This is a genomic window from Acinetobacter sp. AL9 (genome assembly GCF_041464035.1).
In the GTDB taxonomy this organism is placed as follows: Bacteria; Pseudomonadota; Gammaproteobacteria; order Pseudomonadales; family Moraxellaceae; genus Acinetobacter; species Acinetobacter towneri.
Genome location: NZ_JAYFSK010000014.1, coordinates 1 through 57289 on the forward strand (window position 1 = coordinate 1; position 57289 = coordinate 57289).

At 43.0% G+C, this 57289-nt stretch carries 59 protein-coding genes and 2 pseudogenes (1 of these 61 cut by a window edge); 42 read left to right on the top strand and 19 right to left on the bottom strand.

Annotated elements, in window-relative coordinates:
• From ACEO2X_RS05000 to ACEO2X_RS05015, 4 genes and pseudogenes are all read left to right on the top strand, one after another.
• Positions 1-245, top strand: a pseudogene (locus tag ACEO2X_RS05000) (hypothetical protein); the annotation flags it as partial.
• Between the two features lie 18 nt (positions 246-263).
• Positions 264-1592: a DUF445 domain-containing protein gene (locus ACEO2X_RS05005; RefSeq protein ID WP_180038027.1), complete on the top strand. Its 1329-nt coding sequence runs from the start codon at positions 264-266 to the stop codon at positions 1590-1592.
• Between the two features lie 158 nt (positions 1593-1750).
• Positions 1751-2905, top strand: coding sequence for a methionine aminotransferase (locus tag ACEO2X_RS05010; RefSeq protein ID WP_371971152.1), 1155 nt, complete (start codon positions 1751-1753; stop codon positions 2903-2905).
• A gap of 114 nt (positions 2906-3019) precedes the next feature.
• Positions 3020-4387, top strand: a complete 1368-nt coding sequence (locus ACEO2X_RS05015; RefSeq protein WP_131261225.1) for an MATE family efflux transporter — start codon at positions 3020-3022, stop codon at positions 4385-4387.
• Positions 4388-4413: 26 nt separating this feature from the next.
• Here the strand turns inward: ACEO2X_RS05015 and ACEO2X_RS05020 are convergent, their stop codons facing one another.
• Positions 4414-5253 (bottom strand): SDR family oxidoreductase, encoded by an 840-nt coding sequence (locus tag ACEO2X_RS05020; protein WP_096901500.1) that lies wholly within the window; start codon positions 5251-5253, stop codon positions 4414-4416.
• A gap of 213 nt (positions 5254-5466) precedes the next feature.
• Between ACEO2X_RS05020 and ACEO2X_RS05025 the strand changes: the two genes are divergently transcribed.
• From ACEO2X_RS05025 to phoR, 3 genes are all read left to right on the top strand, one after another.
• A complete protein-coding gene (locus ACEO2X_RS05025; protein WP_004974164.1) occupies positions 5467-6186 on the top strand; it encodes a TetR/AcrR family transcriptional regulator in 720 nt (239 codons plus the stop codon).
• Between the two features lie 480 nt (positions 6187-6666).
• Positions 6667-7377: a phosphate regulon transcriptional regulator PhoB gene (gene phoB / locus ACEO2X_RS05030; protein WP_004974162.1), complete on the top strand. Its 711-nt coding sequence runs from the start codon at positions 6667-6669 to the stop codon at positions 7375-7377.
• Positions 7378-7386: 9 nt separating this feature from the next.
• Positions 7387-8745 (top strand): phosphate regulon sensor histidine kinase PhoR, encoded by a 1359-nt coding sequence (phoR, locus tag ACEO2X_RS05035; protein WP_178867065.1) that lies wholly within the window; start codon positions 7387-7389, stop codon positions 8743-8745.
• Positions 8746-8841: 96 nt separating this feature from the next.
• Here phoR and asd read toward each other — a convergent pair whose 3' ends face one another.
• From asd to pncB, 3 genes are all read right to left on the bottom strand, one after another.
• On the bottom strand, positions 8842-9702 hold the full coding sequence (asd, locus tag ACEO2X_RS05040; RefSeq protein ID WP_371971153.1) for an archaetidylserine decarboxylase: 861 nt from the start codon (positions 9700-9702) through the stop codon (positions 8842-8844).
• Positions 9699-10541 (bottom strand): sulfurtransferase, encoded by an 843-nt coding sequence (locus tag ACEO2X_RS05045; protein ID WP_371971154.1) that lies wholly within the window; start codon positions 10539-10541, stop codon positions 9699-9701. The genes asd and ACEO2X_RS05045 overlap by 4 nt, the downstream gene beginning before the upstream one ends.
• A gap of 163 nt (positions 10542-10704) precedes the next feature.
• The gene (pncB, locus tag ACEO2X_RS05050) at positions 10705-11910 is read right to left on the bottom strand and encodes a nicotinate phosphoribosyltransferase (protein ID WP_371971155.1); all 1206 of its coding nucleotides are present in this window, start codon (positions 11908-11910) and stop codon (positions 10705-10707) included.
• A 234-nt stretch (positions 11911-12144) separates the two neighbouring features.
• Between pncB and dtd the strand changes: the two genes are divergently transcribed.
• Positions 12145-12585: a D-aminoacyl-tRNA deacylase gene (gene dtd, locus ACEO2X_RS05055; protein WP_004974142.1), complete on the top strand. Its 441-nt coding sequence runs from the start codon at positions 12145-12147 to the stop codon at positions 12583-12585.
• A 62-nt stretch (positions 12586-12647) separates the two neighbouring features.
• Here dtd and ACEO2X_RS05060 read toward each other — a convergent pair whose 3' ends face one another.
• The 3 genes from ACEO2X_RS05060 to serB all read right to left on the bottom strand — a co-directional run bounded on the left by ACEO2X_RS05060 (position 12648) and on the right by serB (position 15294).
• Positions 12648-13127: a hypothetical protein gene (locus tag ACEO2X_RS05060; RefSeq protein ID WP_004974140.1), complete on the bottom strand. Its 480-nt coding sequence runs from the start codon at positions 13125-13127 to the stop codon at positions 12648-12650.
• A 209-nt stretch (positions 13128-13336) separates the two neighbouring features.
• Positions 13337-13672 carry a ciprofloxacin tolerance protein AciT gene (gene aciT / locus ACEO2X_RS05065; protein ID WP_004974137.1) on the bottom strand — a complete coding sequence of 112 codons (336 nt, stop codon included), beginning with the start codon at positions 13670-13672 and terminating at the stop codon, positions 13337-13339.
• Positions 13673-14073: 401 nt separating this feature from the next.
• Positions 14074-15294, bottom strand: coding sequence for a phosphoserine phosphatase SerB (gene serB, locus ACEO2X_RS05070; protein ID WP_004974136.1), 1221 nt, complete (start codon positions 15292-15294; stop codon positions 14074-14076).
• Positions 15295-15372: 78 nt separating this feature from the next.
• On the opposite strand from serB, the gene ACEO2X_RS05075 reads away from it, so the two are divergent.
• Positions 15373-16632, top strand: a complete 1260-nt coding sequence (locus ACEO2X_RS05075) for a hypothetical protein (protein ID WP_004974135.1) — start codon at positions 15373-15375, stop codon at positions 16630-16632.
• 106 nt (positions 16633-16738) lie between these two features.
• Here ACEO2X_RS05075 and ppk1 read toward each other — a convergent pair whose 3' ends face one another.
• The 4 genes from ppk1 to mhpT form a co-directional block, all read right to left on the bottom strand.
• Entirely contained in the window at positions 16739-18802 is a 2064-nt protein-coding gene (gene ppk1, locus ACEO2X_RS05080) for a polyphosphate kinase 1 (RefSeq protein WP_131261229.1), read from the bottom strand.
• 232 nt (positions 18803-19034) lie between these two features.
• On the bottom strand, positions 19035-19661 hold the full coding sequence (pncA, locus tag ACEO2X_RS05085) for a bifunctional nicotinamidase/pyrazinamidase (protein WP_104852749.1): 627 nt from the start codon (positions 19659-19661) through the stop codon (positions 19035-19037).
• Between the two features lie 47 nt (positions 19662-19708).
• On the bottom strand, positions 19709-20110 hold the full coding sequence (locus ACEO2X_RS05090; RefSeq protein WP_131261230.1) for a hypothetical protein: 402 nt from the start codon (positions 20108-20110) through the stop codon (positions 19709-19711).
• A gap of 196 nt (positions 20111-20306) precedes the next feature.
• Positions 20307-21533 carry a 3-(3-hydroxy-phenyl)propionate transporter MhpT gene (gene mhpT, locus ACEO2X_RS05095; RefSeq protein ID WP_131261231.1) on the bottom strand — a complete coding sequence of 409 codons (1227 nt, stop codon included), beginning with the start codon at positions 21531-21533 and terminating at the stop codon, positions 20307-20309.
• Between the two features lie 971 nt (positions 21534-22504).
• Between mhpT and dapA the strand changes: the two genes are divergently transcribed.
• The 4 genes from dapA (at position 22505) to ACEO2X_RS05115 (ending at position 25346) form a co-directional block, all read left to right on the top strand.
• Complete coding sequence (dapA, locus tag ACEO2X_RS05100) at positions 22505-23404, top strand: 4-hydroxy-tetrahydrodipicolinate synthase (RefSeq protein WP_131261232.1); 900 nt, start codon at positions 22505-22507, stop codon at positions 23402-23404.
• 14 nt (positions 23405-23418) lie between these two features.
• Positions 23419-24018: a hypothetical protein gene (locus ACEO2X_RS05105; protein WP_026438344.1), complete on the top strand. Its 600-nt coding sequence runs from the start codon at positions 23419-23421 to the stop codon at positions 24016-24018.
• A gap of 36 nt (positions 24019-24054) precedes the next feature.
• A complete protein-coding gene (gene purC, locus ACEO2X_RS05110) occupies positions 24055-24774 on the top strand; it encodes a phosphoribosylaminoimidazolesuccinocarboxamide synthase (RefSeq protein WP_004974116.1) in 720 nt (239 codons plus the stop codon).
• A gap of 359 nt (positions 24775-25133) precedes the next feature.
• Entirely contained in the window at positions 25134-25346 is a 213-nt protein-coding gene (locus ACEO2X_RS05115) for a cold-shock protein (protein WP_004974113.1), read from the top strand.
• 114 nt (positions 25347-25460) lie between these two features.
• On the opposite strand, the gene ACEO2X_RS05120 is transcribed toward ACEO2X_RS05115, so the two are convergent.
• Both ACEO2X_RS05120 and ACEO2X_RS05125 read right to left on the bottom strand, forming a co-directional pair.
• Positions 25461-26729, bottom strand: coding sequence for a replication-associated recombination protein A (locus ACEO2X_RS05120; protein WP_004974112.1), 1269 nt, complete (start codon positions 26727-26729; stop codon positions 25461-25463).
• Positions 26730-26846: 117 nt separating this feature from the next.
• Complete coding sequence (locus ACEO2X_RS05125) at positions 26847-27299, bottom strand: YcgN family cysteine cluster protein (RefSeq protein ID WP_136144131.1); 453 nt, start codon at positions 27297-27299, stop codon at positions 26847-26849.
• Positions 27300-27490: 191 nt separating this feature from the next.
• Between ACEO2X_RS05125 and ACEO2X_RS05130 the strand changes: the two genes are divergently transcribed.
• From ACEO2X_RS05130 to ACEO2X_RS05175, 10 genes are all read left to right on the top strand, one after another.
• Positions 27491-27649 carry a DUF1328 domain-containing protein gene (locus ACEO2X_RS05130; RefSeq protein WP_004974108.1) on the top strand — a complete coding sequence of 53 codons (159 nt, stop codon included), beginning with the start codon at positions 27491-27493 and terminating at the stop codon, positions 27647-27649.
• Positions 27650-27856: 207 nt separating this feature from the next.
• Positions 27857-28597 (top strand): dienelactone hydrolase family protein, encoded by a 741-nt coding sequence (locus ACEO2X_RS05135; RefSeq protein WP_136144130.1) that lies wholly within the window; start codon positions 27857-27859, stop codon positions 28595-28597.
• Positions 28598-28666: 69 nt separating this feature from the next.
• Complete coding sequence (locus tag ACEO2X_RS05140; protein WP_070155794.1) at positions 28667-29029, top strand: HIT family protein; 363 nt, start codon at positions 28667-28669, stop codon at positions 29027-29029.
• Between the two features lie 136 nt (positions 29030-29165).
• Positions 29166-30200, top strand: coding sequence for an A/G-specific adenine glycosylase (mutY, locus tag ACEO2X_RS05145; protein ID WP_371971156.1), 1035 nt, complete (start codon positions 29166-29168; stop codon positions 30198-30200).
• A gap of 60 nt (positions 30201-30260) precedes the next feature.
• Positions 30261-30800, top strand: coding sequence for a M23 family metallopeptidase (locus tag ACEO2X_RS05150; protein ID WP_131261236.1), 540 nt, complete (start codon positions 30261-30263; stop codon positions 30798-30800).
• 18 nt (positions 30801-30818) lie between these two features.
• Complete coding sequence (locus tag ACEO2X_RS05155) at positions 30819-31064, top strand: hypothetical protein (protein ID WP_104852758.1); 246 nt, start codon at positions 30819-30821, stop codon at positions 31062-31064.
• Between the two features lie 52 nt (positions 31065-31116).
• A complete protein-coding gene (locus ACEO2X_RS05160) occupies positions 31117-31680 on the top strand; it encodes a DNA-3-methyladenine glycosylase I (RefSeq protein ID WP_104852759.1) in 564 nt (187 codons plus the stop codon).
• A 94-nt stretch (positions 31681-31774) separates the two neighbouring features.
• Positions 31775-32797 (top strand): NAD(P)-dependent alcohol dehydrogenase, encoded by a 1023-nt coding sequence (locus ACEO2X_RS05165; protein ID WP_004974093.1) that lies wholly within the window; start codon positions 31775-31777, stop codon positions 32795-32797.
• A 238-nt stretch (positions 32798-33035) separates the two neighbouring features.
• The gene (locus ACEO2X_RS05170; RefSeq protein ID WP_004974091.1) at positions 33036-33740 is read left to right on the top strand and encodes an FKBP-type peptidyl-prolyl cis-trans isomerase; all 705 of its coding nucleotides are present in this window, start codon (positions 33036-33038) and stop codon (positions 33738-33740) included.
• 56 nt (positions 33741-33796) lie between these two features.
• Positions 33797-34486 (top strand): FKBP-type peptidyl-prolyl cis-trans isomerase, encoded by a 690-nt coding sequence (locus tag ACEO2X_RS05175; protein WP_004974089.1) that lies wholly within the window; start codon positions 33797-33799, stop codon positions 34484-34486.
• 77 nt (positions 34487-34563) lie between these two features.
• On the opposite strand, the gene murJ is transcribed toward ACEO2X_RS05175, so the two are convergent.
• Entirely contained in the window at positions 34564-36114 is a 1551-nt protein-coding gene (gene murJ / locus ACEO2X_RS05180) for a murein biosynthesis integral membrane protein MurJ (RefSeq protein WP_171287394.1), read from the bottom strand.
• Between the two features lie 50 nt (positions 36115-36164).
• Positions 36165-36764 (bottom strand): 1,6-anhydro-N-acetylmuramyl-L-alanine amidase AmpD, encoded by a 600-nt coding sequence (ampD, locus tag ACEO2X_RS05185; protein WP_004974083.1) that lies wholly within the window; start codon positions 36762-36764, stop codon positions 36165-36167.
• A gap of 177 nt (positions 36765-36941) precedes the next feature.
• On the opposite strand from ampD, the gene nadC reads away from it, so the two are divergent.
• Positions 36942-37787 (top strand): carboxylating nicotinate-nucleotide diphosphorylase, encoded by an 846-nt coding sequence (nadC, locus tag ACEO2X_RS05190; protein ID WP_004974082.1) that lies wholly within the window; start codon positions 36942-36944, stop codon positions 37785-37787.
• A 106-nt stretch (positions 37788-37893) separates the two neighbouring features.
• On the opposite strand, the gene ACEO2X_RS05195 is transcribed toward nadC, so the two are convergent.
• Complete coding sequence (locus ACEO2X_RS05195) at positions 37894-38061, bottom strand: hypothetical protein (protein ID WP_286430022.1); 168 nt, start codon at positions 38059-38061, stop codon at positions 37894-37896.
• A 177-nt stretch (positions 38062-38238) separates the two neighbouring features.
• Positions 38239-38955 (bottom strand): ribonuclease PH, encoded by a 717-nt coding sequence (gene rph, locus ACEO2X_RS05200; RefSeq protein WP_004974074.1) that lies wholly within the window; start codon positions 38953-38955, stop codon positions 38239-38241.
• Positions 38956-39159: 204 nt separating this feature from the next.
• Here rph and ACEO2X_RS05205 point away from each other — a divergent pair, with 204 nt between their 5' ends.
• Entirely contained in the window at positions 39160-39816 is a 657-nt protein-coding gene (locus ACEO2X_RS05205) for a TetR family transcriptional regulator (RefSeq protein WP_371971157.1), read from the top strand.
• A gap of 114 nt (positions 39817-39930) precedes the next feature.
• On the opposite strand, the gene ACEO2X_RS05210 is transcribed toward ACEO2X_RS05205, so the two are convergent.
• Complete coding sequence (locus ACEO2X_RS05210; protein WP_371971158.1) at positions 39931-40551, bottom strand: thiol:disulfide interchange protein DsbA/DsbL; 621 nt, start codon at positions 40549-40551, stop codon at positions 39931-39933.
• A gap of 181 nt (positions 40552-40732) precedes the next feature.
• Between ACEO2X_RS05210 and ubiG the strand changes: the two genes are divergently transcribed.
• The 15 genes and pseudogenes from ubiG to ACEO2X_RS05285 all read left to right on the top strand — a co-directional run bounded on the left by ubiG (position 40733) and on the right by ACEO2X_RS05285 (position 54034).
• The gene (gene ubiG / locus ACEO2X_RS05215) at positions 40733-41449 is read left to right on the top strand and encodes a bifunctional 2-polyprenyl-6-hydroxyphenol methylase/3-demethylubiquinol 3-O-methyltransferase UbiG (protein ID WP_004974063.1); all 717 of its coding nucleotides are present in this window, start codon (positions 40733-40735) and stop codon (positions 41447-41449) included.
• On the top strand, positions 41446-42147 hold the full coding sequence (locus ACEO2X_RS05220) for an HAD family hydrolase (RefSeq protein ID WP_371971159.1): 702 nt from the start codon (positions 41446-41448) through the stop codon (positions 42145-42147). Before ubiG ends, ACEO2X_RS05220 begins: the two co-directional genes overlap by 4 nt.
• A gap of 68 nt (positions 42148-42215) precedes the next feature.
• Positions 42216-42962 (top strand): YciK family oxidoreductase, encoded by a 747-nt coding sequence (locus ACEO2X_RS05225; RefSeq protein WP_004974058.1) that lies wholly within the window; start codon positions 42216-42218, stop codon positions 42960-42962.
• Between the two features lie 311 nt (positions 42963-43273).
• Positions 43274-43840, top strand: a pseudogene (gene msuE, locus ACEO2X_RS05230) (FMN reductase); the annotation flags it as partial.
• A 327-nt stretch (positions 43841-44167) separates the two neighbouring features.
• Positions 44168-44587 carry a hypothetical protein gene (locus tag ACEO2X_RS05235; protein ID WP_178867025.1) on the top strand — a complete coding sequence of 140 codons (420 nt, stop codon included), beginning with the start codon at positions 44168-44170 and terminating at the stop codon, positions 44585-44587.
• 138 nt (positions 44588-44725) lie between these two features.
• The gene (locus tag ACEO2X_RS05240) at positions 44726-44881 is read left to right on the top strand and encodes a hypothetical protein (RefSeq protein ID WP_165492522.1); all 156 of its coding nucleotides are present in this window, start codon (positions 44726-44728) and stop codon (positions 44879-44881) included.
• 243 nt (positions 44882-45124) lie between these two features.
• Positions 45125-45514 carry an RcnB family protein gene (locus ACEO2X_RS05245; RefSeq protein WP_131261242.1) on the top strand — a complete coding sequence of 130 codons (390 nt, stop codon included), beginning with the start codon at positions 45125-45127 and terminating at the stop codon, positions 45512-45514.
• A 425-nt stretch (positions 45515-45939) separates the two neighbouring features.
• The gene (locus ACEO2X_RS05250; RefSeq protein WP_179990744.1) at positions 45940-46323 is read left to right on the top strand and encodes an RcnB family protein; all 384 of its coding nucleotides are present in this window, start codon (positions 45940-45942) and stop codon (positions 46321-46323) included.
• Positions 46324-46467: 144 nt separating this feature from the next.
• Complete coding sequence (gene argA, locus ACEO2X_RS05255; RefSeq protein WP_131261244.1) at positions 46468-47814, top strand: amino-acid N-acetyltransferase; 1347 nt, start codon at positions 46468-46470, stop codon at positions 47812-47814.
• 353 nt (positions 47815-48167) lie between these two features.
• Positions 48168-49151, top strand: coding sequence for a sulfonate ABC transporter substrate-binding protein (locus ACEO2X_RS05260; protein ID WP_131261245.1), 984 nt, complete (start codon positions 48168-48170; stop codon positions 49149-49151).
• A gap of 23 nt (positions 49152-49174) precedes the next feature.
• Complete coding sequence (locus tag ACEO2X_RS05265; RefSeq protein ID WP_371971160.1) at positions 49175-50170, top strand: aliphatic sulfonate ABC transporter substrate-binding protein; 996 nt, start codon at positions 49175-49177, stop codon at positions 50168-50170.
• A gap of 23 nt (positions 50171-50193) precedes the next feature.
• The gene (gene ssuD / locus ACEO2X_RS05270) at positions 50194-51372 is read left to right on the top strand and encodes an FMNH2-dependent alkanesulfonate monooxygenase (protein ID WP_371971161.1); all 1179 of its coding nucleotides are present in this window, start codon (positions 50194-50196) and stop codon (positions 51370-51372) included.
• Positions 51369-52184 (top strand): aliphatic sulfonate ABC transporter permease SsuC, encoded by an 816-nt coding sequence (ssuC, locus tag ACEO2X_RS05275; RefSeq protein ID WP_131261248.1) that lies wholly within the window; start codon positions 51369-51371, stop codon positions 52182-52184. The genes ssuD and ssuC overlap by 4 nt, the downstream gene beginning before the upstream one ends.
• A 92-nt stretch (positions 52185-52276) precedes the next feature.
• A complete protein-coding gene (locus ACEO2X_RS05280) occupies positions 52277-52999 on the top strand; it encodes an ABC transporter ATP-binding protein (protein ID WP_371971162.1) in 723 nt (240 codons plus the stop codon).
• Between the two features lie 357 nt (positions 53000-53356).
• Positions 53357-54034: a TetR family transcriptional regulator C-terminal domain-containing protein gene (locus tag ACEO2X_RS05285; RefSeq protein WP_179990747.1), complete on the top strand. Its 678-nt coding sequence runs from the start codon at positions 53357-53359 to the stop codon at positions 54032-54034.
• 79 nt (positions 54035-54113) lie between these two features.
• Here ACEO2X_RS05285 and ACEO2X_RS05290 read toward each other — a convergent pair whose 3' ends face one another.
• On the bottom strand, positions 54114-54680 hold the full coding sequence (locus tag ACEO2X_RS05290) for a 5'-methylthioadenosine/S-adenosylhomocysteine nucleosidase (protein ID WP_136144516.1): 567 nt from the start codon (positions 54678-54680) through the stop codon (positions 54114-54116).
• 207 nt (positions 54681-54887) lie between these two features.
• On the opposite strand from ACEO2X_RS05290, the gene ribF reads away from it, so the two are divergent.
• A complete protein-coding gene (gene ribF, locus ACEO2X_RS05295; protein WP_179996507.1) occupies positions 54888-55889 on the top strand; it encodes a bifunctional riboflavin kinase/FAD synthetase in 1002 nt (333 codons plus the stop codon).
• Positions 55890-55955: 66 nt separating this feature from the next.
• A protein-coding gene (ileS, locus tag ACEO2X_RS05300; RefSeq protein ID WP_286378794.1) for an isoleucine--tRNA ligase crosses the window boundary here: on the top strand, positions 55956-57289 show its 5' portion. Its footprint extends 1513 nt past the window's final position; 1334 of the gene's 2847 nt are visible here — the first part of the coding sequence; it begins with the start codon at positions 55956-55958; its stop codon lies off the right edge, out of view.

Sequence of the window (57289 nt, forward strand, 5' to 3'; positions counted from 1 at the left end):
CGCCGTATGGATATTATCATCGTCGCGCACCATTCTGGCCTGACCCATTCTATGATATGCCGCAAGTGGTGACCCTCGATCCGACTCAAGTGTCTTACACCATTCAGTGTTTTAAAGATCAAAAATCTGCACCTGAAGATGCCTTTGATGCGAGCCTAATTTTACAATCACTGGGGGCAAAATATGGTTTAAGTCCCACAGGACAACCATTACCCCCACCAACCTCTGCCCCTGCCGCGCCCTAATGAGATAAGGATGCCTGCATGAATACAGCGTCTGACCACACTTTAGCGAGCAGCTCGCAGCATAGCTCTCCGAGCCTGCAACGCAGTAAACGCTTTGCCACCATTGCTTTAGTGATTGCCGTGCTGGCATGGCTGGCATTAATGCTGACCGCAAAATTACTGCCTGAATATACGTGGTTGATTCACATACTAATGCTGTCTGCCGAAGCAGGCGTGGTCGGTGGTCTGGCAGACTGGTATGCGATTACGGTGCTGTTTCGCAATCCTTTTGGCAAAATGCCAATTCCTAAATTCTTACGTGATCACACCGAAATTATTCCACGCAACAAAGACCGTATTGCCGAGTCGATGGGGCGTTTCGTACAGGAAAACTTTTTATCGCCCCAAGTGGTACAAAAAAGCCTGCACAGCACTGACTTATCTTTATCCGTGGGCAAATGGTTGGCGAATCCACAAAATAATGCGCAAGTGACCCAAGTCATTCAGCAGACTGTACCGAAAATTTTTGAATTTGTCGGGCAAGAACAAATTGGGCGCTTTATTCAAAGCAACAGTGTGCAATGGGTTCGCAACACGCAGGTCAACCACTTGGCCAGTGAAATGCTGCGTGCGGTTTTGGAAAATGACTTTCATCAGGATGTGCTGCAACGCGGTTTAGACCTTGCCCATGACTGGATGCTGAAACATCCTGAAAAAAGCCGTGAATTGACCCGTCAATTGTTTAAAGAGCTTGGCGTGTGGAAACTGGCCAAAGGTGCGAGCTGGATTGGAATTGATGTGCAGCAACGCACCATAGATTCTTTACTGCAACGGGTCGAATCTATGTTGGCAGACCCTGAACATCCTTGGCGACAAAAAATTGAAGATGCTGGGCAACAACTGATGTTACAACTGGCAGATAACAACAGCAGTGCCAGTCTACGTCTAAATGACACTAAAAATGCCCTATTAGACAGTCCGCAAGTCTTGAATTTTATTAGTGGTGCAGTGGTGATTCTCTGCAATGCGATTAAGGAAGATTTACAAAAATCTGATTCGGGAATTGCGCAAAACCTGCGTATTGCCATTCAGCAAGTCGGTGAAAATATCATTGCCAATACCGCAGTACGTCAATTACTGAATGAAAAAATGAGTACGATTGCGGTGAACTTGTCAGATCAATATAGTGAAAAAGTGATTCGCTTTATTAGTGAGCGCATTCATGAATGGGACTCGCGCGAAATGATTGGCAAAATTGAAAACGAAGTCGGTGGTGATTTACACATGATTCGGGTCAATGGTGTAGTGGTAGGTGCATTTATTGGTCTGGGATTGGGGATTATTCGGGCATTGGTGGAGTTGATTTGAGATGAAATTTTTTTGATAAGTCGATCTTGAGGTGTTCAATCAAAAATAACGCCTCGAACGATCTATTCAAGCCACATCATCACCCTTTACCCCATTTGCATTCCCCCCTGAAAACGCTACGATGTAAAACAAGCTGCTGCCACAACCAGAACCCCACTATGCTCGATATTCACGCGAAACTGCCTGCTCAAGGTCTGAGTATTTTTAGTACCATGTCTAACTTGGCACAACAACTGAATGCCTTAAATTTATCGCAGGGTTTTCCCGACTTTCCCCCACCTGCAGCATTACTGGATGCTTTAAGCCAAGCCACACACGCAGGCTTCAATCAATATCCTTCGGGCGATGGTTACTTGCCACTACGCGAACAACTGGCACAGCAATTTTTACAGCGTGATCAGCTAATGCTTGACCCGATCAGTGAAATTACCATCACCCCAGGGGCAACACTGGCTATTTTTAGCATCATGCAAACCGTGCTGCAGGCAGGCGATGAAGTCATTATTTTTGATCCAAGTTATGACAGTTATGCACCCTGTGTAAAATTGTTGGGTGCAAAAGCCGTTCATATTCCGCTGCAGGCTCCACATTTTCAGGTGGACTGGAATATGGTCAAAGATGCGATTCATGCCAAAACCCGCATGATCATCATCAACACACCACATAACCCCACAGGCACAGTATGGTCAGCGCAAGATTGGCTGCATTTAATTGATGTTATTCAGGAACATAATATTGTGGTGCTGTCCGATGAAGTCTATGAACATTTGGTCTTTGATGCGCATCAACACCGCTCTGCACTGTCTTTTCCTGAGCTTAGGGAACGCAGTTTTGTCGTGGGTTCCTTTGGTAAAACTTTTCATGTCACAGGCTGGAAAACAGGCTACTGTGCGGCTGCACCTGCCTTAATGCAGCTCTTTCGCCAAGCCTATCAATTTATTAATTTCTGCGGAGTTAGCGCTGTGCAAGTGGCTTTGGCAAATTATATGCAGCAGCACCCTGAACATATTGCAGAACTGGCAAAGTTTTATCAGGACAAACGTGATTTGTTTAATCAAGGCATTGCCAATTCACGCTTTCAATTCAGCCCTGCACAAGGCACTTATTTTCAAAATTTAGATTACAGCAATATCCGTCCCGGCTTAAATGCTGTCGATATGTGCCATTTTCTAGCCGAGCAGCACGGCATTGTCGGTATTCCTGTGTCTGCATTTTATCAAACCCCACCCGATGATTTACGTTTAATCCGTTTCTGCTTTGCTAAAAAAACCGAAACCCTGTTGCGTGCAGGTGAAATTTTATCGGCAATTTAAGCGATGAAGCTCCACTGAAATGTCACTGAGTTACTGAAAAGCTAAGGCTTTTTATGACCAAATCATGCTAGGGTGAAATTTCAAACAACCGCATATTGAAGCGCAGGATTTGGCATGGCAAGACCTCAGGCACTGGTCGATCACCCTCAGCTTTGGAAAACCTTTTTGGTGTTTCTATTGCCACTGATTGCCACCAATATTTTGCAAAATCTTTCGGGCACCATTAACACGATTTTTGTCGGGCAAATGCTCGGTGTGGAAGCCATTGCTGCGGTGTCGGTATTTTTTCCCATTATTTTTTGCCTGATGGCCTTTGTGATTGGGCTTTCGGCAGGATCGACCGTGTTGGTCGGGCAAGCGTGGGGCGCACAAAATGTCGAAAAAGTGCGTTGTATTGTCGGTTCGACTTTATTTATGACCCTAATTGGCGGCAGTTTCATTGCCTGTTTGGGGGTGATTTTTGCCGAACAAATTTTAATATTATTAGGCACAGACCCTAAAGTGATGCATCTATCCCTGCCGTATGTGCAATGGATGTTGGCAGGCAGCCCACTGCTGTTTGTTTATATTATTTATACCTCTATTTTACGTGGAGTGGGCGATAGCCTTACGCCACTCATTGCCCTGAGTTTGACTAGTTTAATGGGATTGGTGATTACCCCCATCCTGATTGCAGGTTATTTTGGCTTTCCTCGCTTGGGCATTATTGCCCCTGCAATTGCCACCATTCTGGGCTATCTGGCTATTTTAATTTTTTTGGTGATTTACCTGAATAAAAAGAATCATCCCTTAAAAATGGATGTGCATCTACTACGTCAAATTCGGCATCAACCCAATTTAAGCAAGGTGATTTTACGCTTAGGGATTCCCACAGGCTTACAAATGGTCACTACCTCTATGGCAGGTTTGGTGATTGTCGGTTTGGTCAATCGGCATGGTGCTGAGGCCACTGCCGCCTATGGCGCAGTTAATCAGGTGTTGAACTATATTCAATTTCCTGCGCTATCTATTGCAATTGCCGCTTCAATTTTTGCTGCACAAGCCATTGGTGCAGGCAAAGCCGAATTACTGGCTAAAGTGACCCGTACAGCCTTAGGCATGAATTTGCTGATTACAGGTATTTTAGTCACCTTGGGTTATTTATTTTCTAAATATCTGATGGCGTTGTTTATTACCGATCCTGCGGTGGTGGTACTGGGTCAGCAGCTCTTATTTATTGTGTTATGGGCCATTTTATTTTTTGGTGCCAGTGCAATTTTTGCCTCCATTATGCGCGCCAGTGGCACGGTCAATGTTCCAATGATCATCAATATTTTAGCGATTGTTTTAATTGAAGTACCGTGTGCTTATTTCTTCAGTCAGTGGTGGGGTTTGCAAGGAATTTGGTATGCCTATGCCTTGGCATTTGTGAGTCTGTGCATCGGTCAAGGTGCGTATTATCAATTTGTCTGGAAGAAAAAAACCATTCAGGTTTTGGTCTGAATGGTCTGTTATATTTGTAAGTTAGATTAACCGCGTTTCTTGCCCAACTTAGTCGCCCATGCGGTAACTTTCTGATAACCCGTTGGAACAATACGCTGGATTAAATCCAAAGTTTTGGCATCATTACCAATCAATAAACGGCGCTTGTCTTTTTGTACCGCTTCTAAAATTTGGCGCGCCGCTTCTTCAGGCGGGCAACGCAATAATTTATTAAAAGCACGTGCCGATTTTTCAGGATTCATGCCCAAAGTGCGCATGCTGTCGTTCATTTTAGCATTGTTGGCAATATTGGTACGAATCCCGCCTGGATGCACGCTCAACGCACTCACACCACAATTTTCCAAATCCAATTCCTGACGCAAAGACTCGGTAAAACCGCGCACCGCAAATTTGGTTGCGTTATAAGCCGACTGCGTTGGCTGTGCAGTTAAACCAAATAAACTGGAAATGTTAATGATATGACCATCTCCCGTTTGTTTGATTAAAGGCAAAAATTCTTTGGTGCCATAGACCACACCCCAGAAATTAATACCAACAATCCACTCCAACTCTTCGTAACTTGCACCTTCTACGGTAGAACCCAACGCCACGCCTGCATTATTAAAAATCATATTGACCGAGCCGTGGTCTCGCACAGTTTCAGCTGCCCATTCGCGCATTTGTTCTAATTTAGAAACATCCACCTTTTTAATGGTCACGCGCACATTACTGTCTTTGAGCAAATCCACTGTTTGCGCCAAACCTTGTTCATTCACATCACTGAGCGATAAATGACAGCCTTGCTTCGCCAATAGAACAGCCAATTGCTGCCCAATACCCGAGCCTGCGCCTGTAATTGCGGCAACTTTATTTTTAAAATTTTTCATGTGATTTCCTTGAGTATGTGGCGTGCACAGTTCAGACCTGCTTGTTGTTTTGTAGGGCTGTGCGATGCGCTGTGGTTTAAATATAATTTTGACAATAAGTATTGTCAATATAAGCCAGTACGAATATCGCAAATGAATCTGAAAACATAGGTTTAACAGATAATTATTGCTAGTATAAAGCCTAATTACGGTTCTTATTTGGCTTAACTGAACATGACAGAACAACTGCCCGTGACTGCAGAAACAGAAAAAACCACCCAGAAACAACAAAAAGAACGTCAGTTTAAAGGCTTGTCTTTAACTGAGCGCAAACAGGCGCGTCGTGAAAAACTGATTGAGGCAGGTATTCAAGCCTATGGCACGCATGGTTTTTTTGCCGTGACCGTAAAAGATATTTGTACCGAAGCCAAACTAACCGAGCGCTATTTCTACGAATCCTTTAAAAAAAGCGAAGAACTGTTTCAGACCATTTTTTTAAAATTGATTGATGAATTACAGCAAAATGTCATGCAAGCCATTATGCAAGCCTCGGCTGATCCTAAAAAAATGATTGATGCAGGACTGACTGCTTTACTGACCACGCTAAAAAATAACCCGCAAATGGCACGTATTATTTATATTGATGCCATGCTGGTGCAAGAACTACATAACCAAGCCACCATTCACGAAACTATGTCGCGTTTTGACCGCATGATTCAGGCCTTTGTCATGCTGATGATGCCGCATTTAGACCGCCCCAACCGAGAAATTTCACTGGTAGCGACAGGCTTAAATGGTTATGTCACCCAAATTGCGATTCGCTGGGTGATGAGCGATTTCAAACAATCCATGGAAGATGTCTTGTCTTCTTGCCGTATTGTATTTTTATCGTTATTACAGACCTTTTCGGAAAAAGAGCAAGCTTTTGTGAAAGATTCTTCGACATTGTCATAAAATCGAAAAATATTCATAATATTTTTCAAATTCAGAGGGGTCTGCTGACATTTCATAAATGGCTTGCGCTGTAGGCTAAAACTGAGCAGATCAGGCATGAAACGCAGGGAATAGTGGGTCTATTGCCAAGTTTCATAACGCAATCTGAGAAAGTTTTAGCTACAGTCCTTCGGAACGAGCATATTTTTTTGCCGCTATTGCTTTATGAGTCAGTCACTTAGAATAACTAAATTTCCTGCCTCATGCCTTATATCAGCTAAAAATATGCGTCGTCGCAAACATAGACGAAGTGTCAGCAGACCCTATTTACTTTGACTGAATCTGTTCAGTTTTTTCATCAAATCGACACTATTTTGTCACAAATTATTGCAAAAATAGCCCATTCAGCCCTTTCTGCAATGATACTGTCATAATTAATCTTTGTAATAAGCCTGTCATAAATAAAACGGTCCACCGTTAACATCTATAGGATATTGCGTTGTGAAAGATGACTACATTTTAATCGTCGATGACGAACTTCCAATTCGGGAGATGATCCATACCTCTTTAGATATGGCAGGCTTTCAGTGCTTACAAGCAGAAGATGCAAAACAAGCTCATCAGATGATTGTCGATCAACGTCCAGCGCTTATCTTGCTTGATTGGATGATGCCAGGCGGTGTCAGCGGTGTAGACTTGTGCCGTCGCCTAAAACGCGATGACAACCTTGCTGAAATTCCTGTGATTATGCTCACTGCACGTGGCGAAGAAGATCACAAAGTTCAAGGTTTAGATGCTGGCGCGGACGACTACATGACTAAGCCGTTCTCGACCCGTGAACTGGTGTCACGTATTAAAGCGGTCTTACGTCGTGCCAATGCCTTAAGCGGTGAAAAAACTATTGATGCCAACGGTTTAATTTTGGACCCAGTCAGCCAGCGTGTCAGTTTTGGTGACAATATTTTAGAAATGGGCCCAACCGAATATCGTCTATTGGCGTTCTTTATGACGCACCCAGAGCGCGCTTACACCCGAGCGCAATTGCTTGACCAAGTCTGGGGCGGCAATGTATATATTGAAGACCGAACTATTGATGTGCATATTCGTCGTTTACGTAAAGTTTTAGAACCGTATGGCGTAGACCGTTTTGTACAAACGGTACGTGGTACAGGCTATCGCTTCTCGACACGTGCGGATGTTGCTTTAGGCTAAAATTATTTTATGTACGAACCTTACCCAGTCCCTGAACTCGCCCGTGACCTCAAACAAGTTCGTTACAGCAGTTTATGGACTTTTGCCAAACAAGATTTTCGTTTATTGGCCTTTTTCCTAATTATTGCAAGCTTGATTGGTTTTGGGATTGGGTATTTTTGGATTTGTATTAGCCTCGCCTTTTTGCTGTTTTTTCTTCAGCAAATGCGCTCCCTCTATTTAGTTAATGATTGGATTTCCAATCGTCCTTATGATGTGCCGCCAAATCTGCATGGTATTTGGGGTGCATTACTGTTCAATGTTTATCGCTCACAACGTCAGGAACGTATCGTTCAGGCCGAAATGGTCGGGTTGATTGATCGCGCCCAGTCTTCATTGGTGGCGTTGGATGAAGCCGTGATGCTGATTGATGAAAATCATCAAATTGAATGGTGGAACCCTGCTGCTGAAAAGCTATTGGGTATTCAGCCTTTAGACCGTGGACGCAACATCCTCACTATTTTGCGCCAACCTAGTTTTATTGAATATTTTAATCATATTGACCAAGCACCCGACGGTTTAAAAATGAAATCTAGCGTGCATGAAGGGCAATATGTGCAAGTCAAAATGACTCAGTTTGGTGGCGATAGCCGTTTGTTATTTGCTTACGACATGACACGTATGCATAACCTAGAACAAATGCGTAAAGACTTCGTGGATAATATTTCACACGAATTACGCACCCCGCTAACGGTGCTGAGTGGTTATATCGAAACCTTTACCGATCAGGAAGATATTAACCCACGCTGGAAACGTGCTTTTGAGCAAATGCAGTCACAAACCCGACGCATGAACGCTTTGGTAAATGACCTGCTGCTGCTGTCGCGTCTAGAAAATGAAAAAACCATCGCCAAAAATCAAATCATTGAAATGCCAAGTTTAATGAATCAATTATTTGATGATGCACATGCCTATAACGTCGATTATGGACATACGCTCAACTTAAATATTGACAGTCATTATGATCTGATTGGTTCAGACGTAGAACTGGCCAGTGCTTTTAGCAACCTGATCACTAACGCAATTAAATACACCCCGAAAGGCGGGACGATTACCATTGGCTGGCATGATGATGGCAATCAAGGTTATTTTACTGTGGAAGATACAGGCATCGGGATTGATCCGAAACACTTACCACGCTTAACCGAACGCTTTTATCGTGTAGACAGCGCACGTAGCCGACAAACAGGTGGTACTGGTTTAGGTTTAGCCATTGTGAAGCACGTTTTGATGCAGCACAATGCACACTTAGAAGTCGAATCTAAAGAAAATCAAGGCTCTATATTTAAAGTCGTGTTCCCAAAAGAGCGTTTGTATTACGAAACCTAAGCGCTGATTTGGATACTGCATCCAACAGATTACAGATTTAAAAACAAAAAAAACGCCAAATTACTTTGGCGTTTTTTATTTCTTTATTTACATATTTTATTCAGTAGAAACGATATGTCCCAAGGCTTTCCCCATCTCCACCACAGAATTGGCTTTGAATTCAGCATCCCACTGCATTTTATTTTCTTCAAACAAAACAATTGCGGTTGAACCCAAATAAAAACGTCCTAATTCCGCACCTTTTTCAAGGAATAATTGGTGCTGATTCAGCTCCAAACGCCCTGATGGTTTCACTTTACCTGTCGCCACGGTTTCAATACCCGCTACAATCATGGCACCCACCAAAACAACCGCCATACGCCCCAGTTCGGTATCAAACAAACACACCATGCGCTCATTGCGGGCAAATAAACCCGGAATATTTTCGGCTGTGGTTTGATTGACAGAAAACAACTCGCCCGGCACATATAAGGTTTCGGTGAGCGTACCTGCAAAAGGCATGTGTACACGGTGATAATCGCGCGGAGATAAATACACGGTTGCAAACTGACCATTTTTAAATGGTTCAGCCAATTGCGGGTCGGCAATTAAGTTTTCAACAGTAAATTGCTGACCTTTGGCCTGAAAAATTGCCCCATCTTCAATTTTACCTAGCTGCGAAATTGCCCCATCTGCAGGCGAAACAATGCTATTCGGATTGCTGTCAATTTCCCGCACACCCTGCTTTAAAGAACGGGTAAAAAATTCATTAAAAGTTTTATATTTCAAGGCATTGCTTTGCTCTGCCAAAGACATATCAATGCCGTATTGCGCCTTGAATGCAGTGATGACCGCATTTTTGAGCACAGGATGCTCACTGGCTGCAAGTTTACCCACAACACGTGACAATTGATGTTGTGGCACAACGCGTTGTGCCTGAATGAAAATTTGTTTTTTTAAACGTGATGTGAGGCTCAAGACGGCAACTCTCCAGTAATAACAGGACTGTCAGGGCGGTTGCCCCATTCACTCCACGCACCATCATAGGCCTGAATTTTCCAACCCAATAAACGCCCTAAAATGTAGGCCAAACCTGAACGGTGATGTGACTGACAATACACCACTACAGGTTCGTTTAAATTGAATCCGAGTTGTTCCAGACGCTGTCGTGTGCGTTCTAAGGGATGCAATTTTAAATGATTTTCACGATTAAGGGCAGTACTCCATTCAAAATGCAATGCCCCCGGAATGTGACCGCCGCGTCGTGCAGCCAAACGCAGCCCTGTATATTCATCTGTGGTGCGGCAATCCCAAAGTTGCACCGACTGGTTTTGGCACTTTTCTAATAGCTCATCATATTGAATTCGATACTGATTTTGCTCAACAACAGAAACAAGCGTGCTGACGGGTGTTAGTGGTTCAACCTCAGAAGTGGTTGGAAAACCTGCTACCAACCATGCGTGAATCCCACCATTCAGTAAACTGGTATTTTCAAAACCTAAGCAGTGCAAATTCCAAATCAGACGCCCTGCCCATGCGCCGCCTTCATCGTCATAGGCGACCACATGATGTTCAGGAGAAATATTCAAATACTGAATCAAGTCTTGTAAAGCCTCGGGTTCAGGCAATAGACCCGACGTATCTTCATCCTGACGTAGCAACATGCTCGGTTTGACCTGCAAAGCATGCGGAAGATGCAATTGCTCGTACACCGAATTGCGGCTCAAATCGACAATGCGCAATTTTTCATGCCCTAAAAAGGGAACTAAATCTTCTGCTTCAATCAGCAGTCCAAAATTGAATGGAGAAGTGCTCATTTTTATGCGGTTCAGTCTGTTTGGCAATCAACTTTAACTTAGTATAGGTCATTTTTGATGGCATGCTGTTTTTTTCATAAATTTCGCAGAATTTTAACAATCACATGCTTTAATCTAGAAAAAAACCGAAGATTTTCTTCGGCTTTTTCAAGTAGCTCAGGTTTTAAACAGGCGTTTGTATTTCAAAAACTTGGCGTAAATATGCCAAGAAGGTGTCATTATCGGTCATGGTTTTACCCGGACTATCAGATAATTTCGCCACCGACTGACCATTACATTCCACCAATTTCAACACAATATTCAGCGCAGTTTGCCCCATATCATTGGTTAAGTTGGTACCAATCCCAAAACTAACCTGAAAACGGTCTTTAAAATACTGATGCAAAGCCCACGCTTTTTCGACATTTAAGCCATCACTGAAGGTCAGCATTTTAGTTTTACTGTCAATTTTCAACTTTTTATAGTGTGCATAAGCTTTATCGCCCCACACATACGGGTCGCCACTGTCATGTCGTAAGCCATCAAACAACTTGGCAAAATACAGATCAAAATCACGTAAGAAGGCATCCATTCCGACCACATCAGTCAAGGCAATGCCTAAATCACCCCGATATTCTTGCACCCAAGTTTCTAGTGCGGCTTTTTGGAAGTCACGTAAACGTACATCTAGCGCCTGAAATGCCTGTAAAAACTCATGTGCCATTGTCCCAATTGGGGTAATGCCTAATTCTTTAGCCAACAGTACATTACTAGTACCACGAAACACTTCAGGTACAGCTTGATGAAAAGCCGCAATCACGTGCTTTTGCCATGCAAAACTATAACGGCGGCGCGTACCAAAATCTGAAACCAAAAATGGTGGATCTTCAGGCAGTTGCTGCTGTTGGTAACTTTGAATCAGGGCAATTTTTTGCTGTAAACGGCGCTCACCTTCTGCCCAAATCTCATCATTACGGATGCGCTGAAAATACAGTTCATTGACAATTGCCAGGACAAAAATCTCGAACATCATGGCCTGTACCATCGGGCCTTCTACCCGAATATCCAAACGACCTTGCGCATCAATACTGGCGTGAATAAAACGACGCTTGAGCTGAAATAATTCTAAATAATCGACAAAGTCACTTTTAATAAAGCGTAAATTACGCAAATACTGCAATTCATCTTCTTTAAATTTCAACTGACACAAATGATCAAGCTGCGCATTCAACTCAGCTAAAATATCGCTCAGTGGATACGCGGTATCTTCAAGATTACGGCAGCGGAATTGATACACACTGTGCGTTTGCGGAAATTTATGCAGCACCACCTGTAACATGGTGAATTTATATAAATCAGTATCGAGCAGAGATTGAATAATGGGGGGCATAGGGATCATCATTTCGCGGTACTTCTTGCATTAAAGCATACTTTATTCAGCAAAAAAGGGCTTTTATCGACAATCTTGTTACAACTTTGCTGAAGTGTAGCCTTCCCAAGATATTTTACCTCTCTGCGGGCAGCTACCGTTCTGATGCTTTCGTGATTGATGTTAATGCACGCCAAAGTGCCTAAGTTTGCTACAATCTGCAGCCATCCCCCACACTGAGAAAATTAGTCCCCCATGCGCGCATTATTACAACGAGTTCTTGAAGCCAAAGTCGTGGTCGATGGTGAAATCACTGGCGAGATTCAACAGGGTATTTTGGTATTTTTGGGCTTAGGCAAAGACGATAATTTTGAGAAAGGCAAAAAGCTGATTGATAAAATTTTAAAATATCGTTTTTTTGATGATGAACAAGGCAAAATGGGTTGGAATGTCAGTCAGGCCAATGGCAGTGTGTTATTGGTTTCACAATTTACCCTCATGGCACAGACTCAAAAAGGTTTACGTCCTGATTTTGGCCCTGCGATGCCCCCAAACGATGCCAAAGCGCTGTATGAACAATTGGTGGACTATGCCAAAAGTCAGTTTGACAGGGTGGAAACAGGTATTTTCTCTGCCGATATGAAAGTGCATTTGGTAAATGACGGGCCTGTGACTTTTTGTTTGGAAGTCGAGTAAATCACATATAAAAAAACCTCTGTCAAAAATTGATCAGAGGTTTTTGTTTGGGTCTGAGCAGCTTATTTACCCGTTTTTTGTTTAATAAACTGGCGTGCCATTTTAATTTTTTCTTTTACAGGTTTTGGTAGTTTAGGTGGAATCAATTTCGCTGCTTGGTTAAACCACACCAATAAGCCAAAATCACCTTCCATTTTAATGCTGCCATTTTGCATGCCTGTCATAAATGCAGTTGGATCACCTTTCATTAAGGTTTTTACGCCTTGCTCGCTGTCTGCAAACTGCAAAATAAAATCAGCTTTTTCTGCATCGCCTGCCACAGTGTCAATATGTCCATTGTTGACAATAATTTGACGCGCCATACCCAAGTCTGTGCCAATTTGAATACGGAACTGGCGTTCATGCACCAACTCAATAAATTTTGGACTGGTACGTGCCAGTTGTTTCATACGCAATGCCAAACCTGCCACGAGAAGGTCAAGTGGATCGGTGCTGACATCAACCAAAGGAAGTTTGACCACAGGAATTGCAGAAAGTTTCATGACAGTGAAGCCTATTGTAATTGTTGGATAATGAACAGACTCATCCTATCACAACTCCCGCTTTTTGCTGCAAGGCTTTGTATAACAATCTTTAGGAGGGTGTTAAAATTTTGTCGCTGTTTGGATGGCGCAAACTGCCGTACAGATAAAGCAAAAAAGATGCAAACCAGTTGCATCTTTTTAAAGTTTTTGAATTTAGTCTGTACGATTTAGCGGCTTGAGCACTGCTGCTGATCGTCTTCATAGACTGGGGTATGTTCGATATAGCGACGTTTTGCCAAAGCACGCTCTGCCCGACGGTCTTCTCGTAATAATAATAAAGTCACCAAAGTCATCGCCAAGAAAATTGCCGACAAGTAACTGTAGGTAATTGGCAGTTCAAATACGCTTTGCACACTGTAGCGCACCACTTCCAATAAACCCCAAAACACCATACCTGCCAACATAAAGTTTAACCAGCGACGATAAGGCGAAAAGAAAACAGCAATCAACGCAGCTGCGACGAGGCTTAAGCCTACAATGGTCGCTAAATTCGCTGTTAGCATAAAAACCTCCGTCTAAAGATGCAGCCTCTTTTTGAATTGGTCTGCGACTTCAAATACCGTTTAAATAAATAATGGATGTCGATTTAAATTCTATGTCTGCATTATGCTGCGTTTTCTAGATAAAAAAAGACTTGTATTTTTATAAAGCGACACACCTTGTCGCAATATTATATTGTCATTACATTTTTTAAATTTTGTAGTTTTCGGGAAGCTAAGCTAGCTCTTTATTCGCGTGTCATTACAAAAAAACACCTTATTTTTTTGCCTTAAAAAATATTTTTTTCATTCAATGCTGTTGCGGTTTTTATCGACAGTTTTTGTTTACCGTTCATCGTTATCTGCTGATTATACAAACAAAAAACGCAGCATGACTGCTGCGTTTTTTTCATTGAATTGTCATATTAGGCACGGTTCAAGTCTTTGTCATGCACGCCCAATAAGTACAGCACACCATCTAAGCCCACGCTTGAAATGGCTTGATTGGCGTTTTGACGTACCAACGGTTTAGCACGGAACGCCACACCTAAACCTGCAATAGAAAGCATTGGTAAGTCGTTCGCACCATCACCCACCGCAATGGCTTGTTCCAAAGAAATCCCCATTTTGTCTGCCAGTTCACGTAGCAATAATGCCTTACGCGCACCATCCACAATGTGACCTTTTACTTCGCCTGTAACCATGCCATTTTCCACATCTAGAATGTTGGCATGCACTTCATCAATCCCCAATTTTTCCTGCAGATATTCTGCGAAATATTGGAAACCGCCCGACAAAATAGCGGTGCGATAACCCAAAGATTTCAGGGTTGAAATCAGGCGTTCAGCACCTTCGGTCACGGTCAGACGTTCGGCAATTTTAGGCAACACAGCAGCATCTAAACCTTTGAGCAATGCTACGCGCGCGCGGAAACTTTGCTGAAAATCCAGTTCACCCTGCATGGCACGTTCGGTAATGTCCGCCACCTGATCGCCCACACCTGCCTCAATCGCCAACTCATCAATCACTTCTTGTTCAATGAGCGTTGAGTCCATGTCAAAACACACCAAACGGCGGTTACGACGGTAGGCATTGTCTTCTTGTACCGCGACATCCACACTCAGTTCATTCGACAGGCTTAAACACGCAGCACGCATGGCAACTGCATCTAGCATTTGTCCACTTAATCCAAACTGAATGCAAGCACGTTTAGGTTCATCTTCGGCTACATTAAGCTGTGGGCGACCCGACAAACGGGTTACAGTTTCAATGTTAAAACCTTGGCTAGATACAATATGCGTGACCGCCTGTAAATGTGAGGCATTCAGCTCTGGTGCCAGTGCAGTCACGATATAACGGGTACGACCGCCTTCTTTGACCCATTGCTCATATTCAGTTGCAGAGATTGGTTTAAAACGCACAGTTAAGCCAATATCATGTGCTAAAATCAGAATCTCCTTCATGGCTAAAGCAGTTGCAGTCTGGTCTTCTGATGCAACAACAATACCTAAAGTCAGTTGATTATGAATAACAGCTTGGCCAACATCTAAGATTTGTAAGGAATGAGCGGACAATACCTGCATTAATCGAGTAAACTGATTAGGTTGGTCAGGTCCTAAAAATGATATAAGAATGATTTCTCGCATGAATTGACTCGGGTCTGAGCTACAACTATTGTGAGAATCATAATCTAAATTGAATATAAATGCCTTGGAAGTTTTACCTTGAATGCGCCTAGACAAGGGCTATTTGCTAGCCTATTGATTGTAAGTTTTGCTTTTCACACCTTTTTATTGGTGCTTGCAACAACACACCAATTAAATGAAAACCGCGCCAATCAGGGGCAGTTAATGACCAGCCAACTGGTCACAGACAGCCTTTCTGAGCTGGAACCTGCCAATACAGTATCACTGGCATTATTGGTGAATCGTTATGCCACCAATCCAAGCATTGCTTCTATTCGTATTTTAGATGCGCAAAATCAGGTCTTGGCGACAGGTGGACAGTCACGTACCCGTGAAGGTGAAGTCTTTGTCCGCGATGCAATCATCAATGAAAAGAAAGTCGGCAGCATTGAAATTACCTTAATTCAGCCAAGTATTGGTGAAATTCTGCGTACCCAATGGTTAGCGACACTTTTATCATTATTGGTTCATGGCTTGTTATGGTTGGCTTATCGCGCGATTGCCCGTCCAAGTCGTAGTGAATATTTAGCACGCATTAATAATGAATCTCGCCTTAAACACGAATTACAATTATTGACGCAAGCCCTTGAACAAGAAAAACATCAAACGGCTTTGGCACTTGCGCAGGCACAGCAACAGCCTAAACCTGTGATGTCGCCTAAAGCAAACAAAGCCATTGAGCAAAGCCAAGAGCAAAACAACATTGCGCTGAATATTCAGTTTTATGACCCGAAACAATTATTAGACACGGTCACGCAAAGTGTGTCTGTGCCTTATTTTAGCTTATGTCAGATTTTCCTGAACAAAAGCATTGAACTGTGCGTACAACACTACAAGTTAAACCGTTCCGACATTCAAACAGTACAACCATTCCATGAAGATGGCGCAACACTCAGTATTGCAGCCAATACACCAAATGCAGCAGCCTGTATGGCCATGATTGGCACGGTGTTCCAGTTATTGTCTGAAGTGCTGTATAAGCGTTATCGTGAAGAAAAGCGTTTTGTGTTGCAAACTCGCAGTGGTTTATCAACCGCAGTCGAAGCCATGCAGTTATCTGCAGTGCAGGCAGCAGAGCGTTTGGTGCATCAATTATCTGCTCGTGAAAATGCAGTGCATTTACCGAATGAATTACTAGATGAACTGTCTACGCATTATGAATTGGTGAGTATGCCAAATCCGACCAATGTGCTGATGCGCCATGCCTTTATGGTTAATGGCATGGACAGCCAATCGGCTGAGTTGGCGCAAAGCCTGCGAACTGAAATTCTAAAAGGCAAACATTCAAGAGCTTCTTAAAATAATCCATGAGATGCCTTAAAAGCATAAAAACCTGAGTATGCACACATACTCAGGTTTTTTATACTCACAGATGCTAGATCACATCCATTTACTGCAGCCCAATTTACACATTCAACTGCTTCTGCTCGACCAAATACATTTGCGCATTGTGTACAGCAGCCTGCCCCACCACAGCAGCTTTCTGCCATTCGCCATTGGCTTGTAGCTCCCACGCATTTTGATTGTCATGCAAATAACTCAGCAAGCCATCTTCTACAATACGCTGTTTAATTTTCTCATCCAAAATAGGGAAGCAAGTTTCCACCCGTGAAAATAAGTTGCGCCCCATCCAGTCTGCGCTGGCGCAGTACAATTTTTTTGCACCACCATGCTCAAAATAATACACGCGGGTATGCTCCAAAAAGCGTCCCACAATCGAACGGACATGAATACGCTCAGACATACCTTTCACTTTTGGAATCAAACAACAAATCGAGCGGATAATTAAATCGACCTGTACCCCTGCCTGCGAAGCACGGTACAAAGCCGTAATTAACTCAGGCTCAGTCAATGCATTGACTTTAATGATAATTCGGGCAGCTTTGCCTGCTTGTGCAAACCCGATTTCTTGTTCAATCAGTTTGAGCAATTCACTGTGCAAGGTAAATGGTGCATGCAGCAAGTTTTTTAATTTTGCCGATCTGCCCATGCCTGTGAGTTCCTGAAACACCCGATGCACATCTTCACAAATATCAGGATGTGTGGTCATCAAACCATAGTCGGTGTACATACGTGCATTGCCCGCATGATAGTTGCCTGTACCCAAATGCACATAGCGCACCAACTGATCTTGCTCACGACGCACAATCAAAATCATTTTGGCATGGGTTTTATAGCCGACAATGCCATACACCACCACTGCGCCTGCCTCTTGCAAGACGTTGGCGACCATAATGTTGGATTCTTCATCAAAACGTGCGCGTAGCTCGATCACGGCAGTGACTTCTTTGCCATTACGTGCGGCTTCTGCAAGTACCTGCACAATTTCAGAATCTGGGCCACTACGATACAGCGTTTGCTTAATCGCCAACACATTTGGGTCTTTCGCCGCTTCTTTGAGTAAATTAATCACCGGCTGAAAAGAGTCAAATGGGTGATGTAGCAACACATCCTGCTTTTTCAGAATCTCAAACATCGGTTTTTGCTTCCGAAATATTTTTGGAATCACAGGTGCAAAAGGTGGATATTTCAATTCAGGTCGGTCAAAACTACTGGTCAGACGCGACAGGTTAATCGGCCCGCTAATCCGATATAATTGCTGCTCATCTAAATCAAACTCTCTGAGCAAATAATCAATAATATCTTGCGGGCAATCATCTTCAATTTCTAAACGTACCGCACGCCCAAAACGACGTGACGATAATTCATCTTTTAAGGCAACTGCCAAATCATCGACATCTTCGGCCAAAATCAGGTCGGCATTGCGGGTCACTCGAAACGCATAGCAACCTGTGGCTTTCATGCCTGGGAACAGATCATTGATATGCTGCTGAATAATCGCAGTCAAGAAAATATGTTCAGTCGCACTACCTGCCACTTCTTTTGGCAAATTGATTAAACGTGGCAAAGAGCGTGGCGCAGGCACAATCGCCATTTCAATTTCACGTCCAAAAGCATCTTTGCCTTGTAAACTGACAATAAAGTTCAGACTTTTATTGACCAAACGCGGAAATGGATGCGATGGGTCTAGGCTAATTGGCGTTAAAACAGGCTGTACCTGACGGGCAAAATAATCGGCAATCCACGCTTTATGTTTATCCACAATGTCATGGTATTGAATAAAGTGAATCCCTAAACTTTGCAGCTGCGGCAAAATGGCATAATTTAAAGTGTCGTATTGCTGCTTCACCGCCTGATGCACTTTATCAGACAGTTCTACCAAGACCTGTTCAGTCGGAATGGCATCTGGGGTACGGGTAATGGCATTCAAATCGAGTTGCTTCATTAAACCTGCAACGCGAATTTCAAAAAACTCATCTAAATTACGTGAAAAAATAATTAAAAAATTGAGTCGCTCTAAAATAGGTAACTCTGGGTCTAAAGCTTGCGCCAAGACCCGACGGTTAAACTCAATTAAAGAGAGTTCACGATTAAAATAAGTATCAGATGAATGCTGAAAGTGTTCCATATCTTCTCTATGCTGTTTTTAAGACAGTCTGCTTATTTCGCCTCTGTGCAAGGCATGGTAGGTAGAGATTATGACAATCATGTTACACCCACAATCAATCGCAGAACATTTCGTCAAAATTGGGTATATGTAAAAAATTGATTTTTATTTATTTTATTTTACATTTAATCTATTTTTATAGCAAAAAGGAAGATTTCGCCCTTCCCTTTCGCGGCCAGTTCGTTATCTAGTTTTAGCCAAGTAAGTGCTGACTTTGTACTCGCTGTACTCCTTGTGCCAACATCTGTTGCCATGCTTGTTCTAAAGAGCCATTTAAATCAATCGCTTTGGTGGCATCTTCAATCACATAGGTGCTAAAACCCAACTCACAGGCATCTATTGCCGTCCACGCCACACAAAAGTCGGTGGCAATGCCCACAATATAAACCGTATCAATTTCACGGGCTTTTAAATAGGCCGCCAAGCCTGTGGTGGTTTTGCGGTCTGCTTCCATAAAGGCAGAATAACTGTCTATTTGCTCGTGAAAACCTTTGCGTATAATCAATTGTGCTGTAGGCAAATCTAAATCTGGGTGTAATTCAGCATCAGCTGTGCCTTGCACACAATGCACAGGCCACAACACTTGCTCGCCATAACTGAGCTGAATCTGCTCATAGTCCTGTTTGCCTGCATGGTTGGCAGCAAAGGACACATGCGTTGCAGGATGCCAGTCTTGGGTGATCACAATGTTCTGAAACACACGTCCCAACGCATTAATGCAGGGAATAATTTGATCGGCATTTGCAACCGCCAAATTACCTCCTGGACAAAAACCATTTTGCACATCAACCACAATCAAGGCATTATTCAGCTGCTGCATGCTGTTTCCTTTCCCATCTTAAACGCTACCCTCAGCATAGCTGAAATTTAAGTCTGAGTTGTATCGCTTTGATAAAAATAAAAAGAATCGTTTTCGGCACAATGTTGATAGTTCGGTAGCTGTAACAATAATTGCCGTACAAAACGTGGATAGATTTTGGCTTTGCGTGCAGTCGCGGCATGAAAATAAAAATAAGGCAGTGGATGCCGAGTTAAATAATTGACCAAATGCTGTCGGGTTAAACGCATCACCTGAAAGGCATCAATACCTGCGTTGACATCTTCATAAGTAGCTTGATCGGCAAATGCCAGCCACGCGTTTTGTTTTGGAGAAGTCCGTGTTGCTCGAAAATGGCGTTTCAGTTCTAAAATAAATTCATATTCAATCAGATACAGCGAAAACTGCTGTTGATCCAACTGAAATTCTGCAATCAATTTTTTCTGCTTCAAATGATACTCTTATATTTACTGTTTTTTAGGACTTATTATACCCTGCTTGCGTCATTGCCACCCAGTAGAACAGGCAGCTTTGCGACAGTACTTGTCACACTTCATTCGAGCATTTTCTCTCAAAAATCAGCGATCAACATACAAAAAAATAGCCTGCAGGTGCAGGCTATTTGGTCTTTCAACTGTTCTCATCCTTTTAAACAGTTTGAATACGACGTACCAATAACAACATGAAAATGGCTGAAATAATAATACATGGAATGGCTGCTGAAATAACCCCAGCCGCACCAAAGCCTGCTGCCAACAACTGACCTGCAATAGCAGGGCCAAGCATTGCGCCTACACGACCAACAGCAGAGGCAACACCGACCCCAGTACCACGTACTTCGGTTGGGTAGACAATACTACCAAAAGCATATAACACGCCCTGACAGCCAATCACAAAAGCACCGACCAAAGCTGAAGCCATATACATTTGCATGAGTGAACCCGCTGCATTTAGAGCAAATAAACCTGCCAAAATACCACCATACATCAATAAAATCACGTAGGCTTTTTTCCAACGGTCGGTCAGCATACCCAAAATTACAGTACCGACTGTCGCACTCACCATGAAATAGAACTGTGCAGTACTGCCTTCTTTACGCGAGAAACCTAATTCCATAAATAAAGATGGTAACCAGCTCAACATGATGTAAACCACCATCAAGGTAAAGAAGTAACTCACCCAAATAAATAAGGTACGCAATAAGTTTTGTGAATTAAACAAATCTTTAAAAGATGCTTTTGGCGCAGCATTTTGTGCTGTGACATCTTTACCTGCCGCTTGTGCTTTTAAGAATTCACGTGATTCTGGCAATAACCACATCATCAATGGAATGACAATAAATGGCAGCAAACCACCCAAATAGAAAATGTTTTTCCAGTTTGAGCCAAAATCTGTACTGGCAATTAAAGATAAAATGGCTGCACCCACAGGCATACCACAATACATCAAGCCCACAGCACGACCACGGTTTTGTGGCGAAACAGCTTCAGATGCCAAAGTAATTAAAATTGGCATGGCTGCCCCTAAACCTGCACCTGCCAAGAAGCGCACCGCCAATAGGCTTTCAAAGCTATTCACCCACACCGTACATAAGGTAAATAAAGCAAAGACTGCTGTAGACCAGATTAATACTTTTTTACGACCAATACGGTCTGCAAAACGTCCGCCAACCAAAGCACCTGGCAATAAACCTAAAATACCCGCACTAAAAAATACCCCAAGCTGCGAGCTGTCTAAACCAAAATGCTCACGGATACCTGCCGCAGCAATACCTGCTGCCTGAATATCCAGACCTTCAATCACTGCAATTAAAAAGCAGATCGCGACGGTAATAACCGCATGCCGCTGATCGCTATGTTGTGTTGATCTATCCATTGGGTCCCTCTACTAGAATTAGATAGCCATGTGAAAGCCTGCATCTTGCGCAGTTTTAAACTGCAGCAATAGCTATCAATAAGTGTTAGACCAAAGTGAATTTTTTCAGATCAGCGCAAACGTGTTGCGCAGCATGTAGAAAAAAACATAGCGAAAAAAACAATAAATCTGGCAAATTACACGCTATTTTCCCACTTAAAGCAGTAAATTCAGCGCAAGATTTCTCACCATTTAAGAAGTCAGCGACAACATAGGTAGACTTAAAAGCTATTATTCTTAAGAATCAAAAATCAAAATATCCCGATTAAAACAGTCAGATATAAGAGCTATAAGGTCTGAATTGAGCGTTTTTTTATATAAATATCTAGGGTCTGTTGACAATTCATCTATGTTTGCGACGTGAGAGATATATCTCGCAAGATTTTTTAGCTGATATAAGGCATGAGACAGGAAATTTAGTCATTCTAAATGACTGGCACATAACGCAATAGCAGCAAAAAATATGCTCGCCCTGAAAGGCTGTGGCTAAAACTTTCTCAGATTGCGTTATGAAACTTGGCAATAGTCTCGCTATTCCCTGCGTTTCATGCCTGATCTGCTCAGTTTTAGCCTACAGCGCAAGCCATTTATGAAATGTCAACAGACCCTATATTCAGCGTTGTATTTCAAACTTGAGGCTAAAAAAGTGCTGATGAGGGTTGCGCCATACCAATGAAAATTTGGGTACAAAGGAGATGGTTATTATTTTTTTATTTTGAACAACAAGCTGCTGATCCTAAAATACTAAATTAAACAAAGTTTATGATTGCTTTGACGAAAGCATATTGTTCTGACACACTGAATCAGTCATAATTTGGCTAAGCATTATTTAATCAATTTGATTGAATTTTGACCCAAATCAAAATACTGCAACCATCCACATCTACCTTTTCTACACCTCTGTGGATGGAAAAATAGGATCTTTTTAAAAAATGACTCAGCAAGCACAGACCATTCAAGGCTCAATTGTCGCAATTGTCACCCCAATGTTAGAAGATGGCAGCGTAGATTGGAAAGGTCTCGAGAAGCTCGTTGAGTGGCACATAGAACAAGGTACCAACAGTATTGTTGCTGTAGGTACAACTGGTGAAGCATCGACCTTAAGTATGGAAGAGCACACCAAAGTGATCGCAGAAATTATTCGCGTCGCAAATAAGCGTATTCCTGTCATTGCTGGTACTGGTGCAAACTCAACGCATGAAGCCATCGAACTGACCAAAGAAGCACAACAATTGGGCGCAGATGCGGCCTTATTGGTAACGCCTTATTATAATAAGCCAACTCAGGAAGGTTTATACCAGCACTATAAAGCAATTGCAGAAGCAGTTGATTTACCTATCATTTTATATAATGTACCGGGTCGTACTGGTGTAGATATGTCAAATGAAACGGTCATCCGTCTTGCAGACATCCCAAATATTGTGGGCGTAAAAGATGCAACGGGCGATGTGCCACGTGGTCAGCAATTATTGGCTGGCTTAACAGGCAAAAACATGGTGGTGTATTCAGGCGATGACGCTACGGCATATCAATTGATGCTGCACGGTGCAAAAGGCAATATTTCTGTAACTGCCAATGTTGCACCAAAAGCCATGAGCCAAGTTTGCGCGGCTGCAATCGCAGGTGATGCTGCAGGTGCAGAGCAACAAAACAGTGCGATTGCAAATTTACACAATATTCTATTTTGTGAATCGAACCCAATTCCTGTGAAATGGGCACTTCATGAAATGGGATTAATTGGTACAGGAATTCGCCTGCCATTAACTCCGCTTGCAGAACAATATCGTGCACCGTTACGCGAAGCCCTTCAGGCTGCGGGTGTCATTCAATAAAAGAGCTTAGTATGATGCAATTACGTTTTGGTTTTATCGCCGCACTTTCAGTATTGAGTTTGGCTGGTTGTAGTTCTCTTGCCATCAATAATGGTTCATTGGACTATAAAGACGCCGCTACTTTAGCACCACTTCAATATCCAGAAGGTTCTGTGGTTCGACCTGCAACACCGTTGTATCCTGCACCAAGCGTTGACCCTTTAGCAACGGCAAATGCACCTAAGCTTGAAAATGCACGTGGCAACCGTTTTGCGATGCCACGTCCTGAAGCCATGCAAGCCAGCAGCAACACAGTTCAAGACAGTACGCAAATTGGACGTCCTCAACCCGTAGTTGACGGAAACCAAAATCCGTTGCTCAAAATTGATGGAAATTCTGCTACAATTTGGCAATACACACTTGCCACCCTCAGCAGTCTGAATTACAGCATTGTTGGTCAAAGTAAGAACCGTTACGAGGCAACCATTAAGGTCGATCAACAGATTTATGTCTTAAGATTGACCTCTGTCGGTTCGAGCAACAACCTAGCTGTATTCAATGCCGATAACAGCTTTGCAGATCAAGAAAAAGCTGCAGATCTGTTGGCCCAGATTTACCAAAATTGGCCAGCCTAGCCGTACTAGGCATTTTTTTTTGAAAAAGGTTCCCTCATGTTAAAACAAACCTTGCTCTATACTGGTAAAGCAAAATCTGTTTATACCACAGACAGTGCAGACCACCTGATTTTAGTCTTTCGTGATGATGCCTCTGCGTTCAATGGCGAAAAAATCGAACAACTAGATCGTAAAGGTAAGGTGAACAACCGTTTTAACGCCTTTATCATGGAAAAATTGGCTGAAGCGGGTATCGAAACTCACTTTGAAAAACTACTTACACCAAACGAAGTATTGGTGAAAAAGTTAGACATGATTCCTGTAGAGTGCGTTATTCGTAACTACGCTGCAGGTTCACTCTGCCGTCGTTTAGGTGTAGAAGAAGGTAAAGAACTGACCCCACCTACATTTGAATTGTTCTTTAAAGATGACGCTCTTGGCGACCCAATGGTAAACGAATCTCAAGCGATTGCTTTAGGTTGGGCCAATGCTGAACAATTGGCAAAAATGAAAGAATTAACTTACCAAGTCAACGATGTATTAAAAGCATTGTTTGATGCAGGTAACATGATTTTGGTCGACTTCAAACTTGAGTTTGGTGTATTCCACGACCGTATTGTGTTGGGTGATGAGTTCTCTCCAGACGGTTGCCGTTTATGGGACAAAGACACCAAGAAGAAACTCGACAAAGACCGTTTCCGTCAAGGTTTAGGCGGTGTGGTTGAAGCTTATGAAGAAGTTGCTGCACGTTTAGGCATCGACTTAGACAATATCTAATTCAAGCTTTTCAATTTTAAAAGCTGAATTCCCAAAACCGAGCAACATTGCTCGGTTTTTTGTATTTTGCTGTAGACCAAACAGGGTTTACAAACCAAATCTTTGAAAAAATCGCCCCATCCACAATGCCCAGTCTGTCTGCCTATTTTTAAATTTATCTGAATTTAAATTGTGTATTCTGCAATTCCGTGTATGCTTGTTGTCATACTAGAAAAATATGAAGTTCGTTTTAATCGTCTAAGTCCGTAGTTTTATTTTGTAATCCTTCGTTTGTTCAGATTTTAAGTCGCATCTTTTTCCCAGTTATTCCAAATCTTTTTTAGATTGCAACATATTAAAATTCAGCAGGATATTTCCCTATGTCAAATCCGACAATGAAAGGCACGGTAAAGTGGTTTAACGAAACTAAAGGTTTTGGTTTTATTCAACCAGAATCTGGTCCAGATGTGTTTGCGCATTTCAGCGAAATCGCACACTCAGGCTTCAAGACTTTACACGAAGGTCAGCAAGTTGAATTCAGCATTGCGCAAGGTCAAAAAGGCCCGAATGCTGTAAACATCAAACCGCTTTAAACCTTTGAATGCAGCACTCAAGGCTGCAAACAAATCTAAAAAAGCTCAAGTTGATTCTTGAGCTTTTTTTATGCCAATACTTTTACAAATATCTTTTCAGCTATACCAAATCGCTTAGGATTGAGTCTGCTGCCAACGACGTTGTTGTAAACGCTCACCTTCCACTTCACGTTTATTACGTGCCGACTCATACAACTTTGTGCCTTTCAGTTCAGGCGGCAAATAGTCCTGTAGCACAAAATGCTCTGGGTAATTGTGCGGATACAAATAATCTACGCCATAGCCTTGTTCTTTCATCAGTTTGGTCGGTGCATTACGCAAATGCAGTGGCACAGGTAAGTTGGCGGTTTTTTCAGCCAAATCCATGGCTTTATTAATTGCCAAATAAGTACTGTTACTTTTGGCACTGGTTGCCAAATATACTGCACATTGTCCTAAAATAATCCGCGCTTCGGGCATACCCAGCACTTGTACCGAGCGGAAACACTCGCCTGCCAATAACAAGGCATTCGGATTTGAATTGCCAATATCTTCCGAAGCAGCAATCAACATGCGACGCGCAATAAAGCTCGGGTCTTCACCGCCTTTGAGCATGCGCGCCATCCAATACAATGCAGCATCGGGGTCACTGCCACGAATTGACTTAATAAAAGCCGATACCAAATCATAATGTTGCTCGCCTGACTTGTCATAACGGGCAATGTTTTGTTGCGCAACCTTGACCACAATCGCGTTGGTGATGATATTTTCCACCTCGGGTTCAAAGGTGCTTGCCACCAAGTCCAGTAGGTTTAAAGCCTTGCGTGCATCACCTGCAGCAAACTGAATCAGAGCATCAAATTCTTCAATCTGAATATAACGGTCTTTTAAGAATTGATCTTGCTGAATGGCTTGAGTAAGCAAAGTCTGAATCGAATCGGCATCTAAAGCCTTTAAGGTATAGACCTGACAACGTGAAAGCAGCGCACTATTGACTTCAAAAGATGGATTTTCAGTGGTCGCACCAATTAAGGTGATTTTGCCCTTTTCCACCGCATTTAATAAGGCATCTTGCTGCGACTTATTAAAGCGATGAATTTCATCAATAAACACCACTGGTGTGAGCAAATCGCCGCCTTCGGCAATAATTTCACGCAGCTCTTTGACCCCAGTATTCAAGGCAGAAAGGCTGATAAAAGGACGATCTACCGCCTGCGCCAACAGCAAAGCGATGGTGGTTTTCCCCACCCCTGGTGGCCCCCAGAAAATAATTGAAGGCAAATGCCCCTGATCAATCATTTGGCGTAACGGCGCTTGCTCACCTAAAAGATGATCTTGACCAATAATTTGCGATAAATCGCGTGGACGCAAACGCTCAGGCAGTGGAATATGACTCTCTGACATCTTGTTATTTCTATACTTGACTTCAACCTAGTCTACTATGATCTCAAGCTTTGGAGTATTTCTAATCGTACCGATTTATCGCTAAAACACGATTCAAAGTTTATTCTGCAGTATGAATTAACGCACCCAACGCACCACATAATCTTCTATATCTTCTTCTGCAACATCCAGTTCTGAAATACAACGCCCTGCCGCAGATTTTTTGGCTTTAATCACACTTTGGCGTGAGCCCGTATTTAAGTAATGCCAAGATGGCAAATTTTTGCCCTGTTTTAAACGACGATAGGCACAACTTGGCGGCAACCAGTGAATTTTTTCTAGTTTTTCGGGGGTAAGTTGAATGCAATCGGGCACAAAGTCAAAGCGATTGGCATAATCTGAACAACGTGCTGTGTTACAGTCCAGTAACTTGCACGCCACTTTGGTATAGGCCACTTCTTGCGTGTCTTCATCTTCTAGTTTGACCAAACAGCATAAACCGCAACCATCGCACAAGGCTTCCCATTCCGCAGTATTTAAGGCATTCAGCGGATAGTTTTTCCAAAATTCAGGTCGTAATTGATCAGACATAGCGCACAGAAAATAACAAAACTGCGTCATTATAACAGCCTTGTTTCAACTTGTTGCTTTTGTTTAGTCTTTAAATGAATCAAACACTTAACTCAAACAACTGAACATTTAATACACAAAAACAAAACAGTGTGCTGCGTTCAGCTCCCTATACTAAATTCAGAAGCTATAAAAACACATGGAGAACAATTATGTTTCGTTGGGCTATAATCTTCGCAGTGATTGCGTTAATCGCGAGTTTACTTGGTTTTGGTGGTGTCGCAGGTTTATCCAAAGACTTTGCCATTATTTTATTGGTGATTGCTGTGATTTTGGCAATTGTTGGTTTCCTCTCTCGCGGAAAAATCTAGTGACCTCGTCTATAAATTCCTAAAAATCAGATAAAAAAGAAGGATTTTTCCTTCTTTTTTTATGTCCGCTTTTTACGCAACAAATGCCAATTTGGCTATTTTAAAAATATTTTCTCACATTTATAGGCAGTATTTACCCTGTTTTTAAAAATGCGTGCCATATTATTATGCTTTAATCATGGCATTGAAAACGATAAGGAATAAGGCATGGCTTTAGCAATCAAAACTCGCGAAATTGAATATACGGCTGCAGATGGCAGCAAACTGATCGGTTATTTTGCTGCACCAGAAACAGCACAAGCTGTCGCGGGGGTGATTGTCGCACCTGAATGGTGGGGACGTAACGAATACACCGAACAACGCGCGCGTGAATTGGCTGAACATGGTTTTGCAGCCTTAGCGATTGATATGTATGGCGATAAAAAAGTCACCACCACCGCAGCCCAAGCCAATGAATGGATGATGCAAACTTTTGCAGATGCTGACACAATTGTGACTCGTGCGTCTGCAGCTTTGGACACTTTAGCTGCCCAACCTGAAGTAAATCGCGATAAACTCGCTGCAATTGGTTTCTGTTATGGCGGCAAAGTCGTTCTGGATTTGGCTCGTTCTGGCGCAGCATTAAAAGCAGTGGTGACCTTCCACGCCAACCTCAGCCCGAAAGCCCCTGCACAACAAGGTCAGGTACAAGCCGAGATTTTGGTGTTGCATGGTGAACTGGACAGCATGGTGACTTTAGACGACGTCGCAAGTTTCCGTGAAGAAATGCACGCGGCTCAAGTAGAGCATGAAGTGATTATTTTTGAAGATGCCAAACACGGCTTTAGTAACCCTCAAGCCGATGAACGTGCCAAAGCCAATGGGGTCGATTTAGGCTATAACGCATCGGCAGAGCAACAAGGTTTAGCTGCCATGTATGAAGTGTTGGATCGTCGTTTAGCAGATTAATCTGCTGTTCACATTACGCAGCATATACTCAACGCAAGCCAAGAAAATTTTAAAGAAGAGGATATAACAATGACTGAGCAATGCCCTTATTGCAATTTTGATGATTATGATGTTTTGGCAAAAAATGAATTTGGGGTAATTTTGCCTGAACCCAATGCCCTGTCTAAAGGACATTGCGTGATCATTCCGCTACGTCACGTCGGCTCTTTTTTTGACATTACAGACAAAGAACGTAAAAGTTTATTGTCTTTATTAGAATTGGCGCGCAATGAGTTGCAATTGCGTCATCAACCTGCAGGTTTCCATGTGGGTTTTAATGATGGCGATGTGTTTGATGCTAAATCTGAGCATTTACACATCCACATTATTCCACGCTATGAAGGTCAGACCTTAAAATTGGATAACCGTTGGGGTATGAGCGGTCAAATTTAAACCACGACTCGTTTTATCCCAAACCAAGTGAAACCAAACCTAAAGAAGAAGATGCACGCTCATCTTCTTTTTTTATGCACGTAATTCCCACGCCAGTTTGGCTATACTAAGCCGCTACTTTACAAACTGGGTTCGCATGACTGCTTTTTCATTTTCCGATGCTCTCCTCACGTGGTTCGATCAACACGGACGCCATGACCTGCCGTGGCAAGTCGCCGATGATCCCTATGCGGTGTGGGTGTCTGAAATCATGCTGCAACAAACTCAGGTCAAAACCGTATTGCAATATTTTGAGCGTTTTTTGCAGCGCTTTCCGACAGTGCAAGATTTAGGACGTGCAACTTGGGATGAAGTTGCACCGTATTGGGCAGGTTTAGGCTATTACGCCCGCGCCCGCAACTTGCATAAAGCCGCAGCCATTGTGGCACAGCAAGGACATTTTCCAAGTACGCTCGAACAGTGGATGGCTTTGCCGGGCATTGGTCGCTCTACGGGTGGTGCCATGATGTCGCTGGGTTTACGCCTATACGGCGTCATTATGGATGGCAACGTCAAACGGGTTTTAGCACGTTTTTTTGCTATTGAAGATGATTTATCCAAACCTGTACATGAACGTGCCATGTGGCAACTGGCAGAACAGCTCTGCCCCGAAGTGCGTAATCACGACTATACGCAGGCTATTATGGATTTGGGTGCCACCATTTGTACCCCCAAAAAACCACTGTGCTTATATTGCCCAATGCAACAACACTGCAAAGCACATCAACAAGGTTTAGAGCAGGAATTGCCCTTTAAAAAACCGAAAAAAGCCGTACCCGTTAAATCTGCACAGGTCTTAGTACTGCAATGCGCAGATCAGTGGTTATGGCAACAACGTCCCAATACAGGACTTTGGGGTGGACTATGGTGTTTGCCTGTCATTGAAGATGCACAGGCTTTTGAGCAACTGTGTCAAAGCTTGAGCCTTAAACAGGTACAGCAACGCGCACAGATTTCACATAGCTTTACCCATTTCACTTGGCAGCTTGAAGCACTGTGTTTTCAGGTCGATGCTGATCTACAAGAACACTTGGCAATAGAACTGAATGCAGATTGGTATAGTCCGCAACAAGCCAGCGATTTGGGCATTCCGACGGCCATGAAAAAATTGATCTCGGCAATCAATCTGTGACATAGTCAAGCATCGTGATGAATGAAATCTTTGCTTTCACTGCCATTACAAGGATGTCTTATGTTTCGATGGATTGCTGTTTTAAGCCTGTCACTCTTTACCTTATTGATTGCGGCCTGTAGTTCTGCACCGAAACGTCCTAGTACCCCACTCCCGCCTGCCTTGGTGCAAAAACTCAATCAAATGAGTTTAAAAACTCGCTTGCCCATTCCTGTGCAGGGCATTAAAGCGCATCAGTTGAATGACACTTGGGGTGCATCTCGTAGTAGCGGACGTTTGCATGAAGGCATTGATATTCTTGCCGCCAAAGGCAGCAAAGTGTATAGCGCTACAGAAGGTTTAATTGCAGACTTACGCGATAATCGCTTAGGTGGTAAAGTAATTTGGATATTAGGGCCTGCAGGCACTTGGCATTACTATGCACACTTGGATGGACATAAACGCGGTTTAAACGTAGGCGATTATGTCAAGGCAGGAACGCATATTGGCTATGTCGGCAATACAGGCAACGCCCGACACACTGCCGCACATTTGCATTACGGACTTTATTTAAATGGTAAAGGACGCGGTGCGGTCAATCCTTATCCTTATTTACGTTAATTTTGTTAGGAACATTTCATGTCTGAAGCCTTGATAAATCGATTGGTGGAATTTGCAGAATCTGGCAATCAACAAAAAATTGTATTGGCAGGACAAGTCCATCAAGGCTGGGTCATGGAAATTACTGAAGATGCCCTGCTCATCAGCACAGGTTATTCAGATAAAGTTGGTAAAGACAACTGGATTTCCTTTCACGATCTGCAACAGGCAGAACTATATTATTGGGATAACCAACATGACCAATGGGCAGCATTTCAGCTTTAAGTCCGTCCCATTCACATCTATTCAGCTATCTATTCAACAAGGAGCATGACCCATGACGATACAACGCTGTGGTTGGTGTTCCGATGATCCACTCTATATTGCCTATCATGATTTAGAGTGGGGACAAGCTGTATTTGCCGAAGTGCATTTATTTGAAATGCTGTGTTTAGAGGGACAGCAAGCAGGCTTGTCTTGGATTACTGTATTAAAAAAACGTGAAGCGTATCGTCAGCATTTTTTTCAATACAGCATTGCTGAAATTGCCGCCTTCAGTGATGATGATATTGCGCTCAAATTACAAGATGCTGGATTGATTCGACATCGAGGTAAATTACAAGCAATTCGTGACAACGCACGTGCATGGCAAAAACTAAAAGACGCCGATATAAACGTCGTGACATGGCTTTGGGGTTTTGTTGCACAGCAACCTATTAGGAATGATGTACCTGACTATCGTCTTGCGCCTGCACAAACCGACGCTAGTGTTGCCATGTCGAAAGCCCTAAAGAAAAATGGTTTTAAATTTGTAGGCCCGACCACCTGCTATGCTTTTATGCAAGCTGTAGGCATGGTCGATGATCATGAAAATCACTGTCACTTTAAAACAACATCTTAAAGCAACATCCAAGCTTTAGTATTCAAAACTGCTCAACCCATAATAGCAAGATCACCAATCAATACAGTCAGCCTTATGACAAGGACGGTGCAATATGAGTAATACCATTCGAGCCTATGCCGCAATGCAGGCAGGTGAAGCCCTGCAAGCCTATCAATTTGATGCGGGTGAACTGCAGGCGCATCAGGTAGAAGTCAAAGTCGAATATTGTGGCTTATGCCATTCCGATCTTTCAGTCATTCAAAATGACTGGCATTCCTCAGTATATCCTGTGGTGGCAGGACATGAAATTATTGGCACGATTACTCAATTGGGCAGTGAAGCCAAAGGTTTAACCGTGGGGCAACGTGTAGGCATTGGCTGGACTGCAGACAGTTGCCAACACTGCGATGCCTGTATTGCAGGCGAACAAGTGCTGTGCAGCAATGGCACCACCGCAACCATTGTGGGACATGCAGGTGGTTTTGCCGATAAAGTCCGTGCAGGTTGGCAGTGGGTCATTCCATTACCCGATGAGGTCGATCCTGTCAGTGCAGGGCCTTTGCTCTGTGGTGGAATTACCGTATTTGATCCGATCTTGAAACATCAAATTCAGGCAGTACATCATGTTGCGGTGATTGGTATTGGTGGCTTGGGGCATATCGCCATCAAATTATTAAAAGCATGGGGCTGTGAAATTACGGCGTTCAGTTCCAATCCAGACAAAACCGCAGAATTACTGGCTATGGGTGCAGACCATGTAGTGAACAGCCGTGATGCTGCTGCCCTTAAAACCCAGCGTGGCAAGTTTGACCTGATTTTAAGTACGGTAAACGTAAGCTTGGACTGGAATGCTTATTTAAGTACGCTTGCACCACATGGCACTATTCACATGCTAGGTGTAGCGCTAGAACCCATGCAAATTAAGGCGGGCAGCTTAATTGGCGGTGCAAAATCGGTTACTGGTTCATCGACAGGTTCGCCTGCAGCGCTGCGTCAATTACTACAATTTGCCGCACGCAAACAGATTGCCCCACAGGTGGAAGTTTTTCCGATGTCACAAATCAATCAGGCAATTGAACATTTGCATCAGGGCAAGGCACGCTATCGGGTGGTGTTAAAGGCCGACTTTGACTAATTTTTAAGTTAAATCTTGCCCAATTTAACGGTCTTGCTCATCTCAGATGGGCAAGATTTATGTATAAAAAATGTTTTAGATATTCAGTCTGTTATAGAATAAACTGCGTAAGCAGCATATATTAAAAAGTTGAATCGACACAGGCTGCAAAGCCACGTGCCAAACTAGAAAAGTCTGTGAAAAAGTCTGCTAAGATGAATGCTGCTTTTTTAACTATAAAATGAATTTGAGAAAACCTATGAGTAAAGCCTTACCCATCGCTGTTGCTGTAATTTTAGGCGGTGCTGCACTTGTTCCTGTTTATTATGCCTCTCAAAACCCGGCAGTGGCGACCTCTAAAGCGTCGGCAAATGCTTCTGCGGTTGAAAAAATCAGCTACGCTTTGGGTTATGAAGTGGCACATCAAACCCCACCAGAGCTAGACATCAACAGCTTTGTAACAGGTGTGCGTGAAGGTCATGCGCGTAAACAACCTGCCTACACCGAAGAAGAATTACAAAAAGCCTATGAGCAATTCCAGCAAGAGTTGCAACAAAAACAAGCCACTCAAGCGCAAGCTGCACAAACAGCCAGTGATTCATTCTTAACTGAAAATGGCAAAAAAGCAGGCGTACAAACCACAGCTTCTGGCTTGCAATATCAAGTGATTAAAGAAGGCACAGGCAAACAGCCAACGGCAAGCTCTGTGGTCAAAGTGCACTACACGGGTAAACTGGTCGATGGCAAAGTATTTGACAGCTCGGTACAACGTGGTGAGCCAATTGAATTCCCACTGAATCAAGTCATTCCGGGCTGGACTGAAGGTTTACAGCTCATGAAGGAAGGCGGTAAAGCTACGCTGTATATTCCATCGAAACTGGGCTACGGCGAACAAGGTGTACCAGGCATGATTCCTGCCAACAGCACCTTAATTTTTGATGTTGAACTGATTGAAGTGAAATAACAACATCACCCTTTCAGGAGAGCTTGGCTCTCCTGTATGGTCTTAGGACGAAAAGAATGAAAAAACACCTTGCCCTTGTGTGTATCGCACTGCTCAGCAGTGGCAGTTTTGCCAAAACCGTGACCAATAAAAGTCCTGTTGCAGATCAGGTCGGTTATAGCTTTGGTTATTTAATGGGGCGCAGCAATGCGGAAACCTTAAAAGATATTGATCTCGAAGCCTTCATTGCTGGCTTAAAAATGGCAACACAAGACCAAGCCGCCAGTTTAAGCGATGAAGAAATGGCACGAGTGCTGACTCAATTCAAAAAGCAAGCCGAAGCCAAACAACTGATTGAGCTTAAAAAAGTAGCCGATAGCAATGCTAAAATTGGGCAAGCCTTTTTAAACAATAATGCCAAAAAGGCAGGGGTCAAAGTCACCAAGTCTGGCTTGCAATATCAAGTCTTACAGGCAGGTACGGGCAAATCACCCAAAGCCACCTCTACCGTTAAAGTCCATTATGAAGGTCGTTTAATTGATGGTACGGTATTTGACAGTTCTATCGCCCGCGATCAAGCTGCAGAATTTCAGGTCAGCCAAGTCATTCAAGGTTGGACTGAAGGCTTACAACTCATGAAAGTTGGTGCCAAATATCGCTTCTTTATTCCTGCTGCTCTAGCCTACGGTCAAATTGGCTCAGGCGATGCAATTGAGCCAAACAGCACGCTTATTTTTGATGTGGAACTTTTAGAAATTGTAAAATAATCCAAAGCCGCATCATCTTTAAACAAAAAAATACCGCAATTTAAATTGCGGTATTTTTTCAGATCAACTTCGCTTCATTAAGGTTTTAAATGACGTGGTCTAAAACCCGTTGCCAACAATCCAACCCCATAGGCCACTACGCCCACCACACACAGCGCAGTGACTTCTGCCACACGCATCCATTGTGATACATCACCGTTATACCAAGTTAAGGCATACCACAACGCAGCAATCATCACGGCATTTGCCACTGCAAACTGCACCATGAGTTTTTTCCAGTGCGCACCAAAACGGAAAATCTTGCGTTGATGCAAATAGAAATACAACATGCCTGCATTCACCAAAGCCGAACCTGATGATGCCAGTGCCAATGCCATGTGTTCAGCTTGCCAGTCAATCAGTTTAAAGAAGCCAATAAACACCACGTTTAAAATCGCATTGGCAGCCACAGCCATTAAACCCACACGTACTGGTGTTTTGGTGTCTTGCTGTGCATAAAAACCCGGTGCAAAGACTTTAATCAGCATGAATGAAATCACCCCTGCACTCATACATTGCAAGGCCAAAGCGGTCATTTGCGTATCTTTAAAACTAAACTGACCACGCTCAAACAAGGCTTGGATAATAGGCGTTGATAACATAAACAGTGCAATACTGGCAGGGACACCTACCAAAATAATCACCCGTGCAGCCCAGTCCATCATGCCGCGGAATTTATCCATATTTTGTTCTGCATGACGCGCAGACAGTGACGGTAAAATGACCGTCCCAATCGCTACACCAATTAAGCCCAAAGGTAGCTCTGTCATACGTTCCGCACTATACAACCACGACACCGAACCATCCTGCATAAAAGATGCCCAAATGGTGTTGAGTAGCAGGTTAATTTGCGTGACCGATACCCCAAATAAAGCAGGCAGCATCAGCTTCATAATCCGATCCACCCCTTCATGCTTGAAATCAACTTTAGGGGGAATCAGCAGCTTTTTACGCCATAGTTCTGGAATTTGAATCGCAAGTTGTAAAGCACCCGCGATAATCACCGCCCAACCCAGTGCCATAATCGGCTCTGCCATGTACGGTGTGAGCCATAATGCACCTGCAATCATCGCCACATTCAGCAATACAGGCGCAAAGGCAGGCGTGGTAAATGAGCCATAGCTGTTCAAAATACTGCTGGCAAATGCCGTCAGCGACATAAACAACAAATAAGGAATGGTCAGGCGGAACATATCGGTGGCTAGCGCAAACTTTTCAGGGTCGCTATGGAAACCCGGTGCGTAGATATACATCACCGCAGGCGCAGCCACCATGGCGGTAAAGGTTAGCCCTGTCATTACTGTCATTAAACAGCCAAAAACCCGACTAATTAAAATTTGTACTTCGGCATGAGTGCGGCTGGTTTTATATTCGGTCAATACAGGAATAAATGCCTGCGAAAATGCCCCTTCGGCAAACAGTCGCCTGAAAAAGTTGGGGATACGAAACGCCACCACAAAGGTATCGAAATCTTTACCTGCACCAAACACATTCAGCAATACCACATCACGGACTAATCCTAGCACCCGTGACAGCATGGTCATTGCACTGACAATAAAGGTCGATCGCCAAAGCGCCATCGTTACCACCCAATTAAAAATTTAGTCGCTATTGTAATCAAAGCATCAACAAAGTTTTGTTATTGATTGATCAATTTTTCCTGTGATGTCGAAGCTTTAAGTTGAGATAACTGTTCACGAAAATACTGCCAGTCAAAATACGGCCCCGGATCAGTTTTACGTCCCGGTGCAATATCGGAATGTCCTGCAATATGCTGTTGAATACTCGGATAGGCCTGCTGCAAACTGTGTACCACCTGCACCAAACTCTGATATTGCGCTGTTTCAAAAGGCAAGTCATCACTGCCCTCTAATTCAATCCCAATTGAATAGTCATTACATTCAGGCTGTGCCAAATAACTAGAACGCCCCGCATGCCACGCCCGATCTGCAAAATTAACAAATTGCAGCACCTCGCCTGTTCTTAAAATCAACAAATGTGCCGAAACCTGCAGGCCCTGAATGGTCTGAAAGTAAGGATGCTGCGACCAATCCATTTGGTTCTGAAAAAATTGCTCAATATAACCACCACCAAATTGTGACGGCGGCAAACTAATATTGTGAATGACCAGCAATTGAATCTCTTGGTCTGTCGGACGGGCGTTGAAATTCGGAGATGGGACTTGTCTTGCCCCTTGTAATTGACCCTCAACCACCTGAAACGACGGCACATGCTGCATAAGGCAATCCCCAAACCATTAGAATAGAAAAATAGAACAGAAATTTCAGTTTAATGCCAACGCGTGACAATGAACATCTTAAATTACACCCGAACGTGGCTAAAAAACACATCCTGACGCAGAACAGTGTTAATATAACGCGCAATTTTCATGGGCAAGATCGACACGGAAAATCTTATGAGCATCTCTCCAGCTTTGCTTGAACAATCCATCCAAATCAATATTCAGCAAGCCTTGCAAGAAGATATTGGCGATGGTGATATTACCGCATTATTGACCCCTGAAGATGAGCAGGCCACTGCCACCATTATTAGCCGTGAAGACATGATTTTGGCAGGTCAACCGTGGGTAAATGCCCTGATTCAAGCATACGATGCCAATGTGCAAGTCACGTGGTTAAAAAATGATGGCGACCACGTTGCTGCCAATGAAGCCTTTTTGAAATTGGCAGGTTCTGCACGCAGCCTGTTAACGGTAGAACGCCCTGCGCTGAATTTTGTGCAAACCCTGTCTGCTGTTGCGACTAAAACCGCAGCCTATGTGCAACAACTTGAAGGCTTAAATACCAAACTGCTAGATACCCGTAAAACCTTACCGGGTTTACGCATTGCACAAAAATATGCTGTCACGGTCGGTGGTGGACAAAACCATCGTTTAGGCTTATTTGATGCCTTTTTGATTAAAGAAAATCACATTATGGCAGCAGGCGGCATTACTCAGGCAATTGCCAAAGCACATGCCATTGCTCCGGGCAAACCTGTAGAAGTTGAAGTGGAAACTTGGGATGAACTAAATCAAGCCCTTGAAGCCAAAGCTGATATTGTGATGTTGGATAACTTTAGCCAGCAACAAATGATTGATGCGGTCAAGCATGTGGCAGGTCGTTGTAAACTTGAAGCGTCGGGCAACATCACCATTGAAAATTTACGTGAAGTGGCTAGTACAGGCGTAGATTATATTTCGATGGGTGTTTTAACCAAAGATGTCAAAGCTGTGGATTTATCAATGCGTTTTAATGCGTAAACGATTACTTTTAAAATTAAGGGTGCAATCTGCACCCTTAATTTTTTCCAAAAATTGATTTTAAGGAGGCAAATGAGCCTCCTTTTTTTATGCCTCAATTTTGAATTTAATCATCGTCCTTGTTGTCGTTGTCGTTGTCGTTGTCGTTGTCGTTGTCGTTGTCAGAAGCTTGACCGAGTACACTACGATTGTCTTCATTTTCACGCTCAGTACGTGAATCACATGCAGTTAAAAACAACATCATGGCAGACATTAAAATAATCAATAGTTTCATGCTTTCCTCCTCTTTTCATTCAGGCTCTTTGCATACAGTTTTCCATCTTAAAAGAACGCATCCTGCAATATTGTAGCTTTTTGCTTCACGCTTCCTATCGCAATCTAAATCTCATCCATAAAAAAACGCATCCGAAGATGCGCTCTTAAACAGCAGAAAAACATCAAAAAGCTTAGCTTACCAACCTAAAGCTTGCTGCTGTTTTTTTACCAATTCCTGAATACCTTTTTCTGCCATTTCCAACATGGCATTACATTGCACACGATTAAACGGCTTATCTTCAGCAGTACCCTGAATTTCAATAAATTCACCTGCTTGTGTCATCACCACGTTTAAATCAGTTTGGCAATTTGAATCTTCTTCATAGCACAAATCCAATAACACTTGGTCTTGGTACATGCCCACAGAAATTGCAGCCACCAAACCCTTTAATGGGTCATGCTTAATTTTTTTCTTTTCCAGCAACACATTCATAGCATCAATCAATGCCACTGCTGCACCTGTAATGGCTGCAGTACGGGTACCGCCATCGGCCTGAATCACATCGCAGTCAATGGTAATGGTGTTTTCACCCAGTTTCTTCAAATCGACCATGGCACGCAAGCTACGACCAATTAAGCGCTGAATTTCCTGTGTACGTCCGCTTTGTTTACCACGCGCCGCTTCACGGTCACTACGGGTATGAGTTGAACGTGGCAACATGCCATATTCTGCAGTTACCCAACCTTGTCCCTGCCCTTTTAAAAAGCGCGGTACAGAGTTATCAATACTTGCGGTACACAAAACTTTGGTATGACCAAACTCTACCAACACTGAACCTTCAGCATAGCGAGTATAGTTACGGGTAATTTTTACCTCACGTAATTGATCTAAAGCTCGTTGGTCAATACGCATAATGTGTCCTTATTTTTGGCTCAAATAAATTGCCCGCAAGTATAACAGATGCCACAGCGCAGGTCGCTTTTCCAAAGCTTGACGTGTGCTGTTTCGGTAAATTTTGCCTGTATTTTTACAAAGTGGCTTCATTCATCTTTTAGTATTATCGTGAAACACAGGTTTTTGTTAGACTGCGCGGCACTGGCAGAATCAGGAAATACAATGTCGATTCGGGAAGAACGAAAACAACAAAGTCGTCAGGCAATTATGGATGCAGTGCTGCAACTCAGCAGCGCAGGACGTGCATTTAGCAGCATTAGCTTAAGAGAAATTTCACGACAGATTGGACTGGTGCCCACCGCATTTTATCGGCATTTTCAAGATATGGATGAGTTGGGGCTAGATTTGGTCGATCAAGTTGCCTTGCACATTAAAGGTATTTTGTATCAGTTGGGACAAGCTTATTTACACCAACCCGATGCACAGACCGAAAAGGCATTGACCCTATTTTTTAAATCTGTCGATCAACATCCACAACAATGGATTTTTTTAATTGCCGAACGCTGGGGCGGTTCGACCATTTTACGGCAAGCCATCGCCCGTGAAATTGATTTTTTAATTGAAGATTTAGCTAATGATTTACAACGGGTCGAAAGCGTACAACATTTTCAGCATGCTGAAGATTTTCACATTCTGGCCAATATTTTAATTAATTTATCGTTAAATTGGGCAATGAGCTGGATTGGTTTAGAACGCCAATTTGAAGCCGAAAAATTACCTGAACAACAGCAGCGTTTTATTCAACAAACCATTACTCAAGTACATTTATTATTTCGTGGCATTTGCCACTGGCAACGTCCGCAGCCTGTCGCAGATTAAACATACAACACACTTTTAACCTGCATTAAAAAAACCGCAATGACGTTGCAATCATTGCGGTTTTTAGCGATGCGCTGCTGATTCAGCCTTGCATCATCTTGTTATTGCATCTGTTTATTTCTTAGCTTTACGCTCTTGATCAACCAAGTAGTTCACTACTTGAATCACTTTGCCGTTATCGCCTTGAACGATATATTTACCATTCACCACCACCGCAGGTACACCTGTCAATTGGTACTGACGCGCCAATTGTTTAGCTTGTGAAATTTTAGAGGTGATCGCAAACGAGTTAAACATGCTGTTAAATTTCGCTTCAGGTACACCATATTTCACAAAGAATTTAGCTTGTGATTGTTGGTCAAAAATTTGCTGACCTCTGTCATGAATGGCATGGAAAAGTGGCAAGTGAGTTTTCTTGCGCACACCCAAAGCTTCAGACACATAATAACCACGTGCATTCATTTCCCAAACAGGATTCATGGCTGCAGGAGTACGCACAAAATTCACATCTTTAGGTAACTGGCGTAACCATGTTTGCATATATGGTTCTAAAGTAAAGCAGTGACCACAGCCATACCAAAAGAACTCACGCACTTCAATTTTACCCGGTACATCAACCTTACCCGGGTTGGCGACAACGCTATAATCTTTACCTGCTACAAAATTTGCCGCCATAGTGCTACCAGAAATAGCAAAGATGGCCGTTGCCAAACTACCTAAAAGGAATTTTTTCATTGCGTTTATAATCCTCTAAATCATTCTGTTTAGTGTATGGCAACACTATAAATCAATTATGCTGATTTCGTTTTCCTTCTGTGAACTTTTTTACAGCTTTTATCGCTTTTTTTAGAATTAACGCTACACTAGGGTTTATATCTATTTTTCCAATTATCACGACCCAATTGAGGTGGCACCCATGTCGCATTTGAATGTTGATCCACAAGAAATTGCCAAATTTGAAGCATTTGCAGCCATATGGTGGGATCAGCATTCCGAGTTCCGTCCCCTGCACATGATTAATCCACTGCGCTTAAACTGGATTGATGAGCACGCAGGCGGCTTGGCAGGCAAGAAAGTGCTAGACGTCGGCTGTGGTGGTGGTATTTTGGCAGAAAGCATGGCTCGTCGCGGTGCCAATGTGCTTGGAATTGATATGGGCGAAGCACCTTTAAACGTGGCACGCCTGCATGCAGAACAAGAAGGCGTACACAATATTGAATATCGCCAAATTCCTGTTGAGCAATTGGTAGATGAGCAAGCTGGTCAATACGATGTGGTGACTTGCATGGAAATGTTAGAGCACGTACCTGATCCGGCCTCGATTATTCAAGCCTGCCAAAAACTGGTCAAGCCAGGCGGTCATGTTTTTTTCTCGACCATTAACCGCAACCCTAAATCATACCTATTTGCCATTATTGGGGCAGAATACGTGCTGCGCATGTTAGCCAAAGGCACACACGATTATCATAAATTTATTAAACCGTCTGAATTGGCACACGACATCCGTCAAGCAGGCTTAAAACTAAAAGATATGACAGGCTTACACTACAACCCGCTCACCAAGCGCTATTGGTTAGCACCAAATGTGGATGTGAACTACATGGTTTACACGGTCAATGAGGCAACAGAATGAAGGCAGTTTTATTTGACCTCGATGGCACCTTAATTGATACCGCTGCAGATTTTATTCGCATCATTCAAGATATGTGCCGCGATAAAGGCTGTGAGATTGTGGCAGCAGACGCCATTCGCACACAGGTATCTGAAGGTGCGCGGGCAATGGTCAAATTAGTCTATCCAGAATTTGAGGTAGATGATCCTGTGTTTTTGGCCCATCGACAGCGTTTTTTAGACCTGTACGGCGCAGATATTGCAGTCGAAACCGATCTGTTTGAAGGCATGTATCCACTGCTTGAAGCATTGGAACAGCGTCAAATTCCGTGGGGTATTGTCACCAATAAACCGCGCTGGCTCAGCGAAGCACTGCTCAAAGCACTGAATTTAACTGAACGCTGTGCAGTTTTGGTCTGCCCTGAAGATGTTAGCCGTACTAAGCCAGACCCAGAACCTATGTATTTGGCGGCCAAACAAATTGAAATTGCCCCAGAACATTGTATTTATGTGGGCGATCATCCACGTGATATCGATGCAGGTCGCAACGCCAACATGTATACCATTTTGGCAGCATACGGTTATTTACCGTTACAACACAAAGATGACTTAACAGCATGGCAAGCAGATTGTATAGTGGATTCAGTGACTGAATTACATACGGTTCTGGACAAATTGGTGCTACAAGCTGCCACACAAAATAGCAGTGCCAATGCTTGAATCAGTCATTAAAACGGTGACATGAAACTCAACCCATAAGCAATAAGAAATGAACAGGAGGGATGCCCATGAAATATTCAGAATATCAACCTCGCCCCGATCTTCTCAAAGATCGTATTATCCTGATCACAGGTGCGGGTGATGGTATTGGACGAGCGGCTGCCCTCAGTTATGCGCTACACGGAGCAACCGTAGTGCTGCATGGTCGTACCTTAAATAAACTTGAAGTGATTTATGATGAAATCGAAAGTTTAGGCGCACCGCAACCTGCTATTTTACCGCTACAGCTTTCGAGTGCTTCACCACGAGACTATGAATTACTGGTCGATACCCTAGACAAACAATTCGGACGTTTGGATGGTATTTTGCATAATGCAGGCATTTTAGGTGAACGCACCGAGCTGGCCAATTACCCTGCAGATGTCTGGGATGATGTCATGGCGGTAAATTTACGTGCGCCTTTTGTCTTGACTCAGGAATTATTGCCGCTCTTGGCAAAATCAGAACATGCCTCGGTGGTATTTGCCAGTTCAGGGGTTGGCCGTGAAGCACGTGAACGCTGGGGGGCTTATTCAGTTTCTAAAATTGCGATTGAAGCAGTCAGCCAATTATTTGCCAAAGAGCAAGTTCACCCGAATATTCGCTACAACTGCATTAATCCAGGTGCGACCCGCACAGCCATGCGTGCCAAAGCCTATCCAGATGAAGATCCAAAAACCTTACCAACACCCGATGCAATCATGCCTGCCTATTTATATTTAATGGGCGATGACAGCTTACACATGAACGGTCAAAGTATTGATGCACAGGATTAATCCTGTGCGTCTGCTTCCCGTTTTTTATGACTATGCTTGTGCAAAAAATCGTCATTTTTCAGCTTTTTTAAATTGCTTGAATACGCATCACTTTTTTATATATATGCCATCTATAAACGAAAAACCTTATTTAGATAAAATATAAATATAAATTTTAACAACTTATGCTTTAGTTTTTAGCCCCAATCCATGCATAGAGTGCATATCTAGAAATGAGATAACTTTACAGCTTTTGCTTATTTTACAGTGCACAGCCCAATCATGATTAATAGCGACATTCCAAATTAATTTATTTTTAGGTTGTTCAGCACATGTCATATTCTCAGCAAAAACCGCTCAATATTGTTGCCATTTCCGGGGGGCTCAATGCACCTTCTAAAACAGAAGCGCTGTTACAGACCCTAGTAGAGCGTTTGGCCAAAGCCATCCCGATTCAGGTACATTTCATTAAATTTAGTGAAATTGCGCCACTTTTAGGTGGTGCAATTTACCGCAATCAATTGCCTCAACAAGTGCAAGACGATTTAGCTACTGTAGAAAATGCAGATGCACTGATTGTAGGAACACCTGTCTATCGGGCTTCATTTACAGGTTTATTTAAACATTTCTTTGACTTTGTTGAACAAAATGCATTGATTGATGTGCCTGTATTATTGGCTGCGTCTGGTGGCAGCGAGCGACATGCACTGGTTTTAGAACATCAATTGCGCCCTTTATTCAGTTTTTTCCAAGCACAAACCTTGCCTATTGGTGTCTATGCCACAGACCGCGATTTTAGTCCTGAATATACCGTACAAAGTGAACTACTTAATGAGCGAATCAATTTGGCCATTACCCGTGCAGTTCCAGTTTTGCAATGGGAAGCAGCCAAATCACAGTACACTATAGCCCAAACACAAGTGGCTTAATAACCACTACACATAGCACAGCTTGATCACAACCCACCCACACGGGATAGATATATGAAATACATTATCTATCCCACACATGACTTAGCCTTCATGCTGCCAGTGCTACAGCAAATTCAGATCAGCTTTCTTTTTTATGCAAGTTGCATATCATACTGCCAGTTTTCAGACCTTCATCTTGTGTAAAATAAGCACTTAAAGGCCACCGCAGTAATTGTCTGTATGCATCTTGCATAAACAGAATTCACTCGCTACGCTTCTGCCTTTCTATCCCACTCTTACGCTGCAGAGAACAACATGACTGAATTAAATAACATCACCGTAACCCCGCTAGAAGATGGCATGGTGTCTTTACTGATTGATGGTCAGCCTATTTCTGAAAAATACGGCATGAAGTTTGAAGCCAGCATCGTGGATGATATTCAAGCGCTCGACAACGGCCAAAAAATCAAATTGTTTGATCAGTTTGTGTTTTCACATACCGATCTCAATTTTGAACACGCTTACCACTATGTCACTGGCATTGAAAAGTTGGATGATCGCTATCACGTGGTTAAAAACTTTGTCTATCGTATTAAAATTGAAGGGCAACCTGAAATTGAACACGTGATTACAAAACAAGGTGCACCGATGACAGCTGAAGATGTACGTGAATTTATTAATGCACATATTCAAAAATCACTCACCGACTATACCGACTTAAACTACGCTTACTAAAATCCAGTGAAGCTACCAAACTCAGGGGCAATACATCAATCGATTTATTGGATTGAAATTATAAAACTAAACTGTTTTTCAAATTAATGTAAATCCTTTATTCTAAATCCATCTTCAACAGTATTGAGGTAGATTGCGATGACGGATATGAAACGAAAAACAGCCGTGATTCAAAGTATTGAAACTTTACAACTGAGCCAACATTTGATTGTTGCCTTAGATGACAAAGAAAAAGCCGAATGTGTAGCGAGCGCAGTGCAGTCTTTACAAGGTTTGGCAGATCAGTGGAACTGATGCATCCCATAGCAGCTCGCTGCTATGGTCATGCTCGATCTAAAATATAATACCCCAACCCCTTCCCCTATATTTTCTGCATGCACATACATTCAAAATGCTTTTTTTGTCGCATAATAGAATAGACTCTATACTGTAGCATCAGGCTTTATTTAAAAAATTCATGTGCTTTCTTCACAGTTTCTCTGCATTTAATGGCTAAAGTATGAACTGTGAAATAGAGATGAGAAATGAGGGGTTTACATGAAAAAGATTTTGACAGTTCTGGCAATGTCTTTCAGTGCTTTACTTGGCAGTAATTTAGCAACTGCTGCTCCTCAATTTGATCGGGATGATGCGGAACACCCGCGTTATCAGGCACAAAATAAACGTGAATTTCGTGCCAATATGGAAGAGCGTGTACAAGATAAGCGTCGTATGCGTGAAGAACGTGGTGTAAAACGCTTGCAGCAACATAAGTGGCAAACGGGCTATGTCATGCCGCAGCACTATCGTGGTAATGGCTATAAGGTCGATTATCAAGATCACGACTTGCCTAGACCTGAACGTAAGCAACAATGGTATAAAATCAATCAGGACTATATTTTAGTCGATTTGGAAAACCATCATATCTTGCGTATTGCAGGTTCTTGACATCCTCCCCCCTTAAAAGAGGGTGATTCCTACAGCTAGACGCTTATGCCCAAGCGCAAGTATTTTTAAAACTGTATTTACACAGAATTATTTACACCCTCCAATGCTTAAAGCTAAATTAACATAATCAGCTTATACGCAATTTCAATTTACCCCATATTATTCAATATCTTAGAAAAATCATAAAGCCCAAGTATATATATCTGGGCTTTTTATAGATTCTTTACTTTCCACGGTAATCCCTTCAAAAGAATAGATAACCAAGCACATCTTGGTTTCTCATCTTGCAAAGCGGTACATCCATTCTCCTCATTTTCTCCATCAAATTCACAATTCAGCCAACTATCCACCATCGTTTCTCTTGAGTTCTGCATTAATTTGAATGCATCAACTCAACATTCAAAAGAAACCGAAGGTGAACATTCATGAAAAAAGCGCTCAGCATTCTTGCCCTGTCTGTAACGGCCATCCTGACAACTTCTGCAATGGCTGCACCAGACCACCGTTATGATGACCGTCGCCATCAAGCAAATGCCACTTATAAACATCACAGCAACCACTGGGACAATCAACGTCAGCATACGCAATGGGAGCAAAAACGTTATAATCAGAAACGTGTGAATCCAAGCCGTGACTGGCGTGTAGGTCAAAACTTCCCACGTGGCTATGAAATTTCACGCAATAAAGTCAGTGACCGTGAAGCACGTCGTTTACCCAATACAGGTCGTTACCAACAATGGTACAAAATCAATGGTGACTATGTCCTGATCAATGAACGCACGCATCGTATCATTCGCATTATTGGCTAAAAGCATATTTCAGCCTCAACGATGAGTTCGCATATTCCCAACACCTGAATCACCATTCAGGTGTTTTTTTATATTTAGACTTCCGCTACAGATTTTTTTGATTAGAATCAAAGACAGCACTCGATCATTGAAATAGGCCAGCGCATGACTTCAGCAGAAAACCCTCACAGCACAACCTTACAATATGTGCATTGGTTTCGACATTCTGCGCCTTATATCAATGCCCATCGCAATAAAACCTTCGTGATCATGTTCGATGGCGAAGCGGTGCTGCATGAAAATTTTCAGCATATTATTCACGATATTGCCCTGCTGCATTCGCTGGGAATTCGTCTGATTTTGGTCCACGGCGCACGTCCACAAATTAATCAAAATCTGAAATTCAGCCAAATTGACACCCCTTTTCATTTGCAACGTCGTGTCACCACACGTGAGTCATTATCCTGTGTGATGAATGCGGTGGGTTCAATTCGTCTGCAAATTGAAGCCTTATTGTCGATGGGGCTGGCCAACTCTCCCATGTATGGCGCACGTATCGATGTGGTGTCGGGTAACTTCATTACCGCCAAACCGTATGGCATCCGTGATGGGGTCGATTACCAACTCACAGGTGAAGTCCGCAGTGTCGATACCGATGCCATTCAGCGCCATTTAGAAAACCACAATATTGTGTTGTTAGGGCCTACAGGCTATTCCAGCACAGGTGAAGTGTTTAATCTTTTGGCAGAAGAAGTCGCCACCAAAACTGCCATTCATTTAAAAGCTGATAAGCTCATTTTCTTAGGCGAACAGCACGGATTAGTGAATACCGAAAGGCAATTGCAACGTGAAATTCACCCACAACACTTAAATCAATATATTCAGGCTGCGCAACAGCATCATCCTGAATTGGCACTACACTTAAATGCAGCACAAGAGGCTTCGCTCAACGGCGTGCATCGTGTACATCTGATTTCTTATGCTTATGATGGTGCATTATTAGAAGAGCTATTTACCCGCGATGGTTCAGGCACGATGGTCAGTGATGCACATTATGAAGAAGTACGTACAGCCAATATTCAAGATGTTGGCGGTCTGATTCGACTATTACGCCCTTTAGAAGAAGAAGGTGTATTGGTGTATCGCTCACGTGAACGTCTGGAAAATGAAATTGGGCAATTTGCAGTGATTGAGCGAGATGGCATGATTCTAGCCTGTGCAGCACTCTACCCTATTCCTACCACAGGCAATGAATTAAGGTCTGCTGAAATTGCCTGCGTGGCCGTGCATCCTGCTTATCGTAAATCGAACCGTGGCCGCCAAATTCTGGATTATTTAGAAGATAAAGCCAAAGCCATGGGTATTCAGCAGTTGTTTATTTTGACTACCCGCACCGCGCATTGGTTTTTAGAACAAGGCTTTTCCCCTGCCAGTGTCGATGAACTGCCCGATGCCCGTCAGGCCTTATATAACTATCAACGCAACTCCATTGTTTGCAAAAAGTCACTATAAAGTGACTTTTTGCCTGTAGGCGATATAGCTCAATTTTGCATAAGCTTATGCAACCAGTTCAAAAAAATACTTCTATTTTGAAAACAAAGCCTTAGCTGTAAATTCACTATATTTATCTCTCAACTTCAATAATAAAAATAAGCAATAAAAATCATAAACTTAAAAATAAATACTGCTGACTATCCTCCTACAATTTGTGCAGTTTTAAACATAAGGTTTGCACTTTTTTATTTATCTCAATTTCTGCTTAGAAATTTCCGATTTATTATTTTTTTCAAAAAACAAACCTGTTTAGCGTATGTGTCATCCAGCCCGCTACACCCGTTGGGGTTTATTTTCAGGAGCACATTTGCATGTACCCAATTTCGACATCTTTTTGGAAAAAAACGATTTTTACATCTACGGCTTGGGTCGGAATCATGCTGCTCTCAGGCTGTACTCCAAACCAAGCTGCCAATCAAATCACCTTAAATATTGGCTATCAAAAATACGGTATTTTGCCAATTGTCAAAGAACGTGCCGTACTAGAAAATGCCCTTAAAAATCAGAATGTCAAAATTAATTGGGTAGAATTTCCTGCAGGCCCTCAGCTCTTAGAAGGCTTAAATGTCGGCAGTGTGGTTTTTGGGGAAGCGGGGGAAGCACCGCCTATTTTTGCACAAGCAGCACAAGCCAACTTGGTCTACGTGGCTAATCAACCTGCTGCACCTTTGGCTGAAGCTCTAATAGTACCCAAAAATTCAAACCTTCAGTCTGTCCAAGATTTAAAAGGCAAACGTATTGCACTCAATAAAGGTTCCAATGTGCATTATCTGCTGTTAAAAGTTTTGCAAGCGCATCAGCTCAAACTTGAAGATATTCATGTGGTGTATTTACCCCCTGCCGATGCCCGCGCTGCATTTGAGCGTGGTGCTGTCGATGCATGGGTCATTTGGGATCCGTTCTTTGCTGCGGCAGAACAACAGCTCGGTGCACGTATTCTGGCCACAGGGCAAAACTTGGTGAGCAATCATCAGTTTTATTTGGCAGATCGTCAATTTTCCGAAGCCCATCCTGAATTGTTAAACACAGTGGTGCAGCAACTGAATACCACCACACAGTGGATTCAGCAACATCCTCAACAGGCGGCACAACTCTTAGAAAAACCAACGGGTTTATCGGTCGATATTTTGAGTCGTTCTATTGCCCGCATGGGTTTTGGTGTGCAAAACATTTCTGCGCAAGTGGTTCAACAACAACAGCAAGTTGCAGATGCCTTCTATCAACAAAAGTTAATTCCACAAAAAATTGACATTCAAGCTGCAATTTTAAAACCCACAACAAGCACATCGCCATAAAACAAAAAATCAGGACAGTTTCAATGAAAGCGCTACAAACATTCACATTATTCAGTTTAGGTCTATTCAGTCTAGGCTTCACAGGCTGTGAAAAAATTTCAGCCAATACTGATTCAGCAAAAAGTTCTGCTGCCCCTCTACAACATCTCAGCATTGGTTACCAAAAGTCTGCTTTAAATTTACTGGTTGCTCGTCAGCAAAAGTTATTTGAGCAGCAGCTGCCCAATGTCAAAGTTGACTGGAAAGAGTTTCCTGCTGGCCCACAAATGCTAGAAGCCTTAGCGGTGGGTGCTGTAGATTTTGGCTACGTGGGCAACACCCCGCCTATTTTTGCCCAAGCTGCAGGCAAAGATATTCGCTATGTCGGTTATGAAGTGGTGACCCCAAATTCACAGGCTTTGGTCGTTCCATCAGGCAGCCCGATTCAATCGTTGCAAGATTTAAAAGGCAAACGCATTGCCGTGCAAAAAGGCTCTAGTGCGCATGAATTATTGGGCAAAGTATTAAAGCAAGCCCAGCTAAGCTGGAAAGACATTCAACCTATTTGGCTTGCGCCTGCAGAAGCTCGTGCAGCATTTGATAAAAACAGCATTGATGCTTGGGTCATTTGGGATCCATTTTTAAGTGCTGCCAAGCTCGATGCGCAAGCACAGGTCTTGATTGATGGCACAGCATTCCCAAAAAGTTATGCCTTCTATATTGGTAATCCTAAGTTTATACAACAGCACCCTCACGCGGTCAGCAAGGTTTTAGCTAGCTTGAATGCTGCAGATCAATGGATTCTTCAGCATCAAGATCAGGCTTTGTCTATTTACACCCAAAGTACAGGTTTAGCACCACATATTGCCACACCCGTATTTCAGCAACGCTTAAAACCATCTCCAATTTACCCGCTGAACAATCAGGTCATTCAATCACAACAACACATTGCCAACAGCTTTCAGCAAGACCAACTGATTCCGCAGTCTATCAAAATTCAAAGTGTGGTTTGGAAAGACCAGCACAGCATTACACCTTAAACATACACAACAAGGATATTAAGATGAAAATTTTTTGGTTTATTCCTACCCACGGTGACAGTCGTTATTTAGGTACCAACAAGGGCGCTCGCCAAGTTGATCATGCCTATATGAAACAAATCGCACTGACTGTTGAACATTTGGGTTATGAAGGGGTTTTAATTCCTACAGGCCGTTCTTGTGAAGATCCGTGGATTACTGCAGCCAGTCTGATTGACGCCACACAAAAGCTCAAATTTTTGGTGGCATTACGTCCAGGTATTACCACACCTGCGTTGGCGGCACGCATGGCTGCAACCTTTGACCGACTATCACATGGTCGTCTTTTACTGAATTTGGTCACAGGTGGCGATGAACAAGAGCTCAAAGGTGATGGGCTCTATGAAGATCACAGCACCCGTTATCAAACTGCGGCAGAATACACCCACATTTGGCGTGAAATTTTAAGCCGTTCACATTCAGGTGAGTCGTTCAGTTTTCATGGCAAACGCTTACAGGTTGATGATGCTAAATTGCTATATCCACCTGTACAACATCCACATCCGCCACTATGGTTTGGTGGTTCCTCTGAAGCAGCCATTGAGCTGGCCAGCGAACAGGTGGATACCTATTTAACCTGGGGTGAACCACCTACTGCAGTCAAAGAAAAACTTGAACTATTAAAAGCCAAAGCAGCTGCTAAAGGACGCAGTTTAAATTACGGCATTCGCTTGCATGTGATTGTTCGTGAAACCAATGCCGAAGCATGGCAAGCAGCAGAAGACCTGATTCAATATGTAGATGATGCCACCATTGCCTCAGCACAGGCTAAGTTCCAAGCCATGGACTCGGTTGGACAACGTCGCATGGCGGCATTGCATCAAGGGAATCGTAGCCAGCTGGAAGTATCGCCTAACCTGTGGGCAGGTGTTGGTTTGGTCCGTGGTGGTGCAGGAACGGCCTTGGTAGGCGACCCTGAAACGGTGGCAGCTCGCATTCAGGAATATGCAGACTTAGGCATCAGTACCTTTATTTTCTCTGGTTATCCGCATTTGGAAGAGTCTATTCGCTTTGCTGAGTTGGTTTTCCCACTGTTACCACTGGAAACCCAAAAGAAACTGGCTCAACCTAATTTAACTGGTCCTTTTGGTGAAATTGTAGCAAATCAATATGTACCTGCTGCTCATACATCTGCACAGCGTAAACTGGAGCAAGTCGAATGAGTCAGCAAATACCCTCAAGTTTAGGCAAAGCGCAAAAGGTTTCACGTGGAACATTGATTGGACAACAACTGCTGCCGTGGTTGTTCCCCATCGCTTTAATTGCCTTGTGGCAACTGGCCTCAAGCACAGGCCTTTTGCAAAGCCGCATTTTACCCGCACCAAGTGCAGTACTCAGTGCCTTTTGGACGTTACTTAGCAGTGGTGAATTAGCGCAACACGTTCAAGTCAGTGCAGGGCGTGCCCTGCTAGGCTTGCTGATTGGTGGTGGATTAGGACTGCTGTTAGGCTTACTCAACGGCTCATCTAAAACAGCCTCGACGCTGCTTGACACCACCTTACAAATGATTCGCAACATTCCTGCACTGGCACTGATTCCACTGGTGATTTTATGGTTTGGTATTGATGAAACAGCCAAATTATTTTTAGTTGCTGTGGGGGTGTTTTTCCCAGTCTATATCAACACCTACCACGGAATTCGTTCTGTAGATTCACAGTTGCTGGAAATGGGTAAAAGTTATGGGCTCACCCGCTGGCAATTGTATAAAGACATTATTTTACCCGGGGCGATGCCGTCTATTTTAGTCGGTTTACGTTTTTCGCTTGGTTTGGTGTGGGTTCTGTTAATTGTGGCAGAAACAATTTCTGCTCAGGCAGGCATTGGCTATATGACCATGAATGCACGCGAATTCCTACAAACCGATATTGTACTGGTGGGTATTTTACTTTACGCCCTGCTGGGTAAACTAGCCGATGTGTTCGCGGTACTGTTAGAAAAGTATTTACTACGCTGGCATCCAGCCTATCAAAAATAAGGATTATCCCCATGACAGATTTAAGCTTGGGACGTCATGTACACAGCACAGACCTCCCTCACCAATCTCCAACTGCGCAGTACAACAATACAATGGGTGCAGAAATTCTCATTGAACAACTGCACAAGTTTTATGGTTCAGTTCAGGTTTTAACCGACTTAAATTTGCATATTCAGCCTGGTGAGTTTCTGGCAATTGTTGGACGCAGTGGCTGTGGTAAAAGTACCTTGCTGCGTCTAATAGCCGATCTTGAACAAGCCAGCTATGGTTCCATTCAATTTAAGTCAGCACGACATATTCGAGAAGGCATTACATCCGATGATATACGGGTCATGTTCCAAGACCCTCGCCTATTGCCTTGGCGTAATATCCAACAGAACGTACAACTGGGTTTGGCCAACGCTCAACATGCAGAAGCCGCCAACTTACTTGAAAAGGTCGGTCTGCAAGCGAAGGCCGATTTATGGCCAAGCCAACTTTCAGGAGGGCAACGTCAACGTGTGGCTTTAGCACGTGCTCTGTCACATCGACCACGCATTTTATTGCTTGATGAACCCTTAGGCGCATTAGATGCCCTGACACGTTTAGAAATGCAGAACCTGATAGAGCAACTTTGGCTCGAACAAGGTTTCACCGCCATTTTAGTCACGCACGATGTCAGTGAAGCCGTACAACTGGCTGATCGGATTATTTTGCTCGATCAGGGACGTATAGCCCAACAGTTTCAGGTGCCACTGGCACGACCACGCCAAAAAAGTGTGCAATTTGCCACATTAGAACAACAGGTCTTAAGTGCAGTATTGGCAACTGAATAATCTTGACGCTAACAATGGGCTAGATTCTCCCATTGTTAGGGCAATACAAATGCTCATCTATTCCTCTTGATTAAGGCACTCGATTCATTCTTTAATTTTTTTAAACAAACCCAAGCTTAAGCACCGTAAAACTTCACTTTTACCATTTATAAATAAAATCAACAAACGCTAATCATTTAGTCAAAAAATACATGAGCAAATATACTCCCCAACCCTAATTGGTTTTTTGACTGATTGCATAGCTAAACTACAGAATAAATTATAAATATTTTAAAAATACATCTTTTAATGATGCACAAGACTGACGATTTGCCGTACAATTAATAATTCCCTTTTTTCATTGTTTTAAAATTACGAATGGAACAAAAAAAGAGTACACAAAAACGCCATCAGCTTCTCAATGCTGCACTCGACGTATTTTCCTTATACGGGTTTAGCGGTGCAAGTTTGGACGAAATCGCACAAATTGCAGAAATGCATAAGTCGAATATTTTCTATTATTATGAAAATAAAGAGGCGCTCTATGTTGAAGTACTGACCACAGTACTACAAAAATGGCTTGCGCCTTTACAAATGCTTGAAGCCGAACTTGAGCCAGAAGAAGCGATTACCAATTATCTGTTACAGAAAATTGAGGTTTCCCGTACTCAACCGAAAGCATCACGTCTATTTGCTTTAGAAGTGATTCAAGGTGCGCCACATATTCAGGAAATTTTAAAAGGCCCTCTGAAAAAACTGGTCAAACGCAAAGCCAAAGTCATTACCATGTGGCAAGAGCAAGGCAAACTGTCTAAGCAGATTGATCCTGAATTGCTTATTTTGAATATTTGGGCGATTACCCAAAACTATGCCGACTTTGCAACACAAATGGAAATGGTGACAGGTAAAACCCTGCGCAACCGCAGCATGTTGCAACGTGTCTTGCAACATACAGTTCACATGATGCTCTACGGTATTATGCCGCGTCAGGACGAAGTGGATGCACCTCAAGCCGCTGTGGTCACTGCCACACCTGAACAAGAATCAGAAGACTAATTGCACAGCACTAACTAAGATACGCACTTTTACTCACGACCCTAGTTATGACTAGGGTCGTGGCGTTTTGGCAACGATATTATTTAAGACCCTGATACAAAGACAATAGTTTTTGCGCACCCAACAACAAGTTTTCTTCCCAGTCTAAATGCGCTGTATCATTGGCACCATCGGTAATATATTTCACCGACAGCATCCGTACCCCTAATTTTTTACAGACTTTGGCAATCGCATAGCCTTCCATGTCAACCAACTGACACGGTACTTTAGGTGTACCCGTTTCAAAGCTATCTCCCGTGCCACAAATGCCACTTGGCAAATGCTCAAAATAGCGTTCCAAATGAATTTCTGCAGGGTGTTCCTGATCCATTGGCGTGACTCCCACCTGAAAACCCAACGGAGAAACATCCATATCGCGCTGCACAAACTGGCACACTTCCACCAAAGCATGCGCATCAAAATGTGAGCTACCAGCCGTGCCTAAATTCAATAAAGTTTTACAACCAGTCTTTTGAATCACTTCAAAGGCTTTAAACGCAGCATTGACCTTACCAATACCACTGTAATGCACCTGAATCCCAGCCTGCTCAAACAAGCCTTTAGACTCACTGGGCAATGCCATAATTAAAGCGAAATCAGAATTCATCACTATTTACTCGTGCAGATCATTGAAACTGAGCACATTAGAAAAGAAAATCTGGTGCGGTGCAAATCCAGTTCACCTTTCGCGCTCAAATAGTCGGATTTTGCCTGATTTTCAGATAATTTTTCAGGTTAAAAACACAACAGCAAGACGAAAGCGCGAGAATATGGCAATATATAGCCCTTACAAATTTTCAACTTTCATCCGATCATGCAGCTGCTCCGCCTGAATGCTTTATCTTCAACCACTGACCTCGCCCAAACTGCCGTGACCATTGGCAATTTTGATGGTGTGCATGTCGGTCATCAGGCGATGATTCAACAGCTCAAAGAAGTTGCTGCGGCGCAACAACTCAAAACCGTGGTGATGCTGTTTGAACCTCAACCATTGGAATTTTTTAAAGGCTACGATGCCCCACCACGCATCAGCTCGTTGCGGGAAAAAGTCGAATATCTGACCGAATTGGGCGTCGACTACATTGCAGTAGCGAAATTTGACAATCATTTCCGCAGTTTAAGTGCCGAAGCCTTTGCAAAACTTTTAAAAAATAGCCTGAATGCCTCGCATTTGGTCTTGGGCGATGACTTCCATTTTGGTAAAAACCGCCAAGGCAATAGCGAATTTTTACGCAACTATGGCTTTCAGGTCACCAATTTAAACACCATTGAACTGAATGGTGAGCGTGTTAGCTCAACTCGTATTCGTCAAACTTTACAAGCAGGTGATTTGGCACTGGCAGCCAAACTGCTTGGACGCCCATATAGCATTACAGGGCGCGTCCAATATGGCGATCAAATTGGTCGCACACTTGATTTTCCAACCATTAATGTACGCTTAAACCGCCATAAACCCTGCTTAAATGGCATTTATGGCGTTGAAGTGGTCTGTGAAACCACCGCTTTAAGCGAAAAAGTCAAACACGATCATCCTCACAAAACGGGTGTTGCAGGCTACAGCCCGAACAGTCTGTTTGGTGCAGGGCATGTAGGTACGCGCCCAGCCATCCAACAAGTACAGCCCGAATGGCGATTAGAAGTACATTTCCCCAATGTTTCTGCTAATCTGTATGGCTTATTAATGCGGGTCACATTTTTAAACTATTTACATGGCGAAAAAAATTACCCTTCGCTTGAAGCACTCAAAGCGGGAATTGATGATGATGTTGAAAAACTTCTTGAATTTCGACAAGATCATCCACATTTCCCTTTTTAATTTACCCTAAATATTTAATGTAAAACGCGTCAGTCCATGGGCTGATTCAACTGGAAGACAACTTGCATGAGCGATAAGCAAACTCCTGAAAATGCAGTGGATTATAAAGCCACGCTAAACCTCCCAGGTACTGAATTTGCAATGAAAGCAAATCTCGCAGTACGTGAAGCGAAATGGTTAGAAGAGTGGTATGCCGACAACATTTATCAGCAGATTCGTGCATCGCGTATTGGCAAGAAAAAATATGTGCTTCACGATGGCCCTCCGTATGCCAATGGTCAAATTCACTTGGGTCACGCGGTCAATAAAGTCCTGAAAGACATTATTATTAAAAGCCGTGTCATGGATGGTTTTGACGCACCCTACGTTCCGGGTTGGGACTGTCACGGTTTACCAATTGAACTTAAAGTAGAAGAAAAAGTGGGTAAGGTGGGTGTAAAAGTCGATGCTTCGACTTTCCGTAAAGCCTGTCGCGAATATGCTTACACCCAAGTCGAATTACAGAAAAAAGACTTCGTGCGTATGGGTGTATTTGGTGATTGGGACAATCCTTACCTCACCATGAACTTCAAGCAAGAAGCCGATATCGTGCGTTCATTGGGTGCAATTGCCAAAGCAGGTCATATTGAACCGGGTCTTAAACCTGTGAACTGGTGTTTGGACTGTGGTTCTGCATTGGCAGAAGCCGAAGTTGAATATGAAGATAAAAAATCCGATGCAATTGATGTCGGTTTTACTGTGGTCGATTTAGCCGATTTATCTGCACGTTTGGATGTGCAAGTGAATGATGCCACTGACATCGTCATTTGGACGACTACACCGTGGACTTTACCTGCGAACCAAGCCGTTGCATTACATGCCGAAATTGAATACCAATTGGTGAAGGCACGTGCCGATGAAAAAGCACCACAAAACTTTATTTTGGCCAAAGAATTGGTACTGTCAGCAACTGAACGCTATGGCTTTAGCAGCTATGAAGTATTGGCTGACTTCACAGGTGACAAACTCGAAAACCTGATCTTACAACATCCACTGATTCAAGCACGCCAAGTACCTGTGATTTTAGGTGAACACGTGACCGCAACAAGCGGTACAGGTGCAGTACATACCGCGCCTGGACATGGTGTGGACGACTATAAAGTTGGCTTACAATACAACCTAAAAGTTGACAATCCTGTCGGTGGCAATGGCGTATATTTACCTACTGCACCAATCTTTGCAGGCGAACACATCTACAAAGCCAATCCACAAATTATTGCGACTTTGGCAGAAAACAATAAGCTGTGGGCACATCACCCAATCAAACACAGCTATCCGCACTGCTGGCGTCATAAAACTCCAATTATTTTCCGCGCTACACCACAATGGTTTATCAGCATGGATGCCAAAGGTTTACGTCA

Excerpts from the sequence above, each read along its gene's own strand:
- ACEO2X_RS05170 (WP_004974091.1), top strand. The coding sequence starts at position 33,036 with ATGAGTAAAGCCTTACCCATCGCTGTTGCTGTAATTTTAGGCGGTGCT.
- ACEO2X_RS05010 (WP_371971152.1), top strand. The coding sequence starts at position 1,751 with ATGCTCGATATTCACGCGAAACTGCCTGCTCAAGGTCTGAGTATTTTT.
- phoR (WP_178867065.1), top strand. The coding sequence starts at position 7,387 with ATGTACGAACCTTACCCAGTCCCTGAACTCGCCCGTGACCTCAAACAA.
- ACEO2X_RS05220 (WP_371971159.1), top strand. The coding sequence starts at position 41,446 with ATGAAGGCAGTTTTATTTGACCTCGATGGCACCTTAATTGATACCGCT.
- ACEO2X_RS05250 (WP_179990744.1), top strand. The coding sequence starts at position 45,940 with ATGAAAAAAGCGCTCAGCATTCTTGCCCTGTCTGTAACGGCCATCCTG.
- ACEO2X_RS05205 (WP_371971157.1), top strand. The coding sequence starts at position 39,160 with ATGTCGATTCGGGAAGAACGAAAACAACAAAGTCGTCAGGCAATTATG.
- ubiG (WP_004974063.1), top strand. The coding sequence starts at position 40,733 with ATGTCGCATTTGAATGTTGATCCACAAGAAATTGCCAAATTTGAAGCA.
- ACEO2X_RS05210 (WP_371971158.1), bottom strand. The coding sequence starts at position 40,551 with ATGAAAAAATTCCTTTTAGGTAGTTTGGCAACGGCCATCTTTGCTATT.
- ACEO2X_RS05175 (WP_004974089.1), top strand. The coding sequence starts at position 33,797 with ATGAAAAAACACCTTGCCCTTGTGTGTATCGCACTGCTCAGCAGTGGC.
- ACEO2X_RS05060 (WP_004974140.1), bottom strand. The coding sequence starts at position 13,127 with ATGAAACTTTCTGCAATTCCTGTGGTCAAACTTCCTTTGGTTGATGTC.
- ACEO2X_RS05015 (WP_131261225.1), top strand. The coding sequence starts at position 3,020 with ATGGCAAGACCTCAGGCACTGGTCGATCACCCTCAGCTTTGGAAAACC.
- ACEO2X_RS05140 (WP_070155794.1), top strand. The coding sequence starts at position 28,667 with ATGACTGAGCAATGCCCTTATTGCAATTTTGATGATTATGATGTTTTG.
- ACEO2X_RS05235 (WP_178867025.1), top strand. The coding sequence starts at position 44,168 with ATGACTGAATTAAATAACATCACCGTAACCCCGCTAGAAGATGGCATG.
- ACEO2X_RS05045 (WP_371971154.1), bottom strand. The coding sequence starts at position 10,541 with ATGAGCACTTCTCCATTCAATTTTGGACTGCTGATTGAAGCAGAAGAT.
- ACEO2X_RS05160 (WP_104852759.1), top strand. The coding sequence starts at position 31,117 with ATGACGATACAACGCTGTGGTTGGTGTTCCGATGATCCACTCTATATT.
- ACEO2X_RS05125 (WP_136144131.1), bottom strand. The coding sequence starts at position 27,299 with ATGTCTGATCAATTACGACCTGAATTTTGGAAAAACTATCCGCTGAAT.
- ACEO2X_RS05130 (WP_004974108.1), top strand. The coding sequence starts at position 27,491 with ATGTTTCGTTGGGCTATAATCTTCGCAGTGATTGCGTTAATCGCGAGT.
- ssuD (WP_371971161.1), top strand. The coding sequence starts at position 50,194 with ATGAAAATTTTTTGGTTTATTCCTACCCACGGTGACAGTCGTTATTTA.
- ACEO2X_RS05115 (WP_004974113.1), top strand. The coding sequence starts at position 25,134 with ATGTCAAATCCGACAATGAAAGGCACGGTAAAGTGGTTTAACGAAACT.
- ACEO2X_RS05155 (WP_104852758.1), top strand. The coding sequence starts at position 30,819 with ATGTCTGAAGCCTTGATAAATCGATTGGTGGAATTTGCAGAATCTGGC.
- ampD (WP_004974083.1), bottom strand. The coding sequence starts at position 36,764 with ATGCAGCATGTGCCGTCGTTTCAGGTGGTTGAGGGTCAATTACAAGGG.
- purC (WP_004974116.1), top strand. The coding sequence starts at position 24,055 with ATGTTAAAACAAACCTTGCTCTATACTGGTAAAGCAAAATCTGTTTAT.
- ppk1 (WP_131261229.1), bottom strand. The coding sequence starts at position 18,802 with ATGGAACACTTTCAGCATTCATCTGATACTTATTTTAATCGTGAACTC.
- ACEO2X_RS05195 (WP_286430022.1), bottom strand. The coding sequence starts at position 38,061 with ATGAAACTATTGATTATTTTAATGTCTGCCATGATGTTGTTTTTAACT.
- ACEO2X_RS05225 (WP_004974058.1), top strand. The coding sequence starts at position 42,216 with ATGAAATATTCAGAATATCAACCTCGCCCCGATCTTCTCAAAGATCGT.
- ACEO2X_RS05020 (WP_096901500.1), bottom strand. The coding sequence starts at position 5,253 with ATGAAAAATTTTAAAAATAAAGTTGCCGCAATTACAGGCGCAGGCTCG.
- nadC (WP_004974082.1), top strand. The coding sequence starts at position 36,942 with ATGAGCATCTCTCCAGCTTTGCTTGAACAATCCATCCAAATCAATATT.
- mutY (WP_371971156.1), top strand. The coding sequence starts at position 29,166 with ATGACTGCTTTTTCATTTTCCGATGCTCTCCTCACGTGGTTCGATCAA.
- ACEO2X_RS05290 (WP_136144516.1), bottom strand. The coding sequence starts at position 54,680 with ATGAATTCTGATTTCGCTTTAATTATGGCATTGCCCAGTGAGTCTAAA.
- ACEO2X_RS05260 (WP_131261245.1), top strand. The coding sequence starts at position 48,168 with ATGTACCCAATTTCGACATCTTTTTGGAAAAAAACGATTTTTACATCT.
- aciT (WP_004974137.1), bottom strand. The coding sequence starts at position 13,672 with ATGCTAACAGCGAATTTAGCGACCATTGTAGGCTTAAGCCTCGTCGCA.
- ACEO2X_RS05025 (WP_004974164.1), top strand. The coding sequence starts at position 5,467 with ATGACAGAACAACTGCCCGTGACTGCAGAAACAGAAAAAACCACCCAG.
- ACEO2X_RS05105 (WP_026438344.1), top strand. The coding sequence starts at position 23,419 with ATGCAATTACGTTTTGGTTTTATCGCCGCACTTTCAGTATTGAGTTTG.
- rph (WP_004974074.1), bottom strand. The coding sequence starts at position 38,955 with ATGCGTATTGACCAACGAGCTTTAGATCAATTACGTGAGGTAAAAATT.
- serB (WP_004974136.1), bottom strand. The coding sequence starts at position 15,294 with ATGCGAGAAATCATTCTTATATCATTTTTAGGACCTGACCAACCTAAT.
- dtd (WP_004974142.1), top strand. The coding sequence starts at position 12,145 with ATGCGCGCATTATTACAACGAGTTCTTGAAGCCAAAGTCGTGGTCGAT.
- ACEO2X_RS05245 (WP_131261242.1), top strand. The coding sequence starts at position 45,125 with ATGAAAAAGATTTTGACAGTTCTGGCAATGTCTTTCAGTGCTTTACTT.
- ACEO2X_RS05285 (WP_179990747.1), top strand. The coding sequence starts at position 53,357 with ATGGAACAAAAAAAGAGTACACAAAAACGCCATCAGCTTCTCAATGCT.
- ACEO2X_RS05240 (WP_165492522.1), top strand. The coding sequence starts at position 44,726 with ATGACGGATATGAAACGAAAAACAGCCGTGATTCAAAGTATTGAAACT.
- pncA (WP_104852749.1), bottom strand. The coding sequence starts at position 19,661 with ATGCAGCAGCTGAATAATGCCTTGATTGTGGTTGATGTGCAAAATGGT.
- pncB (WP_371971155.1), bottom strand. The coding sequence starts at position 11,910 with ATGCCCCCCATTATTCAATCTCTGCTCGATACTGATTTATATAAATTC.
- ACEO2X_RS05135 (WP_136144130.1), top strand. The coding sequence starts at position 27,857 with ATGGCTTTAGCAATCAAAACTCGCGAAATTGAATATACGGCTGCAGAT.
- ribF (WP_179996507.1), top strand. The coding sequence starts at position 54,888 with ATGCAGCTGCTCCGCCTGAATGCTTTATCTTCAACCACTGACCTCGCC.
- ACEO2X_RS05005 (WP_180038027.1), top strand. The coding sequence starts at position 264 with ATGAATACAGCGTCTGACCACACTTTAGCGAGCAGCTCGCAGCATAGC.
- ACEO2X_RS05120 (WP_004974112.1), bottom strand. The coding sequence starts at position 26,729 with ATGTCAGAGAGTCATATTCCACTGCCTGAGCGTTTGCGTCCACGCGAT.
- mhpT (WP_131261231.1), bottom strand. The coding sequence starts at position 21,533 with ATGGATAGATCAACACAACATAGCGATCAGCGGCATGCGGTTATTACC.
- ACEO2X_RS05165 (WP_004974093.1), top strand. The coding sequence starts at position 31,775 with ATGAGTAATACCATTCGAGCCTATGCCGCAATGCAGGCAGGTGAAGCC.
- ssuC (WP_131261248.1), top strand. The coding sequence starts at position 51,369 with ATGAGTCAGCAAATACCCTCAAGTTTAGGCAAAGCGCAAAAGGTTTCA.
- dapA (WP_131261232.1), top strand. The coding sequence starts at position 22,505 with ATGACTCAGCAAGCACAGACCATTCAAGGCTCAATTGTCGCAATTGTC.
- ACEO2X_RS05265 (WP_371971160.1), top strand. The coding sequence starts at position 49,175 with ATGAAAGCGCTACAAACATTCACATTATTCAGTTTAGGTCTATTCAGT.
- ACEO2X_RS05150 (WP_131261236.1), top strand. The coding sequence starts at position 30,261 with ATGTTTCGATGGATTGCTGTTTTAAGCCTGTCACTCTTTACCTTATTG.
- ACEO2X_RS05280 (WP_371971162.1), top strand. The coding sequence starts at position 52,277 with ATGGGTGCAGAAATTCTCATTGAACAACTGCACAAGTTTTATGGTTCA.
- argA (WP_131261244.1), top strand. The coding sequence starts at position 46,468 with ATGACTTCAGCAGAAAACCCTCACAGCACAACCTTACAATATGTGCAT.